Here is a 57,671-nt window from a genome sequence, read left to right as displayed (position 1 = left end):
TAAAATTCGGATTTTTTGCAGCCTGCCTACTGGTGTGAATGCTGCAATTGTCCTATATTTGAAGGCAGGGGCGACAGGTGTTCGCTTCTGCCTTTAATGTTTTTATCCTGTGAGTACCTTCGATATTTTTCTGGCCATCCCCATTCTGTTCGGTGCCTTCCTGGGTTTCCGCAAAGGCCTTCTGCTTGAGCTGATTTCGCTGTTTGCGCTGGTGCTGGGCATTCTGCTTGGCCTCAAACTGCTCGACTCCGGCCTGCCCATCATGAAAGAGTACATTGGCGATGCCGGCGGCCTGCTGCCTTTCGTTACCTTCCTGGTTATCTTCGTGGCGATTATCCTGGGAGTGCGGGTGTTGGGGATCCTGCTCAAAAAGGTGATCGATTTCACGCCGTTTGGCATGTTTGACAACATATTGGGCGCCCTGCTGGGAGCCCTGAAGTGGACGCTGGCCCTGAGCCTGCTGCTCTACGTATCAGAGATGGCAGGTATAGCCATCACCCCTGAAACGGCGGCGAGCTCTACGGTATATCCGTTTGTCGTTAAAACTACCCCGTATGCCCTCAGCGTAATGAGCTATGTGCTGCCGTTTGTGAAGTCGCTGCTGCTTTCGCTCAAGGAGCATTTTTAGATTTGAAAATTTAGAGATGTGAGGATTTGGAGATGCGGGATTTTGACCCTACTCTTTAAAGATGAATTTGAGCTGATATAGCGACGCATTCACGTTACCTGAAAAATAAATTTTCATCAGTCAGGTATAAGGCTATACCTGTTCGGCTCGGGTTAAAACTATACCTATACCTTGTTCTCATACCTTGGTGAGGGCTTGCCTCAGGTTTAAGAGCCTGCGTGGAATAAATCAGGGGATAGCTTCAAGCATCTGAAAATCCACTGATCTTCTCAGGATTTGACGATACAATTCATCTCCACATTTTCAAATTTCCAAATCCCCAAATTACAACAATGCTGCTCCTGCTCGACAACTTCGACTCCTTTACCTACAACCTGGTAGACTATTTCGGTCAGCTGGGGGTGGAGGTGCACGTGTTGCGCAACGATGTGAAGCTGGAGGAAATCAAGGCACTTCCGATTGAAGGCATTGTCTTGTCGCCCGGGCCGGGGGAGCCGCAAAGGGCAGGCGTGATGATGGACGTGATCCGGCACTACCACGACAAAGTGCCGATGCTCGGTATCTGCCTGGGACATCAGGCGCTGGGTGAGTTTTTCGGTGCCCGGCTCGACAAAGGTATAAAGCCCATGCACGGCAAGATCTCCGAGATCATCTGCGAGGCTGATCCGCTGTTTGCCGGGCTTCCCTCCAAAATGCCTGTCGTACGCTACCATTCGCTGGTTTTAAAACATTGGCCTGACAGTATCGTGCCACTTGCGTATACTGCCGAGGGAGAGCTCATGGCCTTCAGGCACAGCACACTGCCGCTGCATGCGCTGCAGTTCCATCCGGAGGCCGCCCTCACGACTTATGGGCTCGATATGCTGCGAAATTGGCTGAGTATTGCTAATATTGCAGGTCGGTAACAGCCGGATTTTTACAACGCATTACATTTAGGATTAACAGGAATGAATCTACAGGTCAAACACGAAGGCGAATTTCAGTACATAGACGAAGGCGAAGGAGAGGTATTGCTGTTGCTGCACGGCTTGTTCGGCGCCCTGAGCAACTGGAACGGCGTGGTAGATTATTTCTCTAAGAGTTACCGTGTGGTCATTCCGCTGATGCCTATTTATGAAATGGCCCTTCACAAGGCAGGCGTACCGGGGCTTGTTGCTTTTATCGAAGATTTTGTTAAATTTAAGAATCTGAGCAACCTGACGCTCCTCGGCAACTCGCTGGGCGGACATGTGGCGCTGGTCTATACCCTGAAGAACCCCGCTAAAGTGAAGCGCCTCGTCTTGACGGGTAGCTCGGGCTTGTTCGAGGACTCCATGGGTGGTTCGTTCCCGAAGCGTGGCAACTACGAGTACGTGAAAGAGCGCGTGGGCTATACCTTTTACAGCCCCGAAACGGCCACCAAGGAGCTTGTGGATGAAGTGTTCGACATTACCAACAGCAATGCCAAGTGCTTGCGCATCATCGCCATCGCCAAGTCGGCGCAGCGGCACAACCTGGGCAAGGACCTGGAGAACATTCAGGTGCCCACGCTGTTAATATGGGGACTGAACGACACAATCACGCCGCCGCTGGTGGCACACGAGTTCAACCGACTGATTGTTAATTCCGAACTTTATTTCATCGACAAGTGCGGACACGCCCCTATGATGGAACATCCGGAGAGATTTAACAGTATCTTAGATAAATTTTTGGCCAAAACAAAAGTAAGGGAAACAGCCACATGATCGCAGAAGAACTCATCAACCAAATGATACCGCCGCTCAAGCTTTACGACACCGTGGAGAAGGCTTTGCGATGGATGGATGAGTTCCGCGTAAACGAACTGCCCGTGTCCCGCAACCGCAAGTACATGGGCCTTGCCACTGAGGTTAACCTGATCGAGCTACCGGACCGGGGCCAGACGCTGGAGCAGGTCAAGCTGGAGTACCAGGATGTGTTTGTGATGCACCACCAGCACTTTTATGATGTGATGGAGGCCGCCATCAAGAACAAGATACAGGTAGTGCCCGTGCTCGACGAAGAGCAGGACTACATGGGCATCATCACCATCAACGACACGCTGGCCGCCTTCGGTCAGATGTCGGCGCTGCAAGGGCAGGGCAGCATACTGGTGCTTACCATGCCGGAGCGCGACTATTCCCTGGGGCAGATCAGCCGCCTGATAGAGGAGGACAATGTCAAAATCCTGAGTGCCTATGTGTCGCCTGACGAAGTAGACCCCTATAATATCAAGCTCACGCTTAAACTTAACACTTCCGACCTTACCCGCATCATCGCGACGCTGGAGCGGTTCGAATACCGGGTGACGGCGCAGTTCCAGGACGGGGCCAAGTACGACGTGGGCCGTGACCGCCTGGACATGCTATTCAAATACCTGGACATATAGCCCTGTCCGTGATCCTGCGCGCTTCCCTGCTGCTGTGCCTTAGTTTGCTTTGCCATACCCTGGTGGCTTTGCCCTGCCACACCGAGTCTGTCATAATCGACAGCATTAAGTTTGAGGGCAACGAGGTCAGCAAAAGCCGCATGCTTCTTTTTGAGCTCAACATCGCTCCCGGCGACACCCTGCTGACTGCCGAGTTGGAGGAAAAGCTGGAGGAAAACCGCAGAAGACTCTTTAACCTGCGTCTTTTTCACGAGGTGGGCTATACCTATACCTGCCGCGAGGGGCTGGTAACTGTGACCTATACCATGCAGGAGCGCTGGTACCTATACCCTATCCCTATCTTCGACCTGGCCGATCGCAATTTCAACGCCTGGCTCGAACGCCGCGACTGGGGCCGTGTCGACTATGGCATTAACCTGATCAGGCGCAATTTCAGAGGCCGCAATGAAGAAGTGCGTGTCAGGCTGCAGCAGGGGTTTAATAAACGACTCGAGTTTACTTACCGTGTCCCTTATATAAGCCGTACCCACAAACTAGGTATGGACTTCGGGATAGCGGACTACCGCAGCCGGGCCATCGACTACCGCACGCTCAATAACCGGCAACGGTTTTTTGTGCAGGAGAGCGGTGTACCCATTCAGCGCACATTGCTCACGAGCGGCCTCACACATCGGCAGAGTGTGCAGCGGCAAGAGGGCCTGCGGCTGACTTACGTGCAGGAACAGGTGGCTGATACGGTGTTGGCGTTGAATCCGGAATATTACAGTGAGGATAAACTGGACAGGCAGTACCTGCGTGTGGAGGTATATAAAGTAGTGAACCTGCGCAACTCCTTCGTGTACCCGCTCACGGGCAGTTACTTTGAAGCGATCGCCGCGCAGACTTTTTTTATGAATGGAAACGGGACGCCCATCACCACCCTGCGCGCAAAGTATGTCGATTATCGACACTTATCGGGCAAATATTATTATTTTGTGGGTGGCGAAGCACAGGCCCGGCTCTCCAGACGTTATGCCTATGCCGATAACGTGGCGCTGGGCTTTCGTTCGTTGGTGCGAGGCTACGAGTTGCAGGTAGTGGGTGGTCAGCACTTCGGGTTGTTTAAGCAGGGGCTTACCCGGGAGCTCTTCCAGCACGAGGGCGTGCACCTGAAGTTTATTAAAAGCCCCAAGTTCAACAAAGTACCGCTCGCGCTCTATGCCAACGTGTTCACAGATGCGGGCTACGTTGTGGATGAGGTGTTTGAGAAAGGCAACCCGCTGGCTAACAGGTTACTGGCAGGTATGGGGGCGGGACTGCATCTGGTCACGTTTTATGACTTTGTGTTCCGGGCCGAATATACCTTTAACCGGGAGAAGACGGGCGGATTTTATCTGAGTGGCCGTTTCCCCTTTTAATGACAAAGAAAATATATGAAGATAGCTATACTGGGAAAGCCCTTCGACGAAGAATACGGCCCCTTTATCCAGAACCTGTTTGATGAATTGCAACGCCGGAAGGCTGAGCTACTGGTAGTGGAGCACTTCGGTCTTTTTCTGCAGAATCGTATTAAACTGCCGGAGGGTATCACAACCTTTAACCGAGGCGACAGCCTGGCGGGTGTTGACTTTGTGCTGAGTCTGGGCGGGGATGGCACCTTGCTGGATACAGTGACCTATGTCGGGGCGCTTCAGATTCCGATCCTGGGCATCAACACGGGGCGGCTCGGCTTTCTGGCCACCATCGCGCACGACAGCATCAACCTGGCGCTGGATGCTCTTTTCAAGGGCCACTATACCTTCGATGACCGGGCGCTGATCCGCGTGGACTCCGATCTGGAGATCTTTGACGGGATCAACTTTGGGTTAAATGAGTTCAGTTTGCTCAAGGGCGATTCATCATCCATGATAGCCGTGCATGCGTATATAGATGGGGAATATTTGAACACTTACTGGGCCGACGGACTGGTGGTGGCCACCCCCACCGGATCGACGGGCTATTCGCTTAGCTGCGGCGGTCCGCTGGTGCTGCCACAGACCAACAATTTCGTTATTTCACCCGTATGCCCTCACAACCTGAATGTGCGGCCCATGATTGTGTCAGACCGGAGTGTGATCTCCTTTGAGGTGGAGGGGCGTAGCAGTACATACCTTGCCTCCCTCGACTCAAGGTCCGTTCCGGTAGATATGTCAGTTCAGATAGCCGTGCGGCGGGAGAACTTCGTGGCACGACTCGTCAAGCTGCATCATGTAAATTTCCTGACTACGCTACGGGGCAAACTAAACTGGGGTCTTGATAAAAGGACAAATATTTTTAGGTAAATTATATTCGATATTTAATATACATATTTTTATACCAGAAAATTATTTCTATTTTTGTCACAAAGGTTTAGTTTGGATGAATTGTAAGCCTGCGAAAATACGCTTAAAAGAAATTGGTTCGCTATGAAGAAATTTACTACGCTGTTTTTATTATTTACTGTTGTGCTTGTTGCTGTCGGCTTAGAGGCTGAAGCACAGCGCTTTACGAAGCGTAAGCAGTACGCCACGGTGGGCATCCAGCTGGGGGCTTCTAACTACTTCGGCGACCTGGTGCCGCAGCCTAACTTTACGAGTATGCGCATAAAGTCCACGCGTCCGAGCATAGGCATCAATTACACGAAGCGCCACTTCCCGCGTATTTCCTCGCGCGTGGCTTTTAACTGGAACCGTATCGCGGGTGATGACGCCCTGGCGGCGGGTCCTGATGAAGGGGAGAACCTGGGCCGTTACAGACGTAACCTGTCTTTCCGCAACGACATCAAAGAACTAAGCGCCGTAGCCATCATAGACCTTTTCGAAAACCGCCACTACTACCGTCGTCGTCCTGACTTCGTGCCTTATGGTTTTGTTGGCGTGGCGGTATTGCACCACAACCCAAAAGCGTATTACGAAAACGGCTCGCACCCAGGTCTGTCGCCTGACAAGGATATCCCTTCTGGCTGGTACGCGTTGCAGCCGCTTGGTACAGAGGGTCAGTTCGTGGATCATCCGGGAACTGTTAGCGACCCTTACAGCCGCGTGCAGATTGCCATTCCGTTTGGCCTCGGTGTAAGATACAAGCTGGACCGTAACTGGGACTTTAGCTTCGAGGTAGGTTGGAGAGCCACTTTCACCGACTACCTGGATGACGTAAGTACAGCCCACGTAGACAAAGACGTGCTCCTGAGCGATGGCAACCGCGTGGATAACCGCAATGCCTCTGTTATTTTCTCTGACAGAAGCGCTGAGTCAGGGTTCACAAACGACCTGATTACGGAGCCCAACGGCTTCAGCCGCCTGCGCCCTTACGGTACAAGCAACAACCGTACGCGTGGCAACAGCTCTGACAACGACTGGTACATCCAAACCAGCCTGGGTCTTAACTATATCCTGAACCCACGTATAAGAAGACCTAAATTCAGATAATATAACGGAGTATAGCGCGTTGTTCTCCTAAACTCCGAAACAAGTTTACATGACTTTGAATACATTCAGACAGACGCTCCTTATTTGTGTACTACTGCAAATTGGGAGCGTTTTTTTATGCCATACGGCGAAGGCACAGCTGCAGCAGATTAAGCCTGTGACTACCAGTGAGATTGGTGCTGGCATAGGTGGGTTAAATTATGTTGGTGAGATTTCACCCAATTACCGTTTTTTGAATAACCAGCCTGCCATGACGATCTTCTATCGTCATGATATATCTGCTCCCATCACGCTGAAGGCCGCCTTCATGGGCAGTCACCGCATTTTTGAGGACAAAGCATTTAAGGACGAGTCACAGAATCTGCCGCATCATGATTGGCGCGATACGGAGCTGAAACTGAGTATGCTGGAGTTTTCGTTAGGTATAGAATACAATTTTCTCGATTACTACGACGATATCCGGAAGCCACACCGTGTCTCGCCTTATTTCTTTATCGGAGCGGCAGTGCTCAATTTTAATCACCAGCTTACCCGGCAGGGCGATGTGATGGAGCCATTCGACAACAAATTCACCGTTTCAATTCCTTTTGGGGTAGGGGTGAAGTATGCGTTGAGTAAGCACTGGAACTTGGGGCTGGAGTTTGGTCCCCGCTTCATGTTCACGGATAACCTGGACTACCTTCAGGAGAGTGGGTCTGCGCTGTTGGCTGCCGATCTGGGCACTGGCAACTCCAAGGCATATGCCAATCCATTCGATAAAGATATGTACTTCTACAACGGTATCAGCCTCTCTTACACGCTATACCGACTCAATTGCCCGCCTGTTTACAAGCGCAAAGCCGGAATACTAGATTAACCCGCTAAAATTTCATTAAATTATCTTGCTTTTTGTAACTTGCAAGGAAATTGTGGTTTGATGAATTTTAGGGAACAAGTAGATTTAGACAATTTGCCGAGACACATTGCCGTTATCATGGACGGAAATGGGCGTTGGGCAAAGAAACGGGGCGGCCTGCGAATTTTTGGTCATCAGAGTGCTATCACAGCTGTTCGCGAAACAGTAGAGGCCGCAGCAGAGATGGGCGTCGAATACCTTACCCTATACGCCTTCTCAACCGAAAACTGGTCGAGACCGGCCACAGAAGTCTCCGCGCTGATGCAGCTGCTGGTATCTACTATCAGGAAAGAAACGGAAACGCTGAACAAGAATAATATCCGCCTGCAAACGATCGGAAATACGGAAAGCCTGCCGAAAGCATGCCAGAAGGAATTGTTTGAGGCGATGGAGATAACAAAGGGCAACACCCGTATGACGCTGGTGCTGGCCCTGAGCTACAGCGGCCGCTGGGATATTGCGCAAGCCATGCAACGCATTGTGGTTGAAGTGGGTCATGGTACTATAGCGCCAGCTGATATTAATGAGGGCACTATCGCGCAGCACCTTTCTACAGCAGGTATACCAGATCCCGAACTGCTGATCCGAACGAGCGGAGAGCAGCGCATCAGCAATTTCCTGCTTTGGCAGCTGGCTTACACGGAACTGTATATTACGGAGCTACTCTGGCCTGACTTCCGCAAAGAGCACCTCTACGAAGCCATATGTGCCTTCCAGAGAAGAGAACGCCGCTTTGGCAAGACAAGTGAACAACTAACAAAGTGAACATATTAATGACAAGATGCATCTGGGTGCTTGTGTTGCTGCTAATGACAGGCACAGCTTCTGCCCAAGTTCTGAATAATCAAGCACAGAGCAAGCCCGTAGACTACACCCAGCCTCAGCAGTACCGCATCGGCGGGATTGAGTTTACAGGTGTCAAATTTCTCGACCCCGCTTCTCTTATGGCCGTTTCGGGTCTGAAAGTGGGGGATGAGATTACCGTGCCAGGCGAGGACATCAGCCGTGCCATTCAAAAACTGTGGGACCAGGGTATACTCGGGGATGTGGATGTATACGTAACCCGTATCGAGGGGAACCAGATCTTCCTGAACTTCGACCTGAAAGAACGCCCGCGTCTTTCCCGCTTCGAGTTTACAGGTATAAACAAGTCGCAGCAAGATGCTCTGCGCGAAAAGATCAACCTAATCAGAGGGAAGGTAGTAACAGATGCTGTGCTGAACCAGACGCGTGCGGCCATCCGTAAGTATTATGCTGAGAAAAGTTACCTCAATGCAAAGATCAACATTGTGCAGCGCCCTGACTCACTGCTTCCAAACAGTGTGGTGCTGAACATTGACATTGACAGAGGCGACAAAGTAAAAATAGCCGAGATCAACTTTGAAGGCAATGAAGCCTTTACGGACAAAAAACTACGCCGTCAGCTTAAGAAGACGAAAGAGAAGCGCCTCCACAAGATATTCACATCTTCTAAATTCCAACGCTCCGAATACGAGAACGATAAACAACTCCTGCTCGACTTTTACAATTCAGAGGGCTACCGGGATGCGATCATTGTGTCTGATAGTGTGTATAACGTAAGTCCTGACCGTTTAGGAATCCGGATTGTGGTGGATGAAGGCAACCAATACTATTACCGCAACATTACCTGGAATGGAAACTACCTGTACGACGATGACTATCTGACGCGTGTACTGGGCATTAACAAAGGCGATATTTACAACAAGCAGGAGCTGGACAAGCGCCTGAACTACAACCCGACAGGTATAGACGTGTCGGCTCTTTATCAGAATGACGGCTATCTGTTCTTTAACATCGATCCGGTAGAGGTAACGGTAGAGGGTGACTCGATAGACATCGAGATGCGTGTATCGGAAGGTCCGCAGGCGACGATCAGCAAGGTGACCGTGACAGGCAACACCAAAACGAGCGACCACGTGGTGCTCCGCGAGATCCGTACCCTGCCTGGCCAGAAGTACAGCCGCGACGATTTGATTCGCTCCCGTAACGAACTGGCAAACCTGGGCTATTTTGACCCGGAAACAATCGGACTGAACCCGATACCGAACCCGGAAGAAGGAACCGTGGACATTAACTATAGTGTATCGGAGCGTCCGAATGACCAGATCAGCCTTTCAGGAGGTTGGGGTGGTCCGATCGGGGCGGTGGGTACGGTAGGCCTTACGCTGAACAACTTCTCTACCCGCAAGTTACTGAAGTTGTCGGAGTGGCGACCATTGCCTAGCGGCGATGGCCAGCGCCTCTCGCTCAACGTGCAGGCAAACGGTCGCTACTACCAGTCTTACTCTTTCTCGTTCACCGAGCCGTGGCTGGGCGGTCGTAAACGAAACTCACTTACGGCGAGTTTGTTCAAGACCATCCGTCGTGACCCGAGAGCCGATGTGGACAGCCGACTGAATGTAGACGGTGCCGCGCTGAGTTTGGGACGTACTCTAAACTGGCCGGACAACTTCTTCCAGCTGAGTCACTCCCTGAGCTATAACCGCTATACCCTGAAAAACTTCAACCTGTTCGGTGGTGGATTTAACAATGGCGTTTCGAACAGTATATCGTTGAACAACACACTGGCTCGCGTAAGTATTGACAACCCGACTTTCCCAAGAAGAGGTTCCAATATCTCGCTTAGTGTGAACCTGACACCGCCATACTCCCTGTTCTCGGAGCAGCGCAACAACTACGAGTATGTAGAATTCAACAAATGGATGTTCGATGCTTCGTTCTTCATGAACCTGGCAGGAAATTTGGTATTGAACACCCGAGCCCACTTTGGCTTCCTGAATAACTACAGCTCGAAGACAAGCATTGGTCCTTTTGAGCGTTTCAGACTAGGAGGTAACGGTTTGGGCGGTGCTAACATCTTTGTAGGAACCGACTACATTGGTCTGCGTGGCTACGATGAGGAGTCTGTGATCAACAACCCGGACGAGAGCCTTATTAATACTGGTGGCATTGCTTATAATAAGTTTGTATTGGAGGCAAGACAGTTGATCTCTCCTAACCCGGGTGCTACGATCTATGGTCTGGCGTTCCTGGAGGCAGGTAACAGCTTTGGTGCTTATGACCGATACGATCCGTTTAAACTCTACCGCTCAGGTGGTGTGGGTGTGCGTATCTTCATGGCAGCCTTTGGTCTGCTGGGCTTCGACTACGGTTGGAGATTCGACGATGTGCCTGGAAGACCGGAGATGAAGCGTGGCCAGTTCCACTTCATGATCGGGCAGCAGATACGATAAGGAATTAGTATGAAAAAGTTTTTGTTCATCTTTTTAGCCGGATTTTTCCTGACGACTGTTTCACAGGCGCAGAAGTTTGGCTATATTGATTCTAACTTTATCCTGAGCAAGATGCCGGCATACGCCAAAGCGCAGGTAGAGTTGGACAAGCAAAGTGCGGCCTGGCAGAAGGAGATAGAAGGGATGCACCAGGCGGTGGAGAAGATGAAGGAAGACTACAAGGCCGAGGAAGTCCTCCTGACGGAAGAGATGAAAAAGAAGCGGCTGGCCGAAATTACCCGCAAAGAGAATGAAGTGCGGGAATATCAGCGCAAGGTCTTCGGCTTTGAGGGGATGATGTTCAAACGTCGCCAGGATCTGATCAGGCCAATTCAGGACGAGGTTTTTACGGCAGTAGAGAAAGTCGCCAAGGCAAAAGGCCTGCAGACGGTATTTGATAAGTCAGGCGACCTGATCATGATCTACACCAACCCGGTGCACGATTACACAGAGTATGTGTTGGAAGAGTTGGGACTTGCTACCGATAAACAGAATGTGCCAGGCAAACAGCCGGCAGATGCGTTAGTGGATGATCCGGATAGCCTGCCCGAAACAGGTATACAAAACGGAGAGAACCAAACGCAGCAACAGCAGGAAAAGAAAAAAACGCCCCCAACAAAGAAGAAGTCAAACAACTAAACCACAAGAATAACAAATTAACCATCCAATCATGAACAAAATCAAATTTTTAGTAGTAGCGTTTTTCTTTATCAGCTTTGCCTCTTTTGCACAGACAAACGAGCAGGCGACTAAGATAGGATATGCTAACGTGGAAGAGATTCTGAGCAAGATGCCAGAGAGAGCCTCTATGCAAAAGGAATTGGAAGTATATGGTCAGAAACTGCAGGAGCAGTTTGCATCAAAAGAAACAGAGTACAACACGAAGCTGCAGGCTTACCAGAAGGGCGCTTCAACCATGGACAAGGTGGTACGCGAAGACAAAGAGCGTGAACTGATGAACCTGGAGCAGTCTATCCAGAAGTTCCAGTACGATGCTCAGATGTCTATCCGTGAAAAAGAGCAGTCGCTGATCCAGCCAGTGCTTGTAAAGATTGAGAATGCCATCAAAGACGTAGCAAAAGAAAACGGTTACCTTTACATCCTGAGTGAGCAGGCTATTCTGGAAGGTCCTGAAAGTGGCAGCATCAACAACCTGGTGTTCAAGAAACTGGGTGTAGACCCTAACAAGCAGCCAGCAGCAGCACAGCAGGCGCAGCCACAGCAGCAGCAACCTGCCGCCGCCAAGCCAGCAACCACTACTACTCCAGCCAAGAAAAAGAAAAAATAATCAATACTCCTTTGTGAGTTCAGGAAAGCCGATGTTCTATACCTCGGCTTTCTTTTTGTTTATACCTAAATCCAGTACCGTGATTGACTTTGAAGAAGAAGAGCAGGACAGTATAGAAGATTCTGACGAATTATACGAGCACCACCGCATTGTGGTGGACAAGGGGCAGGCGCTGCTACGAATCGATAAGTTCCTGATGGATCGGTTGCCCAATGTGACCCGCAACAAACTGCAGGGTGCTATTCGCTCCGAATCAGTACAGGTGAACCAAAAACCGGTGAAGGTAAGCTATAGGGTAAAGCCCCTTGATGTGATCACCATCACACTAGCCACGCCTCCACGTGATACCGAAATCATTCCGGAGGATATACCGATTAACATCACTTATGAAGATGATGAGTTGCTGATCGTTAACAAAGAGCCAGGTATGGTGGTGCATCCTGGGTTTAATAACTGGTCAGGTACGTTGGTAAATGCACTTACCTATCACTTGCAGCAGCTCCCGACCACCCGCAACGGGGAGGGCCGTCCCGGGCTGGTGCACCGCATTGATAAAGACACCTCTGGTTTATTGGTAATAGCGAAGACAGAGTATAGCATGGCTTTTCTGGCCAAGCAGTTTTTCAAGCATACGATCGAGCGAACTTATTTCGCCCTGGTATGGGGTGTGCCGAAACAGGATGCAGGCACGATTGTAGGCCATGTGGGACGTAGCGCAAAAGACAGGAGAGTGATGACCGTATACCCTGACGGAGCGTTTGGGAAGCATGCCGTTACCCATTACAAAGTACTGCAGAAGTTCAAGTATGTCTCGCTGGTGCAGTGTAACCTGGAGACAGGGCGGACGCACCAGATCAGAGCACATATGAAGTACCTGGGGCATCCGCTCTTCTCGGATGCAACCTACGGAGGGGACAAGATATTACAAGGGATGCCAACAGGCTCTTATAAGACATTTGTAGAGAATGCCTTTAAATTGATGCCGCGTCAGGCCTTGCATGCTAAGTCCCTCGGCTTTGTTCATCCGACTACAAAAGAGTTTATTCAGTTCAACTCTGAACTGCCTGAGGATTTCCGGGCGGTATTAGAAAAGTGGTCGCTTTACGAGAACCAATAAGGTATACATAGTCTACTCAGAGGTATATATACAAAAAGCCCGCTCCTGATGGAGCGGGCTTTTCTATGATCAAGCTTCTAATTAAAATTAGCGCTTCTTTTTAGGAGAATTTGTCTTATTGATCTCAGCCAGGGCAGTTTCTGCCTGGGTGTTGGTTGGGTCTAGCGTTTTCACTTCTGTCCAGTACTTGATCGCGTTGTCACGCTCGCCTTTCAGATAGTAATAGTAACCCAGATAAGTATTAGCCTCGATCAACTCTTTTTTATACTTCTCAGTCTCAGTGTTGGTCAACTTGATAAACTCTTCGTAGTGCGGCTTAGCCAAACCCTTTTCTGTTTCAGGGTCCAGGTTAGCCTGCGCCCGGGCTCTCCAAAGGTGTGCATAAGCATAGGTAGGGTTAGCGTCCGTGATCTTCTTGTAAGTCTCGTCGGCTTTCTCAAACTGCTCTGCCATCATGTAGGCATTACCCAGGTGGAAGTAGTCGGTATTGGAAGCACCAAGTTTCTCCTGCTTTCTGTTGTAAACCTCTACTGCTTTGTCAAACTGCTTTTCACGGGCGTACATGTTTGCCAGGTCATAGTAAAGCTCCGGTTTAGTTGGCTCCAGCGCTATGGCTTTCTCCAGGTTCTCAACAGCTTTCGCAGGCTGGTTGTTTCTTGCCAGAATTCTGCCATAGTACTCATAGTCACTTGCAATCAGGCTGTTCTGGTCTACCTTACTCAGGTAATTCTCCATCGCCTTAAGGGCCTCTTCCGGCTTGCCGAGCTCCAGGTATGAGTAAGCCAACAGACGGTTCATCGTCTTGTTCTCAGGGTCAGACTTTAGAACTTCCTGTACTTCGCGCAGTGTGCCTTCATAGTCCTTTGTCAGGAACAGGAAAGAGGCATACTTGGCACGTGTAGCAGGGGTATTCTCTGACATATCTACAAACTTCTTGAATGTAGAAAGTGCCAGGTCGTATTGGCCCGCAAAGTAATAAAGCTCGCCCAGGTCGCTGTAAGCAGGTGCGAAATTCGGATCAAGTTCGATCGCTTTCTTGTAAGCCTCTTCTGCTTCGTTGTAGTTACGTGAACTGGTATAAAGCTGTCCTCTTTTCAGGTGAGCCTTTGGCGACTTGTCGTTAATGCGGATTGCATTGTCGTAGCTGGTCATAGCCTGACCACCGTTGCCTAGTTTCAGGTAGGCATCACCCATCAGCAGGTAAGCCTCAGCATTGTTCTTATCACGCTCTACAGCCTGCTTCAGGTATTCGATCGCCTTGTTGTAGTCCTGCTCCGTTGCTTCAGGAGCCATCAGATAGGCCTCTCCAATGCTTGCCAGTACAAAAGCGTCCTTCTTGCCACGCTTCATCGCATCGGCAAAGTGCTTCTCGGCACCAGCACGGTTGCCTTTGGCCATCTCTACTTTACCCAGTCCTACCATGTTGATGGCAGACTTTGAGTTTTTCGCCAGACCCTGATTAAAGTAGTAGGCGGCTGAGTCCGGATTTTCAGAACGCAGGTATACATCACCCAGTCCAAAATAAGCGTTGTCAGCGTTTTTGTTGTTCAACTGAGATTTATAAATAGACTTAGCCTCCTGATAGCGTCCCTGTTCTGCCGCTTTGCGACCCTGATCGCCAGACTGCGCAAACGCCGCTGCTGTAGGGAACATGGCAGCTACCAGTAAAGCATATTTCCAGTTATTTGTCATTGTTAGTTTAATTTAGGTTGTGTTATTATTGTTTGTTGTAGTCCTTAATCTTGTTTGAATTTACTCGGTCTGTTGTTAAAACCTACTATACGGACAGGCATCGTGGCAGGCACCAGGCCAGACTTCAATATGATACGTTGCCCACGGTCACTTGCAACGTAAGCTGCAAAACCTGTGCCAAGACCTGCACGGCCCTCAGTACTAATGATATACCAGAATCTTCGGAGCGGATAATCGCCTTGTGCAATGTATGCCTGATACGGTTGAAAGTAGCTGTCCGTTGTTATCGGGTTGTCTTCCGTGCTGATACCCACCACTTTAATTTGTTTCAGGAAATTAACCGAAGTTGTGTCATCCCGATCGCTCACCCAGTTGACACCGATCACTCCAATCGCGTTCTCGTTTTTGGCCACATAATCTATAAGGGCCGGGTGAGAGTTACTGGCGGTGGCTGTAGGAGGCAACGGCTTGCCCGCTGTCAGGGTGTCGCGCATGTACCTGGCCGTGCTGGAGTTATTGTTGTCAAACACAAGGGCAATATCCCGTAAGCCGCTCTCAGGATTTATTTGCTTCCAACTGGTTATCTTCCCTGAAAAGATGTCACGCAGCTGGTTCATGGTCAGGAGCGTATCCTGGTTTTTGTTGTTCACAATTAATGCAACGGCATCAATGGCGATTCTGGTATACCTGGGCGTAATCTTTCTCTGGTCAAAGACCGCTTTTTCCTGGTCAGTCAGCTGGCGGGACACAATCGCAATGCGGGTGCTGTCATCGAGCAGGTCCTTGAACACCTGACCTTCTGCCTTGTAAGCAGCATTTATGTCGGCGTATCTGTAGATGCCTTCAAAGGCATGTACCTGGCTTTCTATAATAGGTTGAAGTGTTTCATCCACCCGGATACCGATGGTACCCGTTGTGGAGGTGTCACGTTCCGTCTTGGGATCGCTGTTACAGGCTGCCAGTGCCACCACCGCGAGCACCAGGTACACCTTGGCTGCTTTAATCATCTTGTCTGTCTCTCCTTGATTTGGAATTAACCTGATACGCTCTGATAAATCTTATGAGGCCATAGAGGATGAGTATCCCACCAAAAATTGTTCTTGCCTGTTCTGACATATTCAGGTTGTACTTCTCCGTATCCATCAGGAGCAAAAACACCCCAGCCGCTACGTAAATCAATGTCATCAGCATGCCGAAATAGCGTGCGAATTTATTGAATGCAGTAACGGATGTTCTCTCGTCTCCTCTCCTTGGTCGTAACATGTTCAGGTTTGCCTATATATGTAGGCCTAAATTTAAGGTTTATACTTTAAAAATTAAAGCAGAAGCCATGCTATGTGTAGTTTAGCTTCTGCTTTATACTTTATATTGTTACTTATCGTTGCAAGTTGAATCGTATTGGTAAAGTATAGCGGACTGCAACCGGTTTTCCGTTTTGCCTGCCCGGCGACCAGTCAGGCAAACTTTGAATAACGCGCAGGGCTTCTTCGTCTGTTCCATAGCCCAGCCCCTTCAGTACGGTTGCGTCGGTTACCTTGCCGTTCCTGTTTACCACAAAACTCACAATAACCATTCCTTCTATCTGCTCTGTGATAGCCTGTCTCGGATAGCGGATTTTTTTGCTGATGTGTCGCATCAAGGCAGCTTCTCCTCCCTCAAATGTTGGCATCTCCTCTGCAAAATCGAAGATGTTATTGATTTCGCTGTTCCCTGTGCCAGGGGTGCCTTCATTTCCCCCGCCCTCCAGACCTGTCAGATTCGGATTGCTCAGTAATTCCCCGTCTATATTCTGAGTCCCGATGATAGCTCCTGCCATTTCCTGCTGGGTAGGAGGGGCTTCGTCTGGGCCTTGATGAGAGTCAGGCACTACTCTGGTTGTGGGGTTTCTTACTGTTTTGATCTGTTCTTGGGTAACAGGTATAGCTGCCTGCTGTTTTGGTTCAGGGGCGTCTTCAGGTGGAGGTGGCAGTATCAATTCCTCAATCACTACGCGGCCATCGTCCTTTGCAGGTGTTTCTATAGTCGCAATACTTTTTTCCTGCACAGGCATTAATAAGGGCCAGCCTAGCCCTACTGCGAACAAGCTTGTTGCAATTAGTGCCCCTGCCATCATGTGCTTACTATAGTCTTTCCTTAGTTCATAAGCTCCGTAGGACTTGTTTCGGGCGGCAAAAACTACATTGTTGAAGGTCATGTCGAATAAATAGCTCTCTTTCATGGCGCATAGATTTTAGAAGTGAGGCAGTTTTACCTGCATTTTCTTATTGGATGCACCACGTGCTCTTATTCCACAAGCCCATTTAATATTTTTAATATACGACCATCCGTATGGAGACTCTCATTGCCTCAGCCAGGGTATAGCATACTGCAACAGGTATAGCTGTATGCAATAGGTATACCTGTTGCAGTATGCTATAAATAAAAAAGGCCCTCGCGTGAGGGCCTTTTTTATTGGTATAGAATAAGATTTACTTAATGGCAAATCGTACTGGCAAGGTATAGCGAACTGGTACTGATCTACCGTTCTGCTTTCCTGGAGACCACTTCGGCATTGTTTTCACAACGCGTACAGCTTCTTCGTCAGTACCAGAGCCAAGGCTCTTCACAACCTCAATTTCTGAGATCTCACCTGTGCGACTTACTACGAACGAAAGGACTACCAGGCCTTCTACGCCGGCACGCTGGGCAGCAGCTGGGTAGCGGATGTTCTTGCCCAAATACTTCATCATTTCGCTTTCACCACCTGGGAATTCAGGCATCTGCTCAACGTAAGTATATGGCTTTTCTTCTACTACTTCTGCAACTACGTCGCTTGTACCGTCGATGTCACCCAGATCAAGTGGAGCACCTTTAACACCTTCAACCGTTTTGGTTCCGATGTCTACGTCCTCCAGTTCTGATTGATCCGGCACTTTTTCCTCTTCCTGTACTTCTGCGTCACGCTTCACAACCGGAGGCGTGAACTTCACCTGTGCACGTACTGGTGGCGGCGGTGGCGGAAGATCTGGCGGCGGCGGTGGCGGCGGCGGCGGTGTTGCTTCATCCAGTGGCGGCGGCGGAGCCAGGTCTACTTCTGTTACAATACGGTCAACCACTTGTGCTTCCTCCTGGTCTCCCTTGATCATTTTTGTAATCAAAGGGATGCTAAGGAAAAGGAAGAACAATGCAATTGCTACAGTTGCGGCAATTGTGATATGCTTATTGTAAATTTTGCGAAGTAGGTAGGCACCGTATGCTCGGTTTCGTCCTTCAAAGACGATGTCATCGAGCGATGCATTTTCTAACTTACTTACTTCCATATCTTAATTCCCAATTTGTTCTTGTACCAACTTTTTGTCTGATTCGCCGATTTCTACCATCGCAAACCTCTTGGTATCCGTTATTTTCAACTCGTCCAAGATATCTACCATGTTCTTGTAGCGAGAACTTTCCATTGGCTTCACCATCACTGTCATCATATCGTTCGATTTTACTCTAGACGATAACAGAACCTGGCGGATACCGTTTGCGGCGTAGCTTGACTCCTCAATCTCCGGATTGTCCTCTGCCAAACCAAAGTAGTAGTATAGATCGTCGTCAGGGCCAAGTATAATCGTCATGGCGTTACTGGCTTTCAATGCTATCTGCTCCTCCTCGTTCTCGACCTTCTTTGGCATGTTGATTTCCATCGTCTGCGGCTTATTGAAGGTTGTGGTAAGCATGAAGAACGTAATCAGAAGGGCGGCAAGGTCTACCAGCGGTGTCATGTCAATTTTGGTCGACTGGCGTTTGGCGCGTTTTTTCCCGCCTTTGCCGCCAGAGTCGGCCTGTTGTTGCATTTCTGCCATTTTCTTATCTCCTTTCTAATTATTAGTTCGTAGGCTTCATCTCCATGTCCGTAATGAGGTTGAACCTGTCTACTTTCTTCTCCTGTAGAATGTCCATTACTCTCTTCACTGTCGGATAGCTCACGTCCTGGTCACCTTTGATGGCAATTACCACCTTAGGGTTCGTGAGACGTGTCTGCAATACCCAGTCGCCAAGCTCATTACGTGTTGAATCAATCGGAATCCCCGGCTGGTTTACCTCCTTACGATCATTTGACTCCATTGCTAGGTAACCTTTCAGTTGATTAATTGGCACCCCGAAGTTACTTAGGAGGGAGAATGTTTTTCTCTCCTCTTCGGTAAAGCCAATATTATAGTTCTTAGCAATTCTGTCAAGCAATACTTCCTTTGTATGCTGCCCGTCTACCCCAAAGAACACACGGTCATTTTTATCAACCGTAATAGTGATTACGTTAGTGTCCGGGATCTTGATTTCTGAAGCAGATGAAGGAGTGTCTACTATAACAGCCTCGTCAGGACGGGCTGTTGCAGTCAGCATAAAGAAAGTAACCAGCAAGAAGAATAAGTCCACCATTGGCGTCATGTCCAACGAGGGGGCCGTTCTTTTTACTTTTACTTTAGGCATCTTATCTGGTTAAATACGGTTTAACTTATACAGTGTGTGGTCTTGCAGCTGGTGTTTCGTGCTGAGACGTGAAAGTAGACACCATGCTAAAGCCTGCCTCGTCGATGCCGTAAGTAAGCTCGTCGATTTTGCTTGTAAAGTAGTTGTAAGCGATGATCGCGATTGTAGAACCAGTAATACCAAGGGCTGTGTTGATAAGGGCCTCAGAGATACCGTTTGCAAGCGCTACGGAGTCAGGAGCACCTGAAGTTGCAAGAGCCGAGAAGGCCTTGATCATACCAAGTACCGTACCGATCAAACCAACCAGTGTAGAGATAGAGGCGATAGTAGAGATAACTACCAGGTTTTTCTCCAGCATTGGAAGTTCCAGTGAAGTAGACTCTTCGATTTCTTTCTGGATAGCGGCCACTTTCTCTGCTTTCAACAGTTCCGGCTCGTTCTGCATTTCCTTGTACTTCAGTAAACCTGCTTTTACTACGTTAGCAACAGATCCTTTCTGAGCATCGCAGGCAGCAATTGCACCATTGATGTCGTTTTGCTTCAATTTAGCAGAGATGATGCGCACGAATTGAGCAACGCCTCCTTTACCTTTTGCCTTGCTGATTGTAAGGGCACGCTCAATTGCGAAGATGAATACCAACAGGTTAAGCGTTAGCAAAATTGGTACTACCCAACCACCTTTGTAAACGATTCCAAGGTAATTGCCTGGAAGTGGGTGGTTATTCGGGTCGTTGCCTTCGAAGTTAGCAGGGGCACCGAAAACGAACATATAGATAAGCACACATGCTATCAGCGCAATCGGAATAACAATGCTCGCAAATACGCCGCCAATCGGGCTCGGCTTTTTTTCTACATTAGCATCTTTGCTCACTACTGCAGTCTTTTTTTCCATTTTGTTTAAAAGTTTAAAGTTTAGCTGTTTGTGTTGTAATTAAAAATGATTGTGTAATATGAAAATGTAATTGTTTCGGATTTAGTTCTTCTTTGGTTTTGCAATTTCTGCTTTTTCCGCAATTTTCAAACGATATAGCGCTTTTAATTTTGAAAAAACTCGCCTGAATGCCCTAAAGGCAGTCCAAATTTAACTTTCTATCGCCGCTACCAATGGCAAATATTGCGGGTTTACAAATATATTTTATTTTAAATTCTTATCCAAAGTTTAAACTTTGGATATCCTGTTATCCTTGGCTTAAGCTTTTCGTACGCTCTGCTAGTCAGTTACTTGTGTCTGCCAACCCATTTCTTGCCGGTAGATTAAACAACGGTAAACTCCTGCTGTAATGCTGTATTGATGCAGACAGTATAGAGCTTCCTGTAATAGTAATAAATCAGACCGGAGAATATTATGATAAGAAGAAAGCGTTCAAACTAGCAGTTGACAAAATAATTAAACCCTAATAAGTTTGTTTGAATCGGGCTTGGGAACGGATTGAATCATAAATATAAAGCATGTTTGCTAAATATGTATGCATGCTTATCTGTTTTTTGCCTGATTCCAGTAAATATCCATTTCTTTTAAGGACAAATCCTGTAGTCGTTTGCCGTCTTTAGACGCTTCTTCCTCCATATACTGAAACCGGTCTATAAATTTCAGGTTGGTTTTCTCAAGTGCTTCTTCTGGGTTAATGTCAATAAAGCGGGCAAAGTTTATGAGCGAAAAAAGCAGATCTCCAAATTCGCCGGTCGCTTTCTGATGGTCAATCGACTGGACATCCACTATGTTGAACTCAGACTCGAACTCGTTCAGCTCCTCCTGCACTTTCTTCCATACCTCAGACTTATCATCCCAGTCAAAGCCTGCACCCCGGGCCTTCTCCTGTATCCGCATGGCTTTCACCAAAGCCGGGAGTGAGGTTGGTACGCCGCCAAGCACAGACTTGTTGCCTTCTTTCAATTTCAGACGCTCCCAGTTCTGCTTTACCTCCTCCTCGGTATTGGCAGTGACATTCCCATAAATATGCGGATGTCTGAAAATGAGCTTTTCACAAAGGGAGTTGAGGACATCGGCTATATCAAAAGTCTTTTGCTCGGAAGCGATCTTGGCATAGAACACCATGTGTAGCATAATGTCGCCAATTTCCTTCTTGATCTCCTGCATGTCCTGCCGGATTATGGCGTCGGACAATTCATAGGTTTCTTCAATGGTCAGATGGCGCAGGCTCTCAATGGTCTGCTTTCTGTCCCAAGGGCACTTCTCGCGTAGCTCATCCATCACGTCCAGCAAACGGTCAAAGGCCTGCAGCTGGCGTCCGCGCGGACTGTCTTCAAATTTTTGCGTGTTATTCATAAACACAAAGATAATAAAATCATCTGGGGCGGTGTTGTATGGGAAAACGGTGCAGTACTACATCGCATGGATGCTTTTAAATATTAGATGCACTGAGCAGCTAAATTCCATAAACTGCTAAACCTTAATTCTAAATTATTACTTTTGCAGCTGAAAAAAATATTCTCGCAGTGGCTTTAATAAAATCAATTTCAGGAATCAGAGGTACGATTGGAGGAAGGGCAGGTGAAGCACTTACTCCTGTGGATGTGGTGAAGTTTGCCGCCGCTTACGGTACCTGGGTGTTGCAGACTACTGGCAACAATACCATTATAGTGGGTCGCGACGCCCGCCTGTCCGGTGACATGGTGAACAAGCTGGTTTGCGCTACCCTGCAGGGCTTAGGTATAAACGTGGTCGATCTGGGGCTGTCAACAACGCCTACGGTAGAGATGGCGGTGCCTGACTACAAGGCTGGTGGCGGCATCATCCTGACGGCAAGCCATAACCCCAAGCAATGGAACGCACTCAAGTTGCTCAACCACAAAGGTGAGTTCATTTCTGACGCAGAAGGCAAACTGGTACTGGAGTTGGCAGACAAGGAAGCGTTTGAGTTTGCGCAGGTGAATGATCTGGGGAATTACCAGCGTGACGACGAAGCGCTGCAAAAGCACATTGATACTATCTTGGCATTGCCCCTTGTGGATGTAAACGCCATCAAAGAAAAAGACTTCAGCGTAGCCATCGACTGTGTCAACTCTTCCGGAGGTATAGCCATACCGATGCTGCTCGAAGCGCTGGGAGTAAATAAAGTAGAGAAACTGTTCTGCGAGCCGGACGGGAACTTCCCGCACAACCCGGAGCCACTACCGGAGAACCTGCGCGAGATTGCGCGCGTGATCGAGAAAGGCAAGTTCGACTTAGGTATAGTAGTAGACCCCGATGTGGACCGCCTGGCGCTGATCAACGAAGACGGCAGCATGTTTGGGGAGGAGTATACCCTGGTAGCCGTGGCCGATTATGTACTTAAAAATCAGGTGGGCAACACGGTTTCGAACCTTTCCTCGACCAGAGCACTGCGTGACGTAACCGAGAAAGCCGGAGGCCAGTACTTTGCTGCTGCCGTAGGCGAGGTGAACGTGGTGAACATGATGAAGGCAGAGAATGCCATCATCGGCGGCGAAGGCAATGGCGGCATTATTTACCCGGAGCTGCATTACGGTCGCGACGCCCTGGTAGGTATAGCCCTGTTTTTGACGCACCTGGCCAAGTCAGGTATGAGCATGACGCGCCTGCGTGCCAGCTACCCGAATTACCATATCTCTAAAAATAAGATTGAGCTGACGCCTGATGTGGACGTGGACGAGGTGCTGCGCCAGATGCAGGAGCGCTACGCCAAGCAGCCGATCAATACAATCGACGGTGTGAAGATCGAGTTTGACAAGGAATGGGTGCACCTGCGCAAGTCCAATACAGAGCCGATTATCCGCATTTATGCAGAGTCGGAGAGCAACGCGACTGCCGACCATCTGGCCAATAAGATTATTGCTGACATCAAAGAGATCATCTCTGCCAAAGCATAATGTGTTGTTGCTGTAGCATATTTTTTAACTAGCAATTGGAGGTTGCGCCAAAGGAGGAAACATGTTTTTCTCCGCTGGCGCAACTTTTTTTTATACTTTAGTAGTTCGTTTAAGAGAATCCAATACAAAATATCATGCGTGTTTATTTAGATAATGCAGCTACCACTCCTCTGGACAAAGAGGTTTTTGATGCCATGGCCCCTTTTATGCTGGAGCATTTCGGCAACCCTTCTTCCATCCATTCCCATGGGCGCGAGGTGAGGTCTGCCATCGAAAAAGCCCGTCGCACGGTCGCTACGCTGCTAAACACGTCGCCTGCAGAGGTATTCTTTACCTCTGGCGGCACCGAGGCCGATAACGCCGCTATTGTCTGTACCTGCCGTTCGCTGGGTATAAAGCACGCCATCACCACCAAACTGGAGCACCATGCCGTGCTGCACACCATGGAAATGCTGGAAAAGCAGGGCGACGTGCAGCTGAGCTACCTGCGCCACGACGAACGCGGCAACCTGGATCTGGAGCACCTGGAGGAGCTGTTGGCAAAACAACCACGCACGATCGTTTCGATCATGCACGCCAACAACGAGATCGGTACCCTCAACGATATTGAGAAGATCGGGGAGATATGTAGAAAGTATGACGCCATTTTCCATTCTGACACAGTGCAGACCATGGGCCACTACAAGCACGATGTGCAGCAGATCGGGGCAAATTTCCTGGTAGGTTCAGCGCATAAATTCCACGGCCCAAAGGGCGTTGGCTTCCTGTACTGCGATGCAGAGACCAAGATTCAACCCCTGATTCAGGGTGGTTCGCAGGAGCGCAACATGCGAGGTGGCACGGAAAACGTGTACGGTATTATTGGGCTGGCCAAAGCGCTGGAGATCGCATACCGCGATATGGCCGAGCACCAGAAGCACATGCAAAGCCTGAAAGACCGCATGATCTATAAACTGCGTGAGCAGATGGAGGATGTGAGCTTCAATGGCATGTCGGAGTTTGGTGACAAGAGTCTATACACTGTGCTCAACGTAAGCCTGCCGGCTTCTGACATCAACGAAATGCTGCTTTTCAGTCTGGATATTGCCAAGATTTCGGCCTCGGGCGGAAGTGCGTGCAGCAGCGGCGCCAATTCAGGTTCGCATGTGTTGCGTGCGTTAGGCGTAGACCCAAGCCGCGGCTCTGTTCGCTTCTCTTTCAGCAAGTATAACACGGAGGCCGAGATCGACTACGTGGCCGAAACCCTTGCCAAAATGTATAAAAAAGAGCTGGCCTAGGTATAGGCGCGCTCTATTGAAATTATAAAAAGGCTTCAGCAGGAATGTTGGAGCCTTTCTTTATCAATCACAACAGAATAAATTTAATCAATGAGAAGCATAGGCGTTTTTTGTGGAGCCAATACGGGTATGAACCCAGTGTATAGTGAAGCTTCTGCACAGCTAGGTGATCTGATGGCGAGACAAGGTATAAAGCTGGTGTACGGTGGAGGCAATGTGGGCTTGATGGGCGTGATAGCTGACGCCGTGCTGGCTGGAGGAGGTATAGGGATAGGCGTTATTCCACAGAGTCTGGTAGACAGGGAAGTAGCGCATAGAGGATTGAAGGAACTGATCGTTGTGGAGACGATGCACGAGCGGAAAGCCATTATGGCGGCCCGGTCCGACGCGTTCATTGCCATGCCCGGCGGCTTTGGCACCTTCGACGAGATTTGCGAGATCATTACCTGGAACCAACTCGGTATCATCAAAAAGCCTGTAGCCTTTTACAACATCAACGGTTACTGGGACAAGTTCTTCGAGATGATCGACCATACGGTAAGCGAAGGCTTCGTGAAGCTAGACCATCGTGAAAACCTGATTGTGGAAAGTAACCCGGAGGTGCTGCTTCAGAAAATCCGAGAATATTCAGATACCACTTCCGATTACTGGGTCGATTTTAAGAGGATCTGATTGTTGATTGCTGTTTGTTGATTGTTGAGCAGTTGCGATTTAATGGTTAAGCCTGCTCGTAGGTATAGATCGTGGCAGTTCCGTTAAGTAATTGCAGCTCGGTAATGTCCGTCTTTGTGCTTTTTCGGGTCTGCAATCCGGGGCTATACCTGCAGCGACTACCAGCGGAGCAGCACCCGAGCTTAAAAAGCTTAAGCTAACGACATCGATCTGCGACCTCTTTGTGTTGGACACAGGTATAGCAAAGTAGGAAGCGCGGCTAAAATTAGGATAACTTCCGTTGGGCTGAGATTTTAATAAACCCGAAGCGCCGTTGCAAAGTCTTGCAGCGGCGCTTCGGGTTTATACCTGTGAAGTCATTTTCAAATCTTCACATCTCCAAATTTTCAAATTTCAAGATCGGACTAATGCTCCAGCACCATATTCTTCACGGCCTCTACCCACATCGGGTTAGAGTTCAAGCTCTCTACAAGTTGCCATTTCTCACCGCCGGCGTGCTCAAACATCTCCTTGAATTCTTCACCTACCTCAATGGTGGTCTCCAGACAATCCGCAACAAAAGCCGGGCTATACGCCAGCACCTTTTTGATACCTTTCCCGGGGAGCGTCTTCAGTACCTCGTCGGTGTAGGGCTGCAGCCACGGGTCTTTTAAAAGCCTGGACTGGAACGTGACCGTGTACTGGTCTTCACGCAGGCCCAGCTTCTCGGCCAGCATTCTGGAGGTGACAAAGCAGGATGCGCGGTAGCAGTACTTATTGCGCTTGTTGTAGCTGTTACAGCAGTCACCCAGCTGGCAATAGCCTTTGTCGCTGCCTTTGAGTACCTGGCGCTCTGGAAGGCCGTGGTAGCTGAAGATGACATGATCATAATCGTCCTGCGCCATGTGTTGCTTGCCCAGCTCCGCAAAAGCGTTGATAAAGCCCGGATCGTCGCAGAAAGAGGAAATGAAGTTGATGCTAGGTATAACCCACCATTCCTTTACGATCTCCATCACTTTGTCTTGTACAGAACCTGTTGAGGCGGCAGCATACTGCGGGAACAGCGGAAGCACGATGATCCGATCCACGCTCTTTTCCCGAAGCTCTTCCAGGGCGCTGGCAATGCTCGGGCTCTGGTAACGCATACCAAAAGCCACGTGATAGCCGGAGCCCAGCGCTTCTTGCAGTTTTTTCTGGAGGTCTAATCCGTGATAAAGTAGCGGAGAGCCGCGCTCTGTCCAGAGTTGCTTGTATACCTTGGCAGATTTTGGTGCTCGGAATGGAGCGATGATGCCATTAACCAGAGCGTAGCGCCCAACGGGGTTTATATCGATTACGCGAGGGTCCAGCAGGAATTCGCGCAGGTATTTTCTTACGTCAGGAGTGTTAGGCGTATCCGGTGTGCCGAGGTTAACTAGCAAAACGCCAATCTTACCTGTTTTTTTCTTGCTCATCTATAACAAATAATGCTGTTGCCTTACAAAGATACGAAGTATAACGAGTTAGTTATGATCGATAGTTTCTATGCCCTGATAGAGGGCGCAGGGTATAAAGCTAAAAGGAGGCGGAAATGTTTGAAAGTACGCGCCAGGACCTCGCCGTGTCTTTAGACCCGCGAGCGTCTCACCCATCGGCCGTGGCCAAACAGGTATAGGTATTAGTATAGGTATAGATCGCAACCTGACCCCAATCGTGCTCAAACAACAATTAACCATTTAGCAATTCACTCAATCACTCATCCACTTAATCGCTCATTCAAAATTTCTAAATCCACACATTTTCACCGTGTTTCGTAAAAAAAGGAGTAATTTTGCATCCTTAAATTTTAGTGTATGTCCGAAAATCCGCACAAAGCCGGTTTTGTCAGTATAGTGGGGAAGCCCAATGTGGGTAAATCTACGCTTATGAACGCCCTGGTGGGGGAGAAGCTGTCTATTATCACGTCCAAAGCGCAAACTACCCGCCACCGCATCATGGGCATCCTGAACGGCGATGATTTCCAGATCGTGTACTCCGACACGCCGGGTATCATCAAGCCGCAATATGCTTTGCACGAGTCGATGATGAGTTTTGTGCGCACCTCGCTGGAGGATGCAGACATCATCCTGTTTGTGACGGACATCTACGAAAAGCACGACGAGGACGATGTGATCAAGCGCCTGCAGCACGCCAATGTGCCGATCCTGCTGCTCATCAACAAAATTGACCAGGCCACCGAGGAGGAAGTGAACGAGAAAGTAGCCTACTGGCAGGAGAAGATGAACCCGACCGAGATCCATCCGATTTCGGCTTTGCATAATTTCGGAGTAGAGCAATTGTTCGCCCGTTTGCTGGCGTTGTTGCCCGAGCACCCGGCTTTTTATCCGAAAGATGAACTGACTGACAAGCCGGAGCGTTTCTTTGTGTCTGAGATCATCCGCGAGAAGATCCTACTCAACTACAAAAAGGAAATTCCCTACAGCTGCGAGGTGGTGGTAGAGGAGTTTAAGGAAGAAGAGGACATCATCCGCATCCGGGCCGAGATCAGCGTGGAGCGCAAGAGCCAGAAGGGCATTGTGATCGGCCACAAAGGTGAGGCGCTGAAAAAAGTAGGCACACAGGCCCGTGTGGATATGGAGCAGTTTTTCCAGAAAAAGATATTTCTTGATTTATACGTGCGCGTGAACGAGAACTGGCGAACCGACCAGAAGCTGCTACGCCGATTCGGCTACAGCAGCGAGTAGCGCACTATTAAAGCTTCGGGGCAAGGTGCTCCGGGGGCACTTTAACTATTTTATTTTTATTAGATGTCAACCAACATCATTGCAATCGTAGGCCGTCCGAACGTGGGCAAGTCTACACTTTTTAACCGCCTTGTAGGGCGTCGCCAGGCCATCATGGACAACGAGAGCGGCGTAACCCGCGACCGCAGCTACGGCCACGGCGACTGGATCGGCAAGTACTTCACCGTGATCGACACAGGTGGCTACGTGCACGGATCCGACGATATTTTTGAAGGAGAGATCAACAAACAGGTAGAACTGGCTATTAAAGAGGCCGATGTGATCCTGTTTATGGTAGACGTAGAGGCAGGCGTCACCAGCCTGGACGAAGAATTCGCCAACGTGCTGCGCCGCACCGACAAGCCCATCTATGTAGTGGCCAACAAAGCCGACACCAATGCCCGTGCCCACCAGATGGGGGAGTTTTATGCGTTGGGCCTAGGTATAGACATCTTCCCGGTATCGTCGCAGAGCGGCTCCGGTACAGGTGAACTACTGGACGAGGTGGTGAAGCACTTCAAAACAGATGGTACAGAAGACCCGGATGCAGGTATACCAAGGCTTGCCGTGCTGGGCCGCCCGAACGTGGGTAAGTCCTCTTTTGTGAACATGCTGCTGGGTGTGGAGCGTAACATCGTAACTGACATTGCCGGCACTACCCGCGACGCCATCGACTCGCGCTACAACGCCTTTGGCAAAGAGTTCATCATTGTGGACACGGCCGGTCTGCGCCGCAAAAGCAAAGTGAGCGAAGACATTGAATTCTACTCGGTGATGCGCTCCGTGCGTGCCCTGGAAGATGCCGATGTGTGTATCGTGATGCTGGATGCGACCAGAGGTATAGAGTCGCAGGACGTGAACATTATCTCACTGGCTGAGAAGAACCGCAAGGGCATCGTGATCCTGGTGAACAAGTGGGACATGGTGGAGAAGGATACGCACACCACCAAGGAGTTCGAGGAGAAGATACTCGAGGCGATTGCCCCGATCAAGTACGTGCCGATCATTTTCACATCGGTCGTGACCAAGCAGCGTGTGCACAAGGCTGTTGAGACGGCGATGGAGGTATACGAGCAGAAAACCCGTAAAATCTCCACTTCAAAGCTGAACGATAAAATCCTGCCGGACATCGAGCGCTACCCGCCACCATCCGTGAAGGGCAAGTTCATCAAGATCAAGTACGTGACGCAGCTGCCGACGCACAACCCGACGTTTGCATTTTTCTGCAACCTGCCGCAGTATGTGAAGGAGCCGTATACGCGCTATCTGGAAAACAGCATCCGGAAGCATTTTGGCTTCGAAGGCGTGCCGATCAAAGTGTTGTTTAAGAAAAAATAAAGGCTTCTGTATCAATATATTCAGATATAGAGTTATATTTGAAGCTTCATCCTTAACCAATCACAAAACATTATGAAAAAAGTATTCGGTTTACTATTCGTTGCAGGTCTTTTCACTTTTGCTTCATGCAACAACGCAGAAGAAACTGCAACTGAAGTTGAAACTACTGAAACTGTAGAGACAGTTGAAGTTGAGACTGAAGTAGAGGCAGACACTACTGCTACTATCGAGGAAGACACAACTGCTGTTCAGTAGTCACAAGTACCAGTACTACCGGCCGCAAGGCCTGGCAAAAGAAAAAAGCACTCCCCGGAGTGCTTTTTTTATATATATACCTCAACTAATATGTACAGGATGCGTATTGGCTTTCAAGCTTCGGTGCAGGGTGGTGCCCGTTGCCATAACCAACTGTTTTCCACCATCACATTAAACTTATAAACATGAAAAAGTCAATTTACCTTTTCCTAGCCGCTGGTCTTTTCACTTTCACATTCGCATCTTGCGACTCTCCAGCTGATGAGAGAGCTGACCAGGTAGAAGACGCTGCTGAAGAGCAAGCGGATCAGATTGAAGAAGCCGGTGAGCAAGAAGCCGACCGCATTGAAGACGGCGACACAGCTGTGGTTCAGTAGTCTCACGTGACGTATACACAGCAAAAGAGCGGGCTCACTAAGAGTCCGCTCTTTTGTTTTGGCGTGGTTTACCCTGGTTACGCGCCCAGCCGCTTCTGAATCATGCTGTTTACCAGCGCAAAGAGCCGTTTTGGGGTATAGGTGCGCCAATGCAGCTCATCCAGCGTGCCACCCGTGTTGACGTACGAGTCAATGTTGTAGCTGCGCATCTCGCTGAGCACGAAATCCCGGAAACTGATGGCCGCAATCCAGCCTTCCTCCACATCCTCAAACCACTCTTCGTAGTAGTCGTCTTCGGAGCCGTGGAAGTTGAACACATTCTCGCCGATCAGGATAAAGTGCTTGATGCCTTCCTGCACCAGCGGATCGATGATGTTGCGTTTGAGCTTCATGATGTCGTTGTGGAGCGCATCGTTCCACTCCCCTATAAACTCGATCACGGCAAAACCCAGGTCGTAGTCGGCATACAGGATCTTCAGGAATAGCGTTTCGGAGTCGATGTCGTCCCACTGCGGATGTATGTAGTAGCCATAGATGGTATGGGTGTACTGCAGCAGGCTGTTCTCGGCGCCATACAGCGGAGAGCGTGGGTCTTCGGCAGCTGAGTACAGCTCCAGCCAGTTGTAAAAGGGTTCAATGTCATGCATAAGTTAATCTGTTCTGCGCCTGTGTCAGGTGCTGGCATTTGTCAGTCTACTTTAAGATTATGAACAAAGTTGGCTATATTTAAGGAAGAAATCTCCTGATTAAGTCAACTCCTGTGTGCTGATGCAGGTATAAGCGGGTACAAAATAGCCACTGTGTATGCTAAGGCTTTCCTGCGTACGTTATAACATGGCACGTTCCAACTGAAAACACCACCCATCTTCTATGCAGTTCACATTCAGCCCCAACTTTTTTAAACCCGCGGTTGCTATACTCTTCCTGCTGGCCATGCTGAGCTTTGGTACCCAGGCAGTGGCCAAGGCAGATTATACCAAAGACTACCACCCCCACATCAACAAAGCCGAACGGCTGGTGATGGCGAAAGACTACGAAGGCGCGCTGCAGGTATACCAGCAGGCCTTTGCAGCCGTGCCACAGGGGTTTGCCCGCGACTACTACAATGCGGCCGTGTGCGCCGGGCTCACCGGGCACGGGAAACAAGGTATAAACTATCTGGAGAAGCTCGTTGCAAAAGGAGTGTCGCTGGAATACCTGGAACAGCAGGAGGCGCTCGGCACCCTTAGGGCTCACAAAGGCTGGAAGAAGTTTGTCAAAAAGTACCCGAAGCGCCGCAAAGCGTTCCGGGAGAACACGAACATCGACCTACGTGCCGACCTGGACGAGCTTTGGGCACGGGATCAGTTCTTCCGCCAGGCGAAGGGAGGCTTGCGTGTACATGCCGATACGATCCGGAAGATAGAGGCTGACAACGTGAAAAGACTGCTGGCCTGGGTCAGCAAGCACGGCTATCCGGGAGAGGATTTGATTGGATTGCCGGACACGCTGGAGGTGCTGCCGCGTTTCAGCATCGTGATTCAAAGGCAGACCACTGCCCGCAACGGTTTCGACTTCAAGACTGTGCTTACCCAGGCGGTGCAGGAGGGCAAGCTCGACCCGCATGTTGCGGCCTACCTGATGGACCAGCAGCAGGGCAAGAACCCATACCGGTCCAAAGTGCTGGCCCGCGTCATTTGTAACAAGCCGGAAGACTGCAAGGATGACAAGGAATTCGGGGACCTGTCGAGCCGCTACCTGGTGCAGCGCATGAGCGAGGAGGAAGAGGCAAAGGCGAACGAACTGCGGCAGGAACTTGGGCTGGAACCTGTCGCCGACTACCGCGAGAAGATGCGGTACGCTATAAAAGACGATCGCTTTAAGCTAGGCTACGACTGGGCAGTGATCAACTACAAAGTGCCGAGCAAAGAAGCCGCGAAAGTACTGGTAGAAAGCATGGCCATATTAGACTAGCCATTACCAGGTATACTGTAAAGCAGATCGGCCTGCCAGCGTTTCTTATGCTGGCAGGCCGATCTGCTTTTGTCAGGTATAGGCTCGCTTACGAAAGTTCGCCACCATTGCGGTAGGCCTCGATAGCAGCGCGTACGCTGCCGTACTTTTTGAGCAAAGCAGCAGCCTCTGGTTTTGCCAACTGCAATTCATCCATCAGCATGCGGGTGCCCCGTTCTACCAGCTTCGTGTTGGATAGCTGCATGTCCACCATCTTGTTGCCTCTCACGTGGCCGAGCTGTATCATGGTAGCGGTGGTGAGCATGTTGAGCACGAGTTTCTGGGCGGTGCCGGCCTTCATGCGCGTGCTGCCGGTCACAAATTCCGGCCCGGTGATCACTTCCACGGGGTAGTCAGCGACAGCGGCGACGGGGCTGTTGGCATTGCACACAATGCAGCCGGTAGCTATACCTTGGCGGCGGCAGGCTTCCAGGCCTCCCACCACATAAGGCGTCGCGCCCGACGCGGCTATACCTACCACTATGTCCTTGTTCGTGATATGATGTTCCTGCAGGTCTTTCCAGGCCTGTTTGGTGTCATCCTCTGCAAACTCCACCGCCTTCCGGATAGCACTATCCCCGCCAGCTATAATACCGATGACCATGCCATGCGGCACACCGTAGGTGGGAGGGCATTCCGATGCGTCCAGAATGCCGAGTCGTCCGCTGGTACCCGCCCCGATGTAAAAGAGCCGGCCGCCCTGTCGAAGGCGCTCCACGGTAGCGTTCACCAGGGTTTCTATTTGGGGAATTACCCGCTCAACGGCTATGGGCACACTTTTGTCTTCCTGGTTGATGCAGGTGAGCAGCTCGTGCACGGGCATTTGCTCTAATTTATTGTAAAGAGAGTCGGATTCGGTAGTAGACACTGTGGTGGTAAGTCAAATTTGATTTCAGAAAAATAAGTATACGTATTCTTAGGCATTCTGCATCTTGAGCAGCTCCTGGTGGTACTTGATCAGGCCTTCGCTCGGGCTGGAGATGATGACCCCGATGTGGCAGCCATACTTTTTCGCCACCAGCTTAAGCGTGTCTGCGAAATGAAACGCGATAGACCCGACAAAGTTTACCGGCAGCTCGCCGAAGCCCTCGTACTTGCTTACGTGGCGCTCGAAGAACTCCTCAAAGTTCTCGTAAATCATTTCCTTGATCACCGGATTCTTGCGCTTCTCGTGCATGAACTTGGCAAAAGTCGCCAGGTACTGGCTAGGTATGTCGGAGCCGTAAACCGCATCCAGAATGCCGTTCTTGGTGAGGTTATACCTATTAGTTAGTGAAGTAGCCAGTTCTTCAGGCAGCTCGCGGTACATATAGGCCTTTATGAGCAGCTTGCCCAGGTAGGCGCCGCTTCCTTCGTCCCCCATCAGGAAGCCGAGCGAGGTCACGTTGTCGATGATGTTCTTGCCATCGTAGAGGCAGGAGTTGGAGCCCGTGCCCAGGATACAGGCTATACCTGGCTTGTGACCGCACAGCGCGCGCGCAGCAGCCAGCAGGTCGTGGTCCACGTAGTTGGGCACTCCCGGGAAGGCCCGGCTGAGAGCGTCTTCCACGCGCCTGTTGCGCTCCGGGGAGCTACAACCGGCCCCATAGTAGTAAATGGCGCTGATGTTTCTCTCTTTTAGATGAGGCAGCAGCTCGGTCTCAAAAATGCTGTAGATCTTTTCAGTGTCCAGGTATTGCGGGTTGATGCCAGTGGTGGTTACCTGTTCGTACTCGTTGTCGGCATCAATGGTGCGCCAGTCTGTTTTGGTAGAGCCGCTGTCAGCTATCAGAATCATAGTATTGGTAAATTATAGTTGATCAGGAGCCTGCCGCTATATTGACAAACTCCCTCTGCTTTATTTTCGGTATACTGAGTTTTTGACAAGTCCGATCACGTCAAATTTGTCAAATACATATTCGGTGTGCGGGGCGTCCTTTAGTTCCTCGGTCAGATCCTGTCCGGCCCAGTGTTCGTAGTGGTTGCCGCTCCGCCACAGCCTTGATTTTTTCACGTCGTAGATCAGCCCTTTGTACGCCACCCACACCTCGTCCCGGTCCTGGCCATTGCGCAGGGCGAGCTGTTGCAGGGTATATTCCGGGAGATTTTCTTCCATTTAATGGCAGGCCCTACGGAGCCCGGTTTGCAAATATAGTAATCCTACCCTAGTGATTGGGGCAAACGGAGCAGAATCAGGTTTGTTTCTTTGTTTGGCTCCTGAGTTTTAGCCAATGCGGGCCTGTGTCAGTATCCAGCGGTTGGGCACTTCGCCTTTGATGGCCTGCAGGTAGTCTTCGTAGCTGCAGGGCACAATGCGCGGGCTCTTCTCATCCGACAGGGGCTCCACTTCCATCCACCACTTCTCACTCACTTTGCTTTTAAAGAAGGTCATGCGGTCGGGGGCGTCATGGAAGGCCACGGCGTATTTGGTAAACTTGCCGGAGCTGAACTCTGTTTCGTTCTTGCGGTGGTAGAAGCCCTCGATGAAGTACCAGACCATGGTGGCGATCGTCATGGCCGTCAGTTCCTGCCCGTCCTGCTCCGGATCGTACTCGTAAATTCCGAGCGATGTCATCTGGTCGCTCAGGCCCGCATACCAGCACAGTTGGCAGGCCTCCTCGCCGGTGAGCCCAAAGGGATTGGCTGGGGTATAGCCCGGCGCATCCTGGTGGCGGATGGCGGAGATGTCGAAGGTGAGCAGGTCGGCCTGACGTACAACGGGCTCCATTTCCTGTATCTGGCGATGCACCTCGCCTACGCGGTAGGCCTCAAAATGCAACTTCTCGAAAGTGGCCATCACCTCCGGGTCTACCAGGTAAGACTGGTAGCCAATCTGTCCAAGGCTGAAGAGGTAGTTGGGTTCGTGCATCAGGATCTGGTGCAGTTGTTTCTTATTGGCAGGCACCTCCTGGTCTTCGCTCATGTCCACGCTGCTGTCCACGGTGACCATGTTCACGGCCTGCTCCAGGTGCTCGTAGCCCATGTACTGCCCGTACTCCAAATCATGCGAACCACCAATGATGACAGGGATGGTGTTATGGGAGACGAGGATTTCCACGATCTCTTTCAGGCGCAGGTAGGTGTCGTCGAGTGTTATACCTGCCCGCAGGTTGCCTAAGTCCACTATGTTGCAGCGGCCGGTTCCTTTGTGCAGGCTGTAAAGTTTTTTGCGCACGGCCCGGGCCGGAAACACCTCTGATTCTGTCTCTTCTCCCCGTCCACGGGTTTCATTCACACCGATCAGGGCAATATCGGCAGCGCGCCAGTCCGGGAACTTGCCCGTAAAGCGGCCGATGTAAGCACCGAGCGTGCGCGGCTTGTCGAGCAGCGCAAAGATGTCCTCGTTCAGAGGCTCGAAGAAAATAGAAAGATTCATAAAGCTGTATCAGGAATGTCAAATATAGCAAAAATGCAGCTTTTGCGAGCGGCTTTTAGTTAAGTATAACTTTTTAGTGTAAAAAGTGCTATCAATATAAGGATTGACAAATATTTGTGCAGGCAGGTATAGAAATATCAGAAAAAAATAATTAAAATGCACTATAGAACGCAGGCATGGCCAATGTTGCGCCATCAAGCACACTGCCTTGTACAAACAACTACACTAACCTAAGCAATCACCATGAACGTAACCCGTACGCTTGATTTGCTACCTTTTCAGCTGCAAAACTTGCCTCAGCCCGACTGCCTAGCCACTAAAGTAAACGGACAGTGGATAAAATACAGCACCCAGGAGGTGCAGGACATGGCCAACAAGGTGAGCCTAGGTCTGCTGAAACTAGGTATAGGAAAGAACGACAAAGTAGCCATTATTTCCCTGAACCGTCCGGAGTGGGTGTTCGCTGACTTCGGCATCCAGCAGATTGGCGCCATCAGCGTGCCGATGTACCCGACCATTACCGTGGAGGACTACCGTTACATTTTCAACGATGCGGAGGTGAAGGCGGTGTTTGTGTCTGACGCTGAACTCTACAACAAAGTAGTGGCTGCTACCGAGGGGATGGAGAGTATCAAAGAGATCTATACCTTTGATGAGATACACGGTGCCAGGCACTGGAAAGAAGTAATTAAGATGGCCGAGGGCGAAGACGTGGCGAAGCTGGAGCCATTGAAGGCGGCTGTTTCCCCTGACGATATCCTGACCATTATCTATACATCCGGAACAACCGGCAACCCGAAAGGGGTGATGCTGACGAACAACAACATCATCAGCAACGTAACGGGCACGCTGCCTTACGTGCCGGTGAACCAGCACCACCGTGCGCTGAGCTTCCTGCCGCTTTGCCATATTTTCGAGCGAATGCTGCTATACCTGTACATGCGTATCGGGGTGTCCATCTACTATGCCGAGAGCATCGAGAAAGTGGCCGACAACCTGAAAGAGGTGCAGCCGCATGTGTTCACCACAGTGCCGCGCCTGCTCGAGAAGGTATATGACAAGATCGTGGCCAAAGGGATGGAGCTGACCGGCGTGAAGCGCAAGCTGTTCTTCTGGGCACTGGAGCTCGGTCTGGAGTACGATACCCGCCAGGACAAAGGCTGGTGGTACAACAAGCAGCTCGAGCTGGCCAACAAGCTGATCTTCAGCAAATGGCGCGAGGCGCTGGGCGGCAACATCATTGCGATCGTTTCGGGGGGTGCAGCACTGCAGCCACGCCTGGCGCGTGTGTTCTGGTCGGCCAACATCCGCGTAATGGAAGGCTACGGTTTGACCGAGACATCACCCGTAATCACTGTGAACCGCTTTGAGCCGGAAAACAACGCGATTGGCACCGTTGGTCTGCCGATTGACGGCGTGGAAGTGAAGATTGCCGAAGACGGGGAGATCCTGACGCGTGGACCGCACGTGATGAAGGGCTACTACAAAAAGCCTGACCTGACGGCAGAGGTAATTGATGCCGAAGGTTGGTTCCATACCGGCGACATCGGGGAGCTGGTAGACGGCAAGTATGTGAAGATCACGGACCGCAAAAAAGAAATGTTTAAGACCTCGGGAGGCAAGTACGTGGCACCGCAGCCAATCGAGAACAAGCTGAAGGAGTCGGTGGTGATTGAGCAGGCCATGGTAGTAGGAGCCGGCCAGAAGTATGCCGCCGCGCTTATCGTGCCTTCGTTCCTGGGTCTGCAGGACTGGTGCGCGCACAAAGGAATACCGTATACCACCGATGCTGAAATGATCAAAAAACCAGAGATTCTGGACAAGTATAAGCGTGAGATAGAGAAGGCGAACGAAGGGCTGGCGCAGTACGAGACGATCAAGAAGTTTACGCTCGTGCCGAACATGTGGACCGTGGAGAGCGGCGAGCTGACACCAACCCTGAAGGTGAAGCGCAAGAACATTACGGCCAACTACCAGAAGGAAATCGACAGCATGTATTAGTTGATCTCAAAATAAGCGGTAGACCGTCTAAATAACAAAAAACCCTTTCCCAACCGGAAAGGGTTTTTTGTTTGTAACCATTATTCGGATTATACATAAACTATAGCAAAAGGTACTATAGCATGTAATCCGCTTTTGGTCAAGAAAATGGAAGGGATTAATATTTTTCCTAAAATAGTATGCTTGCATAACATTATTTTATATATTTGGTATAAACACTATGATGCATGAAGCCTGAAGAGACTGTAGATTATAATGTAAAGGTATGTTGGCACGCCATCTCTCGTATGTATAATACAGAGGCTGCCAAAAACGACATTACGACTTCCATAGGATTCGTTCTGCTCAATATTAACCAGGAGACAGGTACCCCCGCCACCAAAATAGCCCCTTTGCTCGGGCTGGAGGCGCGCAGCCTGACCCGCATCCTGAAGAGCATGGAGGAGAAGGGCCTTATCTATAAAGTGTCGGACGACAAGGACAAGCGGCTGGTGCGGATTTTCCTGACCGAAAAAGGGCTCGAGAAGAAAGAGGTGTCGCGCCGAACGGTGCTCCATTTTAACCGCAAGGTACAGGAAACGATACCGCAGGAAGAGTTGAATACCTTTTTTCGGGTGTCGGAGCGCATCATCAGCATGATCGAAAACAAAGAGATTTTCTAACCATAGTAGACCATCAAGCTTTTTCTATGAAAAGAATTATTAAGAAAGTAGCCGTGCTGGGTTCCGGCGTAATGGGCTCCCGCATCGCCTGCCACTTTGCCAACATCGGCGTGCAGGTGCTGCTGCTCGACATCGTGCCGCGCGAGCTCACCCCCGACGAGGAGAAAAAAGGGCTCACGCTGGAGAGCAAGCACGTCCGCAACCGCATTGTGAACACAGCGCTGCAGGCCGCCATCAACTCCAACCCATCGCCCCTCTACCGCAAGTCTGACGCCCGCCTGATCCAAACTGGCAATTTCGAGGACAACATGAAGGAGATCGCCACCGCCGACTGGACCATTGAGGTGGTAGTGGAGAACCTGAAAATCAAGAAGACGGTGTTTGACCAGGTAGAGCAGCACCGCAAGCCGGGCACCCTGATCACTTCCAACACCTCCGGTATACCGATCCATTTGATGCTGGAGGGTCGCTCCGATGACTTTAAGAAACACTTCTGTGGTACGCACTTCTTCAACCCGCCGCGCTACCTCAAATTATTAGAGATTATCCCTACGCCGGAAACGGACCAGGAGGTTGTTGACTTCCTGATGCATTACGGCGACCTATACCTGGGCAAGACCACGGTGCTGGCCAAAGACACGCCGGCCTTTATCGCCAACCGTGTGGGCATCTACGCCATCATGCAGGGCCTGCAGGTGATGAACAAACTCGGTCTGAACGTGGACGAGGTGGACCGCATCTCCGGCCCGATCATCGGCCGTCCGAAGTCCGCCACGTTCCGCACGCTGGATGTGGTGGGCCTGGATACCCTGGCTAACGTGGCCAACGGCTTGTACCAGACCGGCGAAAAAGACGAGTCGCGCGAGCTGTTCAAGCTGCCGGACTACCTGCAGAAAATGGTAGAGAACAAATGGCTGGGCGACAAGACCGGTCAGGGTTTCTACAAAAAGACCAAAGACGCCAAAGGCAAAACCGAGATCCTGACGCTTGACCTGAACACACTGGAGTACGGGCCAAAGCAGCGCGCCAAGTTCCAGAGCCTGGAAGTGCTCAAGCCGATCGAAGACCTGAAGAAGCGCGTGAAAGCTTTTTCGCAGCAGAAAGACAAGGCCGCGCAATTCTTCAACGAGTCGCTTTACGGTCTGTTCCAGTACGTGAGCAACCGTATACCTGAAATCTCAGACGAACTCTACCGCATCGACGACGCCATGCGTGCCGGCTTTGGTTGGGAGCTGGGACCGTTTGAGTACTGGGACGTGCTGGGTGCCCGCGAGGTCCTGCAGCGCATGACCGAAGCCGGTTATGAGCCTGCCGCCTGGGTGGAGGAAATGCTCAACAATGGCAAGGAGTCTTTCTACATTGTGGAGAACGGCAACCGTCGCTACTATGACATCCAAACCAAAGCATACAAGGCTATACCTGGCGCCGAGAACTTCATTATCCTCGATAACCTGCGCAGCAACAAAGTAGTGTGGAAGAACACCGGCGCAACGCTCATCGACTTAGGCGACGGCATCCTGAACGTGGAGTTCCATACGAAGATGAACACCATGGGCGGCGACGTGATCATGGCGCTGAACAAAGGGATCGAGCTTGCCGAGAAAGATTTCCGTGGAATGGTAGTAAGTAACCAGGGGGCCAATTTCTCTGCCGGCGCCAACGTGGGGCTTATTTACATGTATGCGCTGGATCAGGATTATGATGAACTGAACATGATCATCCGGCAGTTCCAGAACACGATGATGCGCATGCGCTACTCGGCTATACCTGTTGTGGGCGCTCCGCACGGCCTTACGCTTGGCGGTGGCTGCGAACTCAACCTGCATGTTGACCACGTGCAGGCAGCTGCCGAAACCTATATGGGCTTGGTAGAGTTTGGCGTAGGTCTTATACCTGGCGGCGGCGGCACCAAAGAAATGACGCTCCGCGCAGCCGAAATGTACGAAGACGGCGACATTGAGTACAACACGCTCAAGAACATCTACCTGAACATCGGTATGGCCAAAGTGTCGACCTCCGCCAAAGAGGCCTTTGACCTCGGCTTTATGCGCCAGGGCGATGGCATTACCCTCAACAGCAACCGCCTGGTAGCGGATGCAAAGGCGCAGGCGATACGCCTGGCCGAGGCAGGGTATACGCAGCCGGCCAAAAAGACCAACATCAAGGTGCAAGGCAAGGGCGCGTTGGGGATGTTCCTGACCGGAGCCAACGCCATGGTGAGCGGGCGCTACATATCGGAGCACGATCAGAAGATTTCGCACAAACTCGCCTACGTGATGTGCGGCGGCGACTTGTCTGCCCCAACCGAGGTGAGCGAGCAATACCTGTTGGATCTGGAGCGTGAAGCTTTCCTGTCGCTGACCGGTGAGCGCAAAACACTCGAGCGCATCCAGAGCATCCTGACCACAGGCAAGCCGCTGAGAAATTAATGTCTAATGAATAATGGGTTATGAATCATGATTGTACTCTTTGGGAGTAATTCTGAGGAATCAACAATCAACCATTTAACAATTTAGCAATTAGAAAATATGAACAACGCATATATCGTAGCCGGATTTCGTAGCGCAGTAGGCAAGGCCGGGCGCGGTGGCTTCCGGTTCACCAGACCCGATGACCTGGCCGCTGACGTCATCAAACATCTTTTGGCTTCTGTACCCGCCCTCGACCCGGAGCGCGTAGACGACCTGATCGTGGGGAACGCTGTGCCGGAAGCCGAACAAGGCTTGCAGATCGGCCGCATGGTCTCGTTGCTGGCTCTGCCCATGTCGGTGTCGGGTATGACCGTGAACCGTTACTGCGGCTCGGGTGTGGAGACCATCGCCATTGCCAGCAACCGCATCGCGGCAGGTATGGCCGACTGCATCATCGCGGGCGGTACCGAGTCGATGTCGATGGTACCGACGGCCGGTTGGAAGACTGTGCCGAACTACAACATTGCCAAGCACAACCCGGACTGGTACCTGAGCATGGGCCTCACAGCGGAGGCAGTAGCTGCCGACTACAGTGTGACGCGCGAAGACCAGGATGAGTTCGCCTTTAACTCGCATCAGAAAGCGATCAACGCCATTAAGAACGGCTACTTCAAAGACCAGATCGTGCCAATCACGATAGAGGAAACCTATGTGGACGAGAACGGCAAGAAGAAGACGCGCTCTTATGTGGTCGACACGGACGAAGGTCCTCGCGCCGATACTTCGATGGAAGCGCTTGCGCGCCTGAAGCCAGTGTTCGCGGCAGGCGGCACGGTGACGGCCGGTAACTCTTCGCAGACTTCTGACGGTGCCGCCTTTGTGGTTGTGATGAGCGAGCGCATGGTGAAGGAGCTGAATCTGGAGCCGATTGCCAGGCTGGTAAGCTACGGCACCGGCGGCGTGGATCCGCGCATCATGGGTATGGGCCCGATCGCAGCCGTTCCGAAAGCCTTGAAGCAAGCGGGTATGACGCTCAACGACATCGACCTGATCGAGATGAACGAAGCCTTTGCAGCCCAGTCCATCGCCGTGATGCGTCACCTCGAGTTCGATCCGGCCAAGCTCAACATCAACGGCGGAGCCATCGCCCTCGGTCACCCACTAGGTTGCTCCGGCGCCAAGCTGAGCGTGCAGCTCTTCAGCGACCTGCGCCGCACCGGTGGCAAGCACGGCATTGTGACGGCCTGTGTGGGCGGAGGTCAGGGCGTAGCGGGCATTTTTGAGCTACTAAAGTAGCCTGACAAAAGACTATTTGACAAAGGACAAAAGATGAAGCATAATTTCAGGGAACTTAAAGTATGGCAGGAAGCCATAGCTGTTGCAAAAGCAGTTTATGTTCACTCCAGACAGTTTCCTGATTACGAGAAGTATGGTTTAACGAGTCAGGTTAATCGTGCTGTTGTTTCCATCGCTTCGAATATTGCCGAGGGCTCTGCCCGAAGCTCGAACAAAGACTTTCGGAATTTTCTGGGTATAGCGTTAGGCTCAGCCTATGAAGTAGAAACACAGTTAATACTGGCGAAAGAATTTGGCTACTTGTCCGAAGATAGTCTTGATAATTTGCTCAAGTTGCTCCACAGCCTGGAGAAGAAGATTAGTAATCTGCAAAGTCGACTTAATGATTAAATATTAATGGATAAAAAGTCCTTTGTCCTTTGTCACAAAATCAAAAAATCTAAAAACCATGGAAACTCAAAATAAAGCGACTACCCTCCGCGGTGGTGAATTCCTGATCAAGGAAACAGACGCGCAGGATGTATTTATACCTGCCGAGTTCAGCGAGGAGCAGCGCATGATGGCGCAGACCTGTCTGGACTTTGTACGCGAAGAAGTGACCCCGCTACTCGACCGACTCGACAACCACGAGGAAGGCCTGATGGAAGGGCTGATGAAAAAGGCGGGTGAGCTTGGCTTGTTCGCGGTCTCGATGCCGGAGCAGTATGGTGGTCTGAACATGGACTTCAACACTTCGCTGCTGGTAACCGAATCAGTAGGCGGAGGGCATTCCTTTCCGGTGGCTTTTGCAGCCCATACAGGTATAGGCATGCTGCCGATCCTGTACTTTGGTACAGACGAGCAAAAAGAGAAGTACCTGCCGAAGCTGACCTCCGGCGAATGGGCGGCGGCTTACTGCCTCACCGAGCCGGGCTCCGGTTCTGATGCCCTGGCAGCCAAAACCAAAGCCGTGCTGAACGAAGCCGGTACGCATTATATTCTCAACGGCCAGAAAATGTGGATCACGAACGCCGGTTTTGCCGATGTGTTCATTGTGTTCGCACAGGTAGATGGCGACAAGTTCACGGGCTTTATCGTGGAGAAAGGCTACCCAGGCCTAAGCCTTGGCAACGAGGAGCATAAGATGGGTATCAAAGGTTCTTCTACACGCCAGGTGTTCCTGTCAGACTGCGAAGTGCCGAAAGAAAACGTGCTGGGCGAGATCGGAAAAGGTCACCTCATCGCTTTCAACATCCTTAACATCGGTCGTATCAAGCTTTGCGCGGCTACGCTGGGCGCCTCTAAAAAGGTGGTGGACCTTTCCATCAAGTATGCCAACGAGCGCCAGCAGTTCAAACTGCCAATCTCGAAGTTCGGTGCTATACGCTACAAACTGGCCGAGCAGGCCATTCGAATCTATGCGGTGGAGTCGGCCTTGTACCGTTGCGGTATGGACATCTACCGCAAAGAGCAGGAGTTACTGGCAGCAGGCAAAGACGAGAACGAAGCCATGCTGGGTGCCGCCCGCGAGTTTGCCGTAGAGTGCGCCATGCTGAAAGTGGAAGGCTCTGAAGTACTCGACTACGTGGTGGACGAAGGTGTGCAGATCTACGGTGGCTACGGCTTCTCAGCTGACTACCCGATGGACCGCGCCTACCGCGACTCCCGCATCAACCGCATCTTTGAGGGCACCAACGAAATCAACCGCATGCTCACCGTGGACATGATCCTGAAAAAGGCCATGAACGGAGAGCTGGATTTGATGGGACCTGCACAAAACGTACAAAACGAGCTCATGGCTATACCTGATTTCGGTTCGGAAGAGGAAGGGTTGTTCACAGCAGAGCACAAAGCCATCCGCAACCTGAAAAAAGCGATCCTGATGGTGGCGGGTACGGCGGTGCAGAAGTACATGAACTCCCTGGCCAAAGAGCAGGAGATCCTGATGAACATTGCCGACATGGCCATCAAAACCTACGTGGCGGAATCGACGCTGTTGCGTGTGGAGAAACTGGTAGGTATGAAAGGTGAAGAGTCCGTAGCGAACCAGATTGACATCGTGCGCGTGACAGTGAACGATGCGGTGGATGCTGCCTTCCTGGCCGGTAAGGATGCCATTGCCTCGATGGTGGAAGGTGACGAGCAGCGTCTGTTGTTCATGGGTCTGAAGCGCTTCACTAAGAAGGATCTCTACAATACCAAAGAGGCACGCCGCCGCATAGCAGCCGCTATGATCGAGGCGAACGAATACGTGTACTAGTTTCTGACGAACCTATAGTGAAGGAAAGGCTGCCTCCAAAAGGGGTGGCCTTTTTTTAATGGGCTGGCGGCAGGTTACTTAGTGCTTAAATGTGCGTAAACATATCAGAATAGCGTAGCAAAAAAAGAGAGCGTATGGGGGTGACTTGCCTGATTCCCTGCTATAACGAACAGGACCGGATTGCGGCAGTACTGGATGTGGCGACCAACGTCAATAGCATTCAGCAGGTGATCTGTGTAGACGACGGATCTTCTGACAATACTGCCAGGGTGGTGAGTCGGCAATGGCCCAGTGTACAGGTTGTCCGCCTCAGTCTGAACCGGGGAAAAGCGGCCGCCATACAGTATGGACTCCAGTTTGTGCAGCACGAGTTGGTTTTGCTGATGGACGCCGATCTGCAGGAGATCAATGGAGAAGAGCTTGAGAAAGCCATTTCCGAATTTCAGCATACAGCAAAAGTTGATATGCTCATTTTGAGAAGAATCCGGTCACCCTGGTTTGTGCGCTGGTACCGCAGCGACATACTGCTGTCAGGCGAGCGGCTCCTGTGGCGGAGCGACTTAGAGGAAGTGCTGTCTCAGCCTGTGGCACGCTACCAACTGGAGGTAGCCATTAACCGCTACATGATCAAGCGCCACAAGCGGGTACGCTGGATGCCCTGGTCGGCCATGAATACCTACAAGGTAGACAAGCTCGGGGTGCTGGAAGGGTCCCGGAGGGAGTTTGAGATGTATGTCGAGATCGTGGACTACGTGGGGTTTGTGCACATGCTCGTTCAGCTGAGCTCCTTCACCCGAAAACTCAAAAAGCAAAAAAGCGCAACCAGAGAATGGCCGCGCTTTTTGTCAGGTATAAGGATGCCGTAATTACTTGATCTGCAAGCGGCGCAGCTGCAGGCTGTTCGCTTTTTTGGACGGCCGCACCACCGTTACCAGGTCACGGTCCGTAAGCCAGGCCGTAAAATCCTTTACATAGGCGATGTCTTTATCGTTGGCCACATTCAGGCCGGCTGCCTTGGGCGCTTCCGCCTTGCCCGTGCTGGTATCGATGCGGCGCAGGTATAGGTCATACTTGCCATCCAACTCTTCCAGGGTAAGCAGGTTTAGTGTGTTGCCATTTAGGTTGTAACGGTAGGATATACCTGTAAAAGCCTCGTCAGCCGGCGCTTTTTGGTTCTTCATCAGCACAGAGCTCCAGGCCGTGCCCATAAACTGGTCGTAGGCGAACAGGTGCATCTCTTTGGCGTAGTAAGGGGAATTCTCGCCGCCCTCCATGTATTTTTTCTCGGCCAGCACGATCAGCTTTTCCTCCGGTGTCAGGATCAGGTCTGTCAGGTAGATGTCCTCCAGGCGACTGGCTTTCGCTCCACCGCTTTTGTCGAGTTTGTTCACACTGGCCAGGTACTCGGGCGTGAACCGGAATTCCTCCGCAAACACCATGTCCTCGTTCTCAAAGTCGAACTTCACGGCTTTCAGGCTGTAATAATCACCGGTTTTCTCGTCGGCCGTGAGCACCACGCCATACAGGTTGCCATTGGGCTGCAGGGCGTACTTGCTGTCCATGATGTATACCTTCCTGCCATCGAACATGCCGCCTACCAGCACCGACATCCCCTTCGCAACCGGCGATTTGAGGGTATATTGGCGCACGGTCAGGCGCTCCATGTTTTCGGAGATCAGGCTGATGAACTGGTCACCAGCATCGTTTACAATCACCTCGGCGGACACAATGCCGCGCAGGTCGCTCAGGTTGTACTTGGTGTCTTTCAATTTCTGAAGTTTGCCATCGTAGAGGCTGCCGCTTATACCTTGCACTACCTGGTTGCCCGTCACGTTAAAGCGGTAGGCCAGGAGTTTGGTGCCATCCGGCGACAGGGCTATACCTACTTTGCGGGCAGCAGCGGGGGCTTCGAGCAGCAGAACCGGCTTGTCTTTCTGGCCATTCTGTAGGTTTACCCGATGCGCATACAGCACTTGGTTTCCCTGCTCGTTCAGGCGATGCGTGACCACCAGCGCTGCCTCCTCATTCTTGGCAAAGGCCTCCAGCGTTTCCTCCGCACCAAGCGGTATAGCCGTTGACCAGGCTTTTTTGAGGGTGGCATTGTAGCGCTCTATGGCATACTCGCCCGGTTTGTTACGGCTGAGGATCACAAAACCGTCGGCCCCCAGCGGAAGCGTTTTGCTGGTGATGCTTTGGTTGTACTGGTCTTCATTATTGTCAGGGAGGTAGGTGAAAGGTATAGCGGCCTTCTTGCCCTGAGCGGCGGCTGGTGTGGCAGATAAAAGCACCATCAGCAATAGAAGCGGTAAAGAGCGAAGTGTTTTCAAGGTATAGCTTTTAGATTTTTACTGAGTAAAATGTTCTGCGCCAGGTATAGCCAAGTCGAATATAGGATAAAATTGTTTCTTGTGGAACTGACGCAAACAAAACCTTTAACGCAAACTACCAGGAAGTAGGTATAGCCAGTCTTAATGCTGCACTTCGCTTTCCAATACAGCCACTGGCTGTTTCTTGTCGTCGATGGCTACAAACGTAAAACTGCCGTGGATGGCCTTTAATCGTACATCGGAGTACATTTCTTCAATATAAATCTCTACTTCCACTTTCAGGCTGGTGTTGCCAACGCGCTTTACCTGCCCGATTAATTCAATAATGGTACCCGCGGGTATAGGCTGGGTAAAATCTATTCTGTCTGAAGATACAGTGACCACCCTTTTGCGGCAAAAGCGGGTCGCCGTGATAAAAGCCACTTCATCCATCAATTGCATGGCTGTGCCGCCAAACAGCGTATCGTAGTGGTTGGTGGTGTTTGGAAAAACGGCTTTGAATATGCGTGTCTCCGATTGGGCAATGCGTTCTTGTAGACTCATGAAATTATAATTTTAGAGATTGGGTATACGTATGCACTACTGACTGCTGCATGAATCGTAGCCCGGAAAGTAGGTAAAAGGCGATGAGGCAAGTCTCCAGCATAGTCTTGTGGTATGGCTATGCATGCCAGCGCTGTAGAGTAGCGGAAAGGAAAGGATACGACCCTTTTGGGCCGGGATGGCTTTAAGAGTCGCGTAACTTCTCAGACCACAGGCTTTAGGCGCGAAAGCATGCGTAAGGTTATTTGGGGCAAGTCTCCTGGCTTATAACCTGGCTGCCATCCTTCTCATCCTCTTCCGGACAATGGATAATTTAAGGCAGCCAATTAGGTGTTATTTACAGTTGCGCGTCAGCCCGTGATTTGCACACGGTTCCTTTTTAAACCTCAGCTTATACCTTGCTGAGGTGCCTCCAAACGCTGTAAAGATAGAAAATATTTAGCTGATACGGCTCCAGTTGACAGTATTCACGCTCAATGATTTGATGTGCCGCATGATGTTCTGGTTCTGTGGCTGCTCGAGTTGTGGGTCCTCATTCAGCACACGTTGCGCGGCCGCACGCGCTTCCTGCAGAATAGGCGCGTCCTTGGCCAGATCGGCGATGAGCAGGTCGAGCACGCCGCTTTGCTGTGTGCCCATGAGGTCACCAGGTCCGCGCAGCTTCAGGTCTATGTCGGCAATCTCGAAGCCGTTGTTGGTGCGCACCATCGTCTCCAATCGGGTCTTACTATCTTTGCTCAGCTTATACCCCGTCATCAGGATGCAATAGCTCTGCTCAGCGCCACGACCTACACGGCCACGCAACTGATGCAGCTGCGACAAACCAAAGCGCTCGGCACTTTCTATGATCATTACGGAGGCGTTCGGCACGTTCACACCCACTTCGATTACGGTAGTGGCTACCATGATTTGCGTCTCGTTTTTGACAAAGCGCTGCATCTCATAGTCTTTGTCCTGCGCCTTCAGCTTGCCGTGCACCATGCTCACCTGGTACTCCGGGAAAGCCCTCCGCACACTCTCGTAGCCATCCATCAGGTCCTTGTAGTCCATCCCTTCCGACTCTTCTATGAGCGGGTACACGATGTATACCTGACGGCCCAGCTTGATCTGGTCGCGCACGAACTGGAACACCTTCAAGCGGTGCGAGTCGAAACGGTGTACGGTCACGATCTCCTTACGGCCCGCTGGCATCTCGTCTATCACCGACACATCCAGGTCGCCATAGAGCGTCATGGCCAGGGTACGGGGTATAGGCGTGGCCGTCATCACGAGCACATGCGGAATAATGCGCGGGTTTTTGCGCCACAGCCTGGAGCGCTGTTCTACCCCGAAGCGGTGCTGCTCGTCCACAATGCAAAGTCCCAGGTTCTGGAACTGCACCACATCCTCCAGCAGCGCATGCGTGCCCACGATCATTTTCATCTCGCCGGAGCGCAGCTGTTCGTGCAGTACTTTGCGGTCTTTGGTCTTGGTGGAGCCGGTGAGTTTGCCGATGTTTATACCTAGCCGGTCCGCAAATGCCTTGAGGCCGGTGTAATGCTGGTCCGCCAGAATCTCGGTAGGGGCCATCAGCACCGACTGCGCTCCGTTGTCGGCCGCGATCAGCATGGTGATGAAAGCCACGATTGTCTTGCCCGAGCCCACATCACCCTGTAGCAGGCGGTTCATTTGCTTACCGGCCGTCAGGTCTTTGTGTATTTCCTTGATAACCCGCTTCTGCGCATTGGTCAGGTCGAAGGTCATATGGTTTTTGTAGAACTCCGTAACAGTCGGCACCTGCCTGAACACCTGACCGGCCAGATCGGCACGACGCACCGTTTTCTGACGCAGCAGACGCAACTGAATGTAAAAGAGCTCTTCGAACTTGAGGCGAAATTTGGCTGCATTATACTTCTCCACTGACTGCGGAAAGTGGATATTGATGAGTGCATCCCGCTTGCTCATCAGGCGGTAGTGGTCGATCAGTTCCGGCGAAAGCGTTTCGTGTATGTTCGGCTCCGCCACCTTCAGCAATAGCTCCATCATGCGGGCGATCACTTTGCTTTCGACACGGAAGGCTTTGAGCTTCTCGGTGGTGTTGTATACCGGTTGCAGAAAGGAGGCCGTCTGTTTCTCCTCGCCCAGTTCCTCCAGCTCTGGATGCGCCATGCTCCACTTGCCGTTGAACTGCGTCGGTTTGCCAAACACGATGTAGTCGGTGTGGTTTTTCAGCGTCTTCTGCATCCACTTCACCCCCTTAAACCAGACCAGTTCCATCTCGCTGCCATCCTCGTCCACGAGCGTAGCAGCCAGGCGCTGCTTCCGGCCTTCTCCCAATACTTCCTTGCCCCGCACACGCCCGCGCACCTGCACATAAGGCATGCTCTCGTCCAGCTCGGCTATTTTGTAGAACTGGGTGCGGTCGAGGTACCGGAAAGGGTAGTGCTGGATGAGATCGCCGTAGGTATAGATGTTGAGCTCCTTCTGCAGCAGCTCGGCACGCTGCGGCCCCACGCCTTTCAGAAATTCGATCTTGGTATGGAAGAAGTTGTTCAAGGGTGTACGCTCAGGTTAGGTAAATAAGGTATAGCAGGTATACCTGACAAAAATAAGCAAAAGCCCCGACAGGTGTAAGTGCTGGCGGGGCTTTATGTGTCGTGAATCGTGGCAGTATGTATAAAAGTCTGTATAACTCGGCCCAATCGAATTGTGCGCTTTGCTCAGAATTCGTAGTATGTTGCATTGAAACTGCCATTCGAGATCTCCACCACTTCGCCTGTTGTGGAGTTATGGGCTTTAAAATGGAACGTACCGGATATTGTTCTTTTATATCGATCGATTGAGGAAATGGATAAAGACCCAGTACGCATCTTGTCCGTGCGAAAATCCATGTTCGTATCTTGGGTGTAATAGCCAGCATTGAAATGCTCACCAAGTTCATAATCCCTTACTCTGATGCCATTGATTGTATCTCTCACACTCACCAGGAGAGAGGTAGAACCGTTTTGAGCGCTAAACCAGAATCTGTTTCCGTTATCCGTCAGAGTAAATGACAGCGAGTTTGTTTTAAAGCCACTGCCCGGCCACCATTTTTTACCGTTTATCTTGACGCAAAATGATTCATCACAGAAGCTGTCCTTGGAGCAGGAAAGCAGGCCTACAAGAAATATCAGAAAGTATAGCTTGTCTTCATATGTAACTGTCGTGTTTCATGCCGTGAGCTTTGTAACCATTGATAAGAGCAACGCCAACAAGCATTGCGTTTAGAATGTGCCCACGTCAAAGCGACCATTGGTTACTGTTACCGTGTCTTTGCCATGCACCGCCTTGAAAGCGAAAATGCCCGACACAATTCTGTTAACGGTGTCTGCCCGGGTGACGATGACCTTTCCCGTATACCTACTCGTGGTCATATACAGCTTGCCAGGTATGTAGTAGGCTCCATAATTCTGGGGTTGCTTCAGTTCGCCGCCGAACAAGTTAGTGGTAGAGTTTAGGGAATACTCCCCTGGCTGAGACACGTTACGGAGGTAAAGCTGAAAGCCGGTCTTGTCCTTTCTGTAAGCACTTATGAGCACATTGTTACGGGTTTCGTCATAGGATCTTGATGCCAGATACCCACCTTCCACAGGATCAGGGGGATTAAAGCCAGCACCGCCGTTCGCTACCCAGGCCTTGTTGTTCACCATAGCCCCCATGGTGTCAGCGCCCGTTTGGGTGGCATCGGGCAGCAGTTTCAGCTCGTCCTTTTTGCAGGCCGCAAACAGCAGCGGCAGGAGCAATAGCATAAGTTTGGAACGTAGTTTCACAGCAGCAATAGTGGGTGGTATGCTAAATATAGTGAATATCAGTTTGTTATACCTGGAGCGCCGTGTTTATTTTGTGGCACGGAAGCTATTCCAAATGGACATCGACCATCCGAACTGAACATAAACAAAAAAGACCGCGGGTATACCCACGGTCTTTTGTCCTTTGTCACAAAGTCTTTTGTCAAATAAACCTACTTCTTATCCTTAAACTCCAGCGTATTCAGCATGTGCACAATATCCTTTTTCACATACTCAATCACAGGGGCCAGTGAGTCGTTTTGGGTAGCGGTTGTAAAGTAGAGCGCTCCCCGGAAGAAGTGCGTGGTGGTATCCGTCACATAGAACTGAAACTGGCTTGGAATCTCGCCTTCCAGTTCGAATACCGAAGCGATATCGCCCTGTGGTGTCCGGATCTCCGTTTCCTCAATCGAGTACGCCTTTATCTGGTGTTTGCCAGTCAGTTTGCGAGCATCTTCTATCAGGTCGTTCAACATTTTCGGATTATTGTTGATGGCCTTATACGTCAGCTGCACGTTGGCTCCCAGGTTCGGGTAGATGATGTTGATCCAATGCGGCTGGGCGATCATCGAGGAGTCCGGCCGGATCTTGGCGTGCTTCGAGTACTCGAAGGTATAGGGGTGCTCGTCCTGCAACGGCTGGTAAGCGGCCGCGGGCAGGTCGATGCGGTTGTATCCTTTTGGCTTAGGGGTATACTCGGAGTTACAGCTAGCTACGGCCAGGGCCATACCTGCCCACAGGACCATTTGCAGTTTAGCTGACTTTATGATAGTGCTCTTTTTTGCTTGCGACATTAATCTTGACTCGTTTTACACGCTTATTGTCCGCCGACTCCACCGTAAAGAAGTAGCGGCCATACGACACTTCCTCGCCCACAAACGGAATGCGACCAAAGAGCGCCAGCATCAGGCCAGCCACCGTTTCGTGCTCGCTCTTGACCTCGTTAAAGGCGTCGAACGGAACTTCCGTGATCTTGCAAAAGTCGTGCAGCGATGTTTTGCCGTCAAAGATAAAGGTATTTTCGTCGAGTTGTGAGTAAATGATCTCGTCTCCGTCGTCAAACTCGTCGTTGATCTCGCCCACAATCTCCTCGATCACATCTTCCATCGTCAGCAGGCCTGCCGTCGTGCCATACTCGTTTACCACAATAGCCATGTGCACATGCTTTTCCCGGAAGTCCTGCAGCAGGTTGGAGATGTGCTTGGTCTCCGGCACATAAAAAGGCGCCCTAATCAAGTTCTGCCATTTAAAATCAGCTCCTTTGTCGAGGTGCGGCAACAGGTCCTTTACATACAGAATACCGTCGATGCTGTCGGTGCTTTCGGTATAGACCGGCACGCGCGAATAGCCCCATTGGATGATTTGCGGAAGAAGCTCCGGCAACGTGGCACTCTGCGGGAATGCCACAATATCCATCCGCGGGCGCATGATCTGCTTGATCGTGATCGAGCCGAAGTTGACGATACCCCGTAAGATTTTCCGCTCTTCCGGCGAGGTCTCTTCATTAGACAAAGCCACATCCAAGCTGTGATGCAGTTCCTCCAACGTGTTGTTGTAGGACCGGACCCGGTAGCGTCTGTCAATGTAGGAGCTGATGCGGGTTAGCACCCAGGCAAGCGGTTTCAGCACAGGAGCCAGGGCAGAAAGGATGGGGGCCATAAGCTGTGCAATGGCAGTTCCGTGTCTGCGGGCGTATACTTTAGGCAGCACTTCACCAAAAAACACGATCAGGAACGTGACGACCAGCACACTCAGAAGCAGCGTGAAGGATGTTAAAGACGCAGAACCGGTTACCTGCCACGCAATATAGGCGCAGAGGGTAATGATGCTGACATTGATCGCGTTGTTGATGATCAGAAGAGAGGCCAACAGTTGGCGCGGGGCCTGAAGCAGGTGATGCACCAGCTGGAGCTTTTTGTCTTTGCTCGTTCTGGCTTTCTCGATTTCCTGGGGAGTGAGCGAGAAAAAAGCTGCCTCCGCCCCCGAAGTGAGGGCAGAGAGCAGCAATAAGATAAAGCAGGCCGAGATGGCTGCGATATATTCAATTCTAAGTAAAGCCGTTGCGCTTTGTAAAAGTTGCAGTAAGCTATAACTTAGGGGGTCTCCGGAATCTAAACTGTCCAAAATCAGCTAGTTAGGTTAAACATGGGTTAGAACGGCAGGTCGTCTGGCTCGTCGTTCTGGAAGGCAGAAGCATTGCTCTTGCCTGATGCGGCGGCACTGCCCTGACCTGAGGATTGCGATTGTCCCGCCGACTGCGAAGGAGCACCGCCCTGGAAGCTGCCTGAGCCACCATTGCCGCCTTCACGCGCACTCAGCATCGTCATGTTGTCAGCTACGATTTCGGTGCTATAGCGCTGAACGCCTTCTTTGTCCTGGTAGCTGTTAGTGCGGATCTTGCCTTCAATGAAGACAGACTGTCCTTTGCGCAGGTACTTTTCGGCTACTTCAGCCAGACCACGCCACAGCACGATGTTGTGCCACTCGGTGCGCTCCTGGCGCTCGCCATTTTTGTCTTTGAATGTTTCGGAAGTAGCGATCGGGAAACGCGCTACAGCTACACCGCCTTCGAGGTGGCGAACTTCCGGGTCCTTACCAAGGTTTCCGATAAGGATGACTTTGTTTACACTTGCCATGTCTTTTTTTGGTTAATATTAAATTGATTTGGGCTACTCCGACAACCAAGCCGGAGGCAATTATGGCTACTGAACCTCTAGAATGCATTTGCAAACAGAAAAGTTTCAGTTTATAAATTTAGTAAAATCTTCTCATCTTTCAAATAGCTGTCGATAAGAATTGGCTTCGGTAATACTTCTATTTTTTCAGATGAATAGGGTACCAGTCGTGCCTCCTGCAAAACTTCCTCTTTTAAACGAAAATCAAGCTGAATCAGATAAAAACGAGCCGTAATTTTCTGATGGCTAAGCACATGCCTGTATTCTTTGCGGGGTGGCAAAAGGTGCGATTCCTGCACGGCTATACCTGCGTCGTTCAGTTCCTGCAGCAGTTTGGCAGTGTCTAATGTCTTGGAGTCGCTCTCGTGCAGGTAGAAATCGTACAGTCCTTCCCAGATATCGCCGCTCAGGCGCTTCCGCATGTAATACTCGCCCCCGTGCGCAAACACCATGTAGTGAAAGAAGCGCGGCCGCGCAGCCTTGGCCTTCGACTTTACCGGCAGTTCCTGCACCAGCCCATGGTTAAAGGCAAAGCAGGACTGCTGCAGCGGGCAGAACAGGCAGTCAGGCATGACGGGCGTGCACTGGATGGCGCCAAACTCCATAATAGCCTGGTTAAACGTGTCGGGCGCTTCGGCAGGTATAAGTTCATCGGCTAACCGCTGAAACACCTTGCGCGAAGCGGGAACCGCAATATCATCGGACAGACCGAACACCCGCGCCAGCACTCTGAATACATTGCCATCCAGCACGGCCACCTTCTCTCTGAAGGCAAAAGAGGCGATCGCGGCGGCGGTGTAGCTTCCGACCCCGCGCAGTTTCAGCAGCTCTTCATACCTATTTGGAAACACGCCGCCATACTCCTGCACGATCTGCTGGGCTGTGTGGTGCATGTTACGGGCCCTGGAGTAATAGCCGAGCCCCTGCCAGAGGCGGAGCACTTCATCCTGGGGGGCGGCAGCCAGGTGCTGCACCGTAGGGTATGCCTCAGCAAAGCGCTGGAAATAGGGCAGGCCCTGGGCCACACGCGTCTGTTGCAGGATTACTTCGGAAAGCCAGATCAGGTAGGGGTCGGTAGTGTCGCGCCAGGGCAGGGCCCTTTTGTGGCGCTGATACCAGTCCATAATGGTCTGGGCAAACAAAGGGCTGGGCTTATTTTCCATAGCTGACTTAGGGTGGTTAGTGTAGGGGATGGAAACAGACAAAGATAAAGCTTTGTTCTGGAAAGGAGTTGCGGGGAATTTGTAAGATAATGGTATCTGCCTAAAATATAAGCACATAGCCCGCGTTAGGGAGTTGGCAAGCTGGCACGGGTATTGTAGCAGTGTGGCCGGCGAAAAGGGGCTAAGCCCGATCGGTTTAGGCAAGGCACAATCTGTAATAATTTAATGCTAAAGCTTTTACTTGTCGAAAAGTAGGTATACCTTTGTGCCCCGAAAAATGGAGAACGACAGCGCTGTGGTTCCTCCTGAAAAATAGAAAGTTAACTTATTTCTAATTTATAAAAATCTAAGAAAGTGACTAAAGCAGAAGTAATATCAGAAATTGCTGATAAAACAGGGATTGATAAGGCTGATGTGCAATCTACCATCGAAGCGTTTTTCAAAGTAGTGAAAGACTCAATGGCTGACGGCAACAACATCTACGTGAGAGGTTTTGGAAGCTTTGTAAACAAGAAGCGCGCAAAGAAAGTGGCTCGTAACATTTCGAAGAACACTTCCATCATTATTGATGAGCACTTTATTCCAAGCTTCAAGCCATCCAAGACCTTTATTGCTAAGATTAAGAACAGCAAAAAGATCAAAGAACTGGCTCATTCTTAATTCTTTCGTATATTTGCCGGTTGCTTAAAGTTTATCATTTAAAATACAGTCACTTAAAGAAAACAGAAACTCATGTCACGCGCTCAAATACTGATACTAGTTGCAGCTATCGCATTGGCCGCGGCTATGTTTTTTCTTCCTAAGGTGGTTGTAACAAAGGATGATAGCACAGTAGCTGCCGAACAAACCTCTGCTTTGCCGGAAGGTCACTCTGAAGACGATGGCCATGACCATGGTGCTGCACCGGCCGCTTCGGCTGATGGAGTACACGCGATGGCTACGCCAGAGCAACTGATGGAACTCGCCACTGTGCGTGCCCGCTACAACAAAGCGACTGATGCCAAGGCGCGTGGCCTGTTGGCCGGCGAACTGGCAGCAGCGTATGCCGCAGCAAGTAAGTTTGACAGTGCAGGTTACTACTACGAGTTAGCCGCTGATGCCCGTCCGGGTGAGAAGAGCTACCGCAAAGCGGGTGACCAGTACTTCGAAGCCTTCACGTATGCGGCAACACAGCAGCGCGCAAGCGAAATGGGCGGCAAGGCCCGTAAAATGTACGAGCAGGTGCTCAAGAACAACCCTTCGGATCTGGATGCGAAAACTAACGTAGCCATGACCTACATCGCCAGCGAAAACCCAATGCAGGGTATCACGCTGCTGCGGGAGGTGATTTCGACAGACCCGAAAAACCAGAAGGCGTTGTTCAACCTGGGCATCCTGTCAGTGCAGTCCGGACAGTGGGACAAAGCCGCCGAGCGTTTCCAGGAACTGGTAACAGTTAATCCTGAGCACGTAGAAGGCACTTTCTACCTGGCTGTGTCGCTGGCTGAAACCGGTAAGAAAGAAGAAGCAATCAGAACTTTCAACAAAGTGAAGACCATGAGCAGCGACCCTGCCCTGACAGCCTCTGTTGACGAGTATCTGGCAAAAATGTAATAAAAGAACTAACCACTTAATAAAAATTTCAAGACTATGCCTTGCGGAAAGAAAAGAAAAAGACATAAGATTGCTACTCACAAGAGAAAGAAGCGTCTAAGAAAAAACAGACATAAGAAGAAGTAATTTCTTCTGCGTTTATTGAGGCCCACATTGCTTCTGCAATTGTGGGCTTTGGTCTATACATCCAACTAATCTTTGAGAGAAATTGAGTAACGAGCTTATAATCAATTCTACTCAGGATGGAGAGCGCATCGCCCTGTTACAGGACAAGAGACTTGTTGAGTTTCACCACGAAAAGAAAGATACCAACTACATCGTAGGCGACATCTTTCTGGGAACTGTAAAAAAGGTAATGCCAGGCCTAAACGCCGCTTTTATTGACATTGGCTACCACAAGGATGCATTTCTGCATTACCATGACCTGGGAGCCAACGTCAAAACGCTGAACAAGTATGTAAAGGCGGCACAGACACAGAAGAACGCTTCTGCAAAGCTTAACCAGACTAAATTCGAGCCAGAAATTGACAAGCTCGGCAAGATCGCTGATGTTCTGAAAAAGGGACAGCAACTCTTGGTGCAGATTGTCAAAGAGCCGATTTCCACCAAAGGACCGCGTCTTTCTTGCGAGCTCTCGCTCGCCGGTCGATACCTGGTGCTCGTGCCGTTTTCAAACACGGTAAGCGTATCCAAAAAGATCGTTAGCAAAGAAGAACGCACGCGGCTCAAGCGCCTGATCACCTCGATCAAGCCGGAGAACTTTGGTGTGATCATCCGGACAGTGGCAGAGGGCCGTGAGGTGGCAGAACTCGACAGAGACCTGCGCAACATGGTGGAAAGCTGGGAAGAAGGCTTTAAATCGCTGAAGATAGCCAAACCCAATGACAAGATCATCGGGGAACTGGGTCGTTCTTCGTCCATTCTGAGAGACTTAATGAACGAGAGCTTTGACAACATAGTAGTGGACGACGAGTCACTCTATGACGAGATCAAAGCATACATCGGTAGCATTGCGCCAGACAAAGTAAAAATTCTGAAGCACTATACCGGTAAGACAAAAACCTTCGAACACTTTAACATCGAGCGGCAACTAAAGGCTGCTTTCGGGAAAACAGTGACCATACCAGGCGGCGGATACCTGGTAATAGAGCACACCGAGGCCCTGCACGTAGTCGATGTAAACAGTGGGAACAAATCTAATACCGAAACCGATCAGGAGGCTACCGCACTGAACGTGAACATGATGGCCGCCAAAGAAGTGGCCCGTCAGCTGCGCCTCCGGGATATAGGTGGTATCATTGTAATTGACTTCATCGATATGAAGTCGCCGGAAAACCGCCAGAAAGTATACGAAGTAGTCAAAGAGGAACTGAAGAGAGACCGTTCCAAGTCGACAGTTCTGCCTATCTCTAAGTTCGGCCTGATGCAGATCACGCGTCAGCGTGTAAGGCCAGAGCAGAATATTGTGACCGGTGAGGTATGCCCTACTTGCAACGGCACCGGCAAGATAACTGCCAGCATTCTGATTACTGATGAAATTGACGTGGCGGTAGACGACCTGCTCACGCGACATAACCACAGAAGTCTGACATTGTATGTACACCCTTTCCTGTATGCTTACTATACATCGGGTGTCATCTCCAAGCAGATGAAGTGGTTCTTCCACTACTTCAAGTGGGTGAAATTTGTAAAAGACACTTCGCTCGGCATTACTGACTTTAAGGTAATGGACGACAAAGGCGAAGAAATAGAGCTGCGCACCGCCCTGACGGAGGTGAACGGGGTGCAGGATCAAGAAAATTTTAATCAGATTTAAAGGCAACAAAAAAGCCGCTCTGTCTAGACAGAGCGGCTTTTTTGATTTAACAGGTGTACCGTCCTGAAATGAGTTGACACAAAAGTTGACTTATATGCAAGAGACGA

General features: G+C 50.7%; 55 protein-coding genes and 1 riboswitch (1 of these 56 running past the window's edge). Of the genes, 32 read left to right on the top strand and 23 right to left on the bottom strand.

Features of this window, described 5'->3' with window-relative positions; all coding sequences use genetic code 11:
* The 14 genes from IEV97_RS19445 to IEV97_RS19380 all read left to right on the top strand — a co-directional run.
* Positions 1–3 carry the 3' end of a GatB/YqeY domain-containing protein gene (locus IEV97_RS19445; protein WP_188503159.1) on the top strand. 459 nt of this gene lie to the left of the window's left edge, so the window shows 3 of its 462 coding nt (coding positions 460–462); the start codon falls outside the window, past its left edge; its stop codon occupies positions 1–3.
* 106 nt (positions 4–109) lie between these two features.
* Positions 110–628, top strand: a complete 519-nt coding sequence (locus tag IEV97_RS19440) for a CvpA family protein (protein ID WP_101447281.1) — start codon at positions 110–112, stop codon at positions 626–628.
* A 332-nt stretch (positions 629–960) separates the two neighbouring features.
* Positions 961–1,533 (top strand): anthranilate synthase component II, encoded by a 573-nt coding sequence (locus IEV97_RS19435; RefSeq protein ID WP_188503158.1) that lies wholly within the window; start codon positions 961–963, stop codon positions 1,531–1,533.
* A gap of 42 nt (positions 1,534–1,575) precedes the next feature.
* Entirely contained in the window at positions 1,576–2,352 is a 777-nt protein-coding gene (locus IEV97_RS19430) for an alpha/beta fold hydrolase (protein WP_188503157.1), read from the top strand.
* Positions 2,349–3,014, top strand: a complete 666-nt coding sequence (locus tag IEV97_RS19425) for a CBS domain-containing protein (protein WP_188503156.1) — start codon at positions 2,349–2,351, stop codon at positions 3,012–3,014. Before IEV97_RS19430 ends, IEV97_RS19425 begins: the two co-directional genes overlap by 4 nt.
* Positions 3,015–3,022: 8 nt before the next feature.
* Positions 3,023–4,411 (top strand): POTRA domain-containing protein, encoded by a 1,389-nt coding sequence (locus IEV97_RS19420; RefSeq protein ID WP_229734046.1) that lies wholly within the window; start codon positions 3,023–3,025, stop codon positions 4,409–4,411.
* Positions 4,412–4,426: 15 nt separating this feature from the next.
* Positions 4,427–5,314, top strand: a complete 888-nt coding sequence (locus IEV97_RS19415; RefSeq protein WP_188503155.1) for an NAD kinase — start codon at positions 4,427–4,429, stop codon at positions 5,312–5,314.
* 123 nt (positions 5,315–5,437) lie between these two features.
* The gene (locus tag IEV97_RS19410) at positions 5,438–6,439 is read left to right on the top strand and encodes a DUF6089 family protein (protein ID WP_188503154.1); all 1,002 of its coding nucleotides are present in this window, start codon (positions 5,438–5,440) and stop codon (positions 6,437–6,439) included.
* Between the two features lie 49 nt (positions 6,440–6,488).
* Positions 6,489–7,295: a type IX secretion system protein PorG gene (gene porG, locus IEV97_RS19405; RefSeq protein WP_188503153.1), complete on the top strand. Its 807-nt coding sequence runs from the start codon at positions 6,489–6,491 to the stop codon at positions 7,293–7,295.
* A 60-nt stretch (positions 7,296–7,355) separates the two neighbouring features.
* Positions 7,356–8,099 (top strand): undecaprenyl pyrophosphate synthase, encoded by a 744-nt coding sequence (uppS, locus tag IEV97_RS19400; RefSeq protein WP_188503152.1) that lies wholly within the window; start codon positions 7,356–7,358, stop codon positions 8,097–8,099.
* Positions 8,100–8,107: 8 nt separating this feature from the next.
* A complete protein-coding gene (bamA, locus tag IEV97_RS19395) occupies positions 8,108–10,588 on the top strand; it encodes an outer membrane protein assembly factor BamA (protein ID WP_188503151.1) in 2,481 nt (826 codons plus the stop codon).
* Positions 10,589–10,597: 9 nt separating this feature from the next.
* Positions 10,598–11,266, top strand: coding sequence for an OmpH/Skp family outer membrane protein (locus IEV97_RS19390; protein WP_188503150.1), 669 nt, complete (start codon positions 10,598–10,600; stop codon positions 11,264–11,266).
* 31 nt (positions 11,267–11,297) lie between these two features.
* Positions 11,298–11,915 (top strand): OmpH/Skp family outer membrane protein, encoded by a 618-nt coding sequence (locus IEV97_RS19385; RefSeq protein ID WP_188503149.1) that lies wholly within the window; start codon positions 11,298–11,300, stop codon positions 11,913–11,915.
* A 31-nt stretch (positions 11,916–11,946) separates the two neighbouring features.
* Positions 11,947–13,032, top strand: a complete 1,086-nt coding sequence (locus IEV97_RS19380) for an RluA family pseudouridine synthase (RefSeq protein ID WP_229734055.1) — start codon at positions 11,947–11,949, stop codon at positions 13,030–13,032.
* An 87-nt stretch (positions 13,033–13,119) separates the two neighbouring features.
* On the opposite strand, the gene IEV97_RS19375 is transcribed toward IEV97_RS19380, so the two are convergent.
* The 8 genes from IEV97_RS19375 to mazG all read right to left on the bottom strand — a co-directional run bounded on the left by IEV97_RS19375 (position 13,120) and on the right by mazG (position 21,463).
* Positions 13,120–14,724 carry a tetratricopeptide repeat protein gene (locus tag IEV97_RS19375; RefSeq protein ID WP_188503148.1) on the bottom strand — a complete coding sequence of 535 codons (1,605 nt, stop codon included), beginning with the start codon at positions 14,722–14,724 and terminating at the stop codon, positions 13,120–13,122.
* Positions 14,725–14,768: 44 nt separating this feature from the next.
* The gene (locus IEV97_RS19370; protein WP_188503147.1) at positions 14,769–15,731 is read right to left on the bottom strand and encodes a PstS family phosphate ABC transporter substrate-binding protein; all 963 of its coding nucleotides are present in this window, start codon (positions 15,729–15,731) and stop codon (positions 14,769–14,771) included.
* Between the two features lie 368 nt (positions 15,732–16,099).
* Entirely contained in the window at positions 16,100–16,942 is an 843-nt protein-coding gene (locus IEV97_RS19365; RefSeq protein ID WP_188503146.1) for an energy transducer TonB, read from the bottom strand.
* Between the two features lie 250 nt (positions 16,943–17,192).
* Entirely contained in the window at positions 17,193–18,023 is an 831-nt protein-coding gene (locus IEV97_RS19360) for an energy transducer TonB (RefSeq protein WP_188503145.1), read from the bottom strand.
* 3 nt (positions 18,024–18,026) lie between these two features.
* Positions 18,027–18,551: an ExbD/TolR family protein gene (locus IEV97_RS19355; RefSeq protein ID WP_188503144.1), complete on the bottom strand. Its 525-nt coding sequence runs from the start codon at positions 18,549–18,551 to the stop codon at positions 18,027–18,029.
* A gap of 22 nt (positions 18,552–18,573) precedes the next feature.
* The gene (locus IEV97_RS19350; protein ID WP_188503143.1) at positions 18,574–19,176 is read right to left on the bottom strand and encodes an ExbD/TolR family protein; all 603 of its coding nucleotides are present in this window, start codon (positions 19,174–19,176) and stop codon (positions 18,574–18,576) included.
* A 25-nt stretch (positions 19,177–19,201) separates the two neighbouring features.
* Entirely contained in the window at positions 19,202–20,068 is an 867-nt protein-coding gene (locus IEV97_RS19345) for a MotA/TolQ/ExbB proton channel family protein (RefSeq protein WP_188503142.1), read from the bottom strand.
* A gap of 582 nt (positions 20,069–20,650) precedes the next feature.
* The gene (gene mazG, locus IEV97_RS19340) at positions 20,651–21,463 is read right to left on the bottom strand and encodes a nucleoside triphosphate pyrophosphohydrolase (protein WP_188503141.1); all 813 of its coding nucleotides are present in this window, start codon (positions 21,461–21,463) and stop codon (positions 20,651–20,653) included.
* 170 nt (positions 21,464–21,633) lie between these two features.
* Here mazG and glmM point away from each other — a divergent pair, with 170 nt between their 5' ends.
* The 3 genes from glmM to IEV97_RS19325 all read left to right on the top strand — a co-directional run bounded on the left by glmM (position 21,634) and on the right by IEV97_RS19325 (position 24,974).
* Complete coding sequence (gene glmM / locus IEV97_RS19335; RefSeq protein WP_188503140.1) at positions 21,634–23,025, top strand: phosphoglucosamine mutase; 1,392 nt, start codon at positions 21,634–21,636, stop codon at positions 23,023–23,025.
* Between the two features lie 134 nt (positions 23,026–23,159).
* The gene (locus IEV97_RS19330) at positions 23,160–24,302 is read left to right on the top strand and encodes a cysteine desulfurase family protein (RefSeq protein WP_188503139.1); all 1,143 of its coding nucleotides are present in this window, start codon (positions 23,160–23,162) and stop codon (positions 24,300–24,302) included.
* Between the two features lie 90 nt (positions 24,303–24,392).
* Positions 24,393–24,974: a TIGR00730 family Rossman fold protein gene (locus tag IEV97_RS19325; RefSeq protein WP_188503138.1), complete on the top strand. Its 582-nt coding sequence runs from the start codon at positions 24,393–24,395 to the stop codon at positions 24,972–24,974.
* A 404-nt stretch (positions 24,975–25,378) separates the two neighbouring features.
* On the opposite strand, the gene hemH is transcribed toward IEV97_RS19325, so the two are convergent.
* A complete protein-coding gene (gene hemH, locus IEV97_RS19320) occupies positions 25,379–26,407 on the bottom strand; it encodes a ferrochelatase (protein WP_188503137.1) in 1,029 nt (342 codons plus the stop codon).
* 378 nt (positions 26,408–26,785) lie between these two features.
* Between hemH and era the strand changes: the two genes are divergently transcribed.
* From era to IEV97_RS19300, 4 genes are all read left to right on the top strand, one after another.
* Positions 26,786–27,676 (top strand): GTPase Era, encoded by an 891-nt coding sequence (era, locus tag IEV97_RS19315; protein ID WP_101447233.1) that lies wholly within the window; start codon positions 26,786–26,788, stop codon positions 27,674–27,676.
* Between the two features lie 63 nt (positions 27,677–27,739).
* Positions 27,740–29,053: a ribosome biogenesis GTPase Der gene (gene der, locus IEV97_RS19310; RefSeq protein WP_188503136.1), complete on the top strand. Its 1,314-nt coding sequence runs from the start codon at positions 27,740–27,742 to the stop codon at positions 29,051–29,053.
* A 72-nt stretch (positions 29,054–29,125) separates the two neighbouring features.
* Positions 29,126–29,308: a hypothetical protein gene (locus IEV97_RS19305; RefSeq protein WP_188503135.1), complete on the top strand. Its 183-nt coding sequence runs from the start codon at positions 29,126–29,128 to the stop codon at positions 29,306–29,308.
* Between the two features lie 185 nt (positions 29,309–29,493).
* Positions 29,494–29,685 carry a hypothetical protein gene (locus IEV97_RS19300; protein WP_188503134.1) on the top strand — a complete coding sequence of 64 codons (192 nt, stop codon included), beginning with the start codon at positions 29,494–29,496 and terminating at the stop codon, positions 29,683–29,685.
* A 77-nt stretch (positions 29,686–29,762) separates the two neighbouring features.
* On the opposite strand, the gene IEV97_RS19295 is transcribed toward IEV97_RS19300, so the two are convergent.
* Positions 29,763–30,332 carry a hypothetical protein gene (locus IEV97_RS19295; RefSeq protein WP_188503133.1) on the bottom strand — a complete coding sequence of 190 codons (570 nt, stop codon included), beginning with the start codon at positions 30,330–30,332 and terminating at the stop codon, positions 29,763–29,765.
* Positions 30,333–30,555: 223 nt separating this feature from the next.
* Between IEV97_RS19295 and IEV97_RS19290 the strand changes: the two genes are divergently transcribed.
* Positions 30,556–31,638 carry a hypothetical protein gene (locus tag IEV97_RS19290; RefSeq protein WP_188503132.1) on the top strand — a complete coding sequence of 361 codons (1,083 nt, stop codon included), beginning with the start codon at positions 30,556–30,558 and terminating at the stop codon, positions 31,636–31,638.
* An 88-nt stretch (positions 31,639–31,726) separates the two neighbouring features.
* Here IEV97_RS19290 and murQ read toward each other — a convergent pair whose 3' ends face one another.
* The 4 genes from murQ to IEV97_RS19270 all read right to left on the bottom strand — a co-directional run bounded on the left by murQ (position 31,727) and on the right by IEV97_RS19270 (position 35,032).
* Positions 31,727–32,545, bottom strand: a complete 819-nt coding sequence (murQ, locus tag IEV97_RS19285) for an N-acetylmuramic acid 6-phosphate etherase (RefSeq protein ID WP_262890309.1) — start codon at positions 32,543–32,545, stop codon at positions 31,727–31,729.
* Positions 32,546–32,593: 48 nt separating this feature from the next.
* Entirely contained in the window at positions 32,594–33,454 is an 861-nt protein-coding gene (locus tag IEV97_RS19280; RefSeq protein WP_188503131.1) for a hypothetical protein, read from the bottom strand.
* Between the two features lie 60 nt (positions 33,455–33,514).
* On the bottom strand, positions 33,515–33,772 hold the full coding sequence (locus IEV97_RS19275; RefSeq protein ID WP_188503130.1) for a cytochrome b5 domain-containing protein: 258 nt from the start codon (positions 33,770–33,772) through the stop codon (positions 33,515–33,517).
* Positions 33,773–33,880: 108 nt separating this feature from the next.
* Complete coding sequence (locus tag IEV97_RS19270) at positions 33,881–35,032, bottom strand: formimidoylglutamase (RefSeq protein ID WP_188503129.1); 1,152 nt, start codon at positions 35,030–35,032, stop codon at positions 33,881–33,883.
* Between the two features lie 243 nt (positions 35,033–35,275).
* On the opposite strand from IEV97_RS19270, the gene IEV97_RS19265 reads away from it, so the two are divergent.
* The 7 genes from IEV97_RS19265 to IEV97_RS19235 all read left to right on the top strand — a co-directional run bounded on the left by IEV97_RS19265 (position 35,276) and on the right by IEV97_RS19235 (position 44,507).
* Positions 35,276–37,033, top strand: coding sequence for an AMP-dependent synthetase/ligase (locus IEV97_RS19265; RefSeq protein WP_188503128.1), 1,758 nt, complete (start codon positions 35,276–35,278; stop codon positions 37,031–37,033).
* A gap of 227 nt (positions 37,034–37,260) precedes the next feature.
* Positions 37,261–37,695 (top strand): MarR family winged helix-turn-helix transcriptional regulator, encoded by a 435-nt coding sequence (locus tag IEV97_RS19260; RefSeq protein WP_188503127.1) that lies wholly within the window; start codon positions 37,261–37,263, stop codon positions 37,693–37,695.
* A 26-nt stretch (positions 37,696–37,721) separates the two neighbouring features.
* Positions 37,722–40,124, top strand: a complete 2,403-nt coding sequence (locus IEV97_RS19255; protein ID WP_188503126.1) for a 3-hydroxyacyl-CoA dehydrogenase/enoyl-CoA hydratase family protein — start codon at positions 37,722–37,724, stop codon at positions 40,122–40,124.
* A gap of 99 nt (positions 40,125–40,223) precedes the next feature.
* Positions 40,224–41,402, top strand: coding sequence for a thiolase family protein (locus tag IEV97_RS19250; protein ID WP_188503125.1), 1,179 nt, complete (start codon positions 40,224–40,226; stop codon positions 41,400–41,402).
* Between the two features lie 33 nt (positions 41,403–41,435).
* Positions 41,436–41,792, top strand: a complete 357-nt coding sequence (locus tag IEV97_RS19245; protein WP_188503124.1) for a four helix bundle protein — start codon at positions 41,436–41,438, stop codon at positions 41,790–41,792.
* Positions 41,793–41,850: 58 nt separating this feature from the next.
* Positions 41,851–43,641: an acyl-CoA dehydrogenase FadE gene (locus IEV97_RS19240; protein WP_188503123.1), complete on the top strand. Its 1,791-nt coding sequence runs from the start codon at positions 41,851–41,853 to the stop codon at positions 43,639–43,641.
* Between the two features lie 134 nt (positions 43,642–43,775).
* On the top strand, positions 43,776–44,507 hold the full coding sequence (locus tag IEV97_RS19235) for a glycosyltransferase family 2 protein (RefSeq protein WP_188503122.1): 732 nt from the start codon (positions 43,776–43,778) through the stop codon (positions 44,505–44,507).
* On the opposite strand, the gene IEV97_RS19230 is transcribed toward IEV97_RS19235, so the two are convergent.
* From IEV97_RS19230 to mutY, 9 genes are all read right to left on the bottom strand, one after another.
* Positions 44,508–45,968, bottom strand: a complete 1,461-nt coding sequence (locus tag IEV97_RS19230; RefSeq protein WP_188503121.1) for a hypothetical protein — start codon at positions 45,966–45,968, stop codon at positions 44,508–44,510. It lies immediately after the preceding gene.
* A 141-nt stretch (positions 45,969–46,109) separates the two neighbouring features.
* Positions 46,110–46,511: an acyl-CoA thioesterase gene (locus IEV97_RS19225; protein ID WP_188503120.1), complete on the bottom strand. Its 402-nt coding sequence runs from the start codon at positions 46,509–46,511 to the stop codon at positions 46,110–46,112.
* A 232-nt stretch (positions 46,512–46,743) separates the two neighbouring features.
* Positions 46,744–46,940: riboswitch (cobalamin riboswitch) on the bottom strand.
* Between the two features lie 9 nt (positions 46,941–46,949).
* Positions 46,950–49,046 carry an ATP-dependent DNA helicase RecG gene (recG, locus tag IEV97_RS19220; protein WP_188503119.1) on the bottom strand — a complete coding sequence of 699 codons (2,097 nt, stop codon included), beginning with the start codon at positions 49,044–49,046 and terminating at the stop codon, positions 46,950–46,952.
* A gap of 164 nt (positions 49,047–49,210) precedes the next feature.
* A complete protein-coding gene (locus IEV97_RS20275; protein WP_373283840.1) occupies positions 49,211–49,594 on the bottom strand; it encodes a DUF6252 domain-containing protein in 384 nt (127 codons plus the stop codon).
* A gap of 159 nt (positions 49,595–49,753) precedes the next feature.
* A complete protein-coding gene (locus IEV97_RS19215; protein WP_188503118.1) occupies positions 49,754–50,278 on the bottom strand; it encodes a Riean_0653 family protein in 525 nt (174 codons plus the stop codon).
* Between the two features lie 212 nt (positions 50,279–50,490).
* Positions 50,491–51,063 carry a gliding motility lipoprotein GldD gene (gldD, locus tag IEV97_RS19210; protein ID WP_229734043.1) on the bottom strand — a complete coding sequence of 191 codons (573 nt, stop codon included), beginning with the start codon at positions 51,061–51,063 and terminating at the stop codon, positions 50,491–50,493.
* A gap of 7 nt (positions 51,064–51,070) precedes the next feature.
* Positions 51,071–52,324 (bottom strand): gliding motility-associated protein GldE, encoded by a 1,254-nt coding sequence (gldE, locus tag IEV97_RS19205; protein WP_188503117.1) that lies wholly within the window; start codon positions 52,322–52,324, stop codon positions 51,071–51,073.
* Between the two features lie 143 nt (positions 52,325–52,467).
* On the bottom strand, positions 52,468–52,953 hold the full coding sequence (locus tag IEV97_RS19200) for a single-stranded DNA-binding protein (protein ID WP_188503116.1): 486 nt from the start codon (positions 52,951–52,953) through the stop codon (positions 52,468–52,470).
* Positions 52,954–53,063: 110 nt separating this feature from the next.
* Positions 53,064–54,155, bottom strand: coding sequence for an A/G-specific adenine glycosylase (mutY, locus tag IEV97_RS19195; protein WP_188503115.1), 1,092 nt, complete (start codon positions 54,153–54,155; stop codon positions 53,064–53,066).
* 354 nt (positions 54,156–54,509) lie between these two features.
* Here mutY and IEV97_RS19190 point away from each other — a divergent pair, with 354 nt between their 5' ends.
* The 3 genes from IEV97_RS19190 to IEV97_RS19180 all read left to right on the top strand — a co-directional run bounded on the left by IEV97_RS19190 (position 54,510) and on the right by IEV97_RS19180 (position 57,564).
* Positions 54,510–54,815: an HU family DNA-binding protein gene (locus IEV97_RS19190; RefSeq protein ID WP_007655567.1), complete on the top strand. Its 306-nt coding sequence runs from the start codon at positions 54,510–54,512 to the stop codon at positions 54,813–54,815.
* A 126-nt stretch (positions 54,816–54,941) separates the two neighbouring features.
* On the top strand, positions 54,942–55,748 hold the full coding sequence (locus IEV97_RS19185; protein ID WP_229734042.1) for a tetratricopeptide repeat protein: 807 nt from the start codon (positions 54,942–54,944) through the stop codon (positions 55,746–55,748).
* A 208-nt stretch (positions 55,749–55,956) separates the two neighbouring features.
* Positions 55,957–57,564 carry an Rne/Rng family ribonuclease gene (locus tag IEV97_RS19180; protein WP_188503113.1) on the top strand — a complete coding sequence of 536 codons (1,608 nt, stop codon included), beginning with the start codon at positions 55,957–55,959 and terminating at the stop codon, positions 57,562–57,564.
* The last annotated feature ends 107 nt before the right edge of the window (positions 57,565–57,671 follow it).

This window comes from Pontibacter amylolyticus, assembly GCF_014638845.1.
Lineage (GTDB): Bacteria > Bacteroidota > Bacteroidia > Cytophagales > Hymenobacteraceae > Pontibacter > Pontibacter amylolyticus.
The sequence above is the reverse complement of the archived record's forward strand: the minus strand, read 5'-3'. Positions and strand labels throughout refer to the sequence as shown.

Bases quoted from the DNA above. Each gene is read 5' to 3' on its own strand.
- mazG (WP_188503141.1), bottom strand. From the start codon at position 21,463: ATGAATAACACGCAAAAATTTGAAGACAGTCCGCGCGGACGCCAGCTG.
- IEV97_RS19215 (WP_188503118.1), bottom strand. From the start codon at position 50,278: ATGCTATTGCTCCTGCCGCTGCTGTTTGCGGCCTGCAAAAAGGACGAG.
- porG (WP_188503153.1), top strand. From the start codon at position 6,489: ATGACTTTGAATACATTCAGACAGACGCTCCTTATTTGTGTACTACTG.
- IEV97_RS19345 (WP_188503142.1), bottom strand. From the start codon at position 20,068: ATGGAAAAAAAGACTGCAGTAGTGAGCAAAGATGCTAATGTAGAAAAA.
- IEV97_RS19245 (WP_188503124.1), top strand. From the start codon at position 41,436: ATGAAGCATAATTTCAGGGAACTTAAAGTATGGCAGGAAGCCATAGCT.
- IEV97_RS19360 (WP_188503145.1), bottom strand. From the start codon at position 18,023: ATGGAAGTAAGTAAGTTAGAAAATGCATCGCTCGATGACATCGTCTTT.
- IEV97_RS19255 (WP_188503126.1), top strand. From the start codon at position 37,722: ATGAAAAGAATTATTAAGAAAGTAGCCGTGCTGGGTTCCGGCGTAATG.
- mutY (WP_188503115.1), bottom strand. From the start codon at position 54,155: ATGGAAAATAAGCCCAGCCCTTTGTTTGCCCAGACCATTATGGACTGG.
- hemH (WP_188503137.1), bottom strand. From the start codon at position 26,407: ATGAGCAAGAAAAAAACAGGTAAGATTGGCGTTTTGCTAGTTAACCTC.
- IEV97_RS19390 (WP_188503150.1), top strand. From the start codon at position 10,598: ATGAAAAAGTTTTTGTTCATCTTTTTAGCCGGATTTTTCCTGACGACT.
- IEV97_RS19240 (WP_188503123.1), top strand. From the start codon at position 41,851: ATGGAAACTCAAAATAAAGCGACTACCCTCCGCGGTGGTGAATTCCTG.
- IEV97_RS19415 (WP_188503155.1), top strand. From the start codon at position 4,427: ATGAAGATAGCTATACTGGGAAAGCCCTTCGACGAAGAATACGGCCCC.
- IEV97_RS19235 (WP_188503122.1), top strand. From the start codon at position 43,776: ATGGGGGTGACTTGCCTGATTCCCTGCTATAACGAACAGGACCGGATT.
- IEV97_RS19300 (WP_188503134.1), top strand. From the start codon at position 29,494: ATGAAAAAGTCAATTTACCTTTTCCTAGCCGCTGGTCTTTTCACTTTC.
- IEV97_RS19265 (WP_188503128.1), top strand. From the start codon at position 35,276: ATGAACGTAACCCGTACGCTTGATTTGCTACCTTTTCAGCTGCAAAAC.
- gldD (WP_229734043.1), bottom strand. From the start codon at position 51,063: ATGGTCCTGTGGGCAGGTATGGCCCTGGCCGTAGCTAGCTGTAACTCC.
- IEV97_RS19225 (WP_188503120.1), bottom strand. From the start codon at position 46,511: ATGAGTCTACAAGAACGCATTGCCCAATCGGAGACACGCATATTCAAA.
- IEV97_RS19330 (WP_188503139.1), top strand. From the start codon at position 23,160: ATGCGTGTTTATTTAGATAATGCAGCTACCACTCCTCTGGACAAAGAG.
- IEV97_RS19430 (WP_188503157.1), top strand. From the start codon at position 1,576: ATGAATCTACAGGTCAAACACGAAGGCGAATTTCAGTACATAGACGAA.
- IEV97_RS19305 (WP_188503135.1), top strand. From the start codon at position 29,126: ATGAAAAAAGTATTCGGTTTACTATTCGTTGCAGGTCTTTTCACTTTT.
- IEV97_RS19325 (WP_188503138.1), top strand. From the start codon at position 24,393: ATGAGAAGCATAGGCGTTTTTTGTGGAGCCAATACGGGTATGAACCCA.
- IEV97_RS19385 (WP_188503149.1), top strand. From the start codon at position 11,298: ATGAACAAAATCAAATTTTTAGTAGTAGCGTTTTTCTTTATCAGCTTT.
- IEV97_RS19270 (WP_188503129.1), bottom strand. From the start codon at position 35,032: ATGAATCTTTCTATTTTCTTCGAGCCTCTGAACGAGGACATCTTTGCG.
- IEV97_RS19280 (WP_188503131.1), bottom strand. From the start codon at position 33,454: ATGATTCTGATAGCTGACAGCGGCTCTACCAAAACAGACTGGCGCACC.
- der (WP_188503136.1), top strand. From the start codon at position 27,740: ATGTCAACCAACATCATTGCAATCGTAGGCCGTCCGAACGTGGGCAAG.
- uppS (WP_188503152.1), top strand. From the start codon at position 7,356: ATGAATTTTAGGGAACAAGTAGATTTAGACAATTTGCCGAGACACATT.
- IEV97_RS19275 (WP_188503130.1), bottom strand. From the start codon at position 33,772: ATGGAAGAAAATCTCCCGGAATATACCCTGCAACAGCTCGCCCTGCGC.
- IEV97_RS19260 (WP_188503127.1), top strand. From the start codon at position 37,261: ATGAAGCCTGAAGAGACTGTAGATTATAATGTAAAGGTATGTTGGCAC.
- IEV97_RS19185 (WP_229734042.1), top strand. From the start codon at position 54,942: ATGTTTTTTCTTCCTAAGGTGGTTGTAACAAAGGATGATAGCACAGTA.
- IEV97_RS19370 (WP_188503147.1), bottom strand. From the start codon at position 15,731: ATGATTAAAGCAGCCAAGGTGTACCTGGTGCTCGCGGTGGTGGCACTG.
- IEV97_RS19375 (WP_188503148.1), bottom strand. From the start codon at position 14,724: ATGACAAATAACTGGAAATATGCTTTACTGGTAGCTGCCATGTTCCCT.
- IEV97_RS19200 (WP_188503116.1), bottom strand. From the start codon at position 52,953: ATGGCAAGTGTAAACAAAGTCATCCTTATCGGAAACCTTGGTAAGGAC.
- IEV97_RS19380 (WP_229734055.1), top strand. From the start codon at position 11,947: ATGTTCTATACCTCGGCTTTCTTTTTGTTTATACCTAAATCCAGTACC.
- IEV97_RS19410 (WP_188503154.1), top strand. From the start codon at position 5,438: ATGAAGAAATTTACTACGCTGTTTTTATTATTTACTGTTGTGCTTGTT.
- IEV97_RS19425 (WP_188503156.1), top strand. From the start codon at position 2,349: ATGATCGCAGAAGAACTCATCAACCAAATGATACCGCCGCTCAAGCTT.
- IEV97_RS19365 (WP_188503146.1), bottom strand. From the start codon at position 16,942: ATGAAAGAGAGCTATTTATTCGACATGACCTTCAACAATGTAGTTTTT.
- IEV97_RS19250 (WP_188503125.1), top strand. From the start codon at position 40,224: ATGAACAACGCATATATCGTAGCCGGATTTCGTAGCGCAGTAGGCAAG.
- IEV97_RS19290 (WP_188503132.1), top strand. From the start codon at position 30,556: ATGCAGTTCACATTCAGCCCCAACTTTTTTAAACCCGCGGTTGCTATA.
- IEV97_RS19350 (WP_188503143.1), bottom strand. From the start codon at position 19,176: ATGCCTAAAGTAAAAGTAAAAAGAACGGCCCCCTCGTTGGACATGACG.
- IEV97_RS19355 (WP_188503144.1), bottom strand. From the start codon at position 18,551: ATGGCAGAAATGCAACAACAGGCCGACTCTGGCGGCAAAGGCGGGAAA.
- bamA (WP_188503151.1), top strand. From the start codon at position 8,108: ATGACAAGATGCATCTGGGTGCTTGTGTTGCTGCTAATGACAGGCACA.
- IEV97_RS19295 (WP_188503133.1), bottom strand. From the start codon at position 30,332: ATGCATGACATTGAACCCTTTTACAACTGGCTGGAGCTGTACTCAGCT.
- era (WP_101447233.1), top strand. From the start codon at position 26,786: ATGTCCGAAAATCCGCACAAAGCCGGTTTTGTCAGTATAGTGGGGAAG.
- IEV97_RS19435 (WP_188503158.1), top strand. From the start codon at position 961: ATGCTGCTCCTGCTCGACAACTTCGACTCCTTTACCTACAACCTGGTA.